The organism is Jeotgalicoccus aerolatus, assembly GCF_014635205.1.
Classification (GTDB): Bacteria; Bacillota; Bacilli; order Staphylococcales; family Salinicoccaceae; genus Jeotgalicoccus; species Jeotgalicoccus aerolatus.
The window spans coordinates 922,747-980,417 of sequence record NZ_BMCN01000001.1; the positions used below are offsets into that span (position 1 = coordinate 922,747).

Consider the following 57,671-nt stretch of genomic DNA (forward strand, 5'->3'; position numbering starts at 1 on the left):
CAACTGACGGAAATTTGTGATCACCGGTAGATGTCGCAACAATTACAAAGTCTATATCTTCCTTATTTAGTCCGGAATCTTCAAGTGCTCTTTCAGCCGCTATAAAGGCCATTTCACTCGTTTCCATATCTTCTGCGAAACGTCTTTCTTCTATACCTGTCATTTCTCTAATCCATTCATCAGAAGTATCCATAATTTTTTCAAAATCAAAGTTTGTGAATACTTTTTCTGGTGTATATGAACCAATGCCGAGAATCCCTACATTTGTCATTCTTCTCACACCTTATAGTCTCATTATATTACTAGGTACTAATTTATCATAAATTGGGATATTGTTCAATTAAAAACACCGGTGAATCACCCGGCCATAAATAAAAAACCGGAGACATTAAATGTCTCCGGTTTAAGATTTCTGTAACTATTATTCTGCGTCTTCAACACCAACGCGGTACCATAATGTGTCTTCGTTCCACTGGTAATCTTCAGAGTAGTTAATTACTCTTTCATTTACAGGTGTAACAAATGCACGGTAAAGTGTTGGAATTACTGGAATATCCTGAACCATCAGTTCAGCCCACTGGTTGTAAACATCTTTTCTGTAGTCTACTTCCAGAGCTTCTTGTGAGTTACCTGCTGTTAACAGTTCAGTTGATTCATCTGATTCATAACGCGTGTAGTTAAATGGTGCAGTTGGACCGTAAAGACCTGAAGGGTCTACATCTGAACCTACACCCCAAGCGCCTTGGTAAATATCGATTTCAGGATCATCGTTTTCAACCATATCGTAGAATGTGTTGAACTCGATTAAACGTCCGTTAGTCAGCTGAACATTAAGACCAACGTCTCTCCAAGATTGGATGTAGTAGTTTGCTAATGGTTCAGCAATATCTCCGCCTGACATTGAAGCAAAGTTAATTTCTAATGGTTCGCCTTCAGGAGTTTCTCTCATGCCGTCTCCGTCAGTATCTTCGTATCCTGCTTCGTCAAGAATTGCATTTGCTTCTTCAGGGTCGTAAGCTGGAACTTCTACTTCTTCATGCCAGTTTGCATGGTAAGGTGTAATTAATGAAGTTGCTTTCCAGCGAAGTCCATTATAGAAACGTTCTCCGATAGCATCGTTGTCAACTGCATGCCACATTGCACGGCGCAGTTCAACATCGCCCATCTTCATTTCTTCCGGTTTGTATTCAACTTTTCCTTCATCTGCGTTCCAAGAACCCAGTTTAAATCCGATGTATGTGTATGAGCCTTCGACGTTAGCTAACCATTCTACTCCATCGATATCCGAAACATCCGGATACTGATCTGTCGGGAAGCTCTTAGCAATATCAATTTCTCCAGATTCAACTGCACTTGCAATTGATGATGGTGCGATAACGCGAACGGTAACTTCAGAAACTCCCGGCTCGCCGCGCCAGTAATCTTCGAATTTAGACATTGAAATTGACTCACCCGCAACGATTGAATCTACTTTATAAGGTCCAATACCGATTGGGTTTTCTCTCGTTTGAGGTGCTGCCGCCATTTCTGAAACTTCTAATCCTTCATAGTAATGAGTCGGGAAGGCATATGACCAGAACCCGCCTGCTGTTAATGATGGAGCAAGTTCAGTATAAGTAAATACTGCAGTTTTATCATCGACGATTTCAATACCTGAGATAGAATCAGCTTCGCCGCTTCTGTACTCTTCATAACCTTCGATTAATGTAAATCCGTCAGTTGAACCGCGAACTCCGTCATAATCCGGATGTCCGATGATTTCATATGAAGAAACGTAATCCTGGATTGTTAAAGGTTCACCATCGTGCCAGTTTACGCCGTCACGAACAGTAAATGTTACAGTGTTGTCGTCTTCATTAAGTTCAAACTGTACTGCACCTTCGTTTGTATACTGGAAATCTTCATCCATTGCAAGTACAGCTTCATCGAAATGAGCCATCATATCTGCATCTGGAGCCCCTTGGTAAAATGCCCAGTTAAGCGTACCTTCAAATGGAGTATCTGATGAATAACCAATATTTAAAGTCCCTTCACCTGATGGATCTCCTGTGTTAGATACTGTTTTAGGAAAATCTTCATAGTTGTAAATTTCCCCGCCAGCAGTGTCCCCTTCTTCACCAGACTCATCTGATGATTCTTCTCCTGACTCTTCTGATGAAGCATCATCCGAAGATGTATCTTCCTCTGAAGAGTCTCCCCCGCATGCTGCCAGCGCTAATACAAGTGCCAGCGTCATAAGGAATAAAAACCTTGACCAAGAAATTTTAGTCATTTTATTTCCTCCTTTGTTTTGATCTTGCTTGATATATATACAAAGCCCAGAAACCCGAACTTTAGTACCAAAATTCAATTTCTTCCATAAAATGTTTGTAAAGTTCACTTAATATTCATAATAGCATAGTTATACATTATATCAATTAAATTTTTAGAAAATTGTGTAATTATTTAAGCGTTACGCTGACGTGCATCTCCGGCGCGTCTGAACGCTTCCCCAATGTTTCTGACACACAGCATTAAGATTAGAATCAGAATGGCTGCAGGTGCCCAAATCCACCATCTGTTTTGCAGTGTCTGAGTCTGAATTGCATATGCCATCAGCGTTCCGAGAGACGGTGTATTTTCAGGGAAACCGAAGCCGATAAACGACAGTCCTGATTCAATTCCGATATTTGCTGCAAGTGATAATGTACCGTTTACAATAATCAGTCCAACCAGGTTAGGCATCAGCTGAGTAAAGATAATTTTAATATTAGAACTTCCAAGTGTTCTGGATGCATTAATATAATCCAATTCCTTTTCCTGCATTGCAACTGACCGGATTAATCTGGCCGTTCCTGTCCACAGGAAGGCTGCCATAATCAGCGAGAATGTCCAAATATCGTATGACGGTACAATTGTTACGAATACTACGATGATCATCAGGAAAGGCAGGACCATAAAGAAGTCGACGATACGCATCATGCCGTTATCAATTTGTCCTCCAAAATATCCTGATACGACACCGTAGACGATACCAAAACCAACACTGATTGCAGTAACGAGAAAACCGATAGCCAGCGAGTTTCTCGTTCCGATAATCAGCTGGCCAAATATATCTCTGCCGCCGTAATCCGTTCCTAATCTGAAGTCATCATTCGGCGGCTGGTTAATGGCAAATAAATCTACTTTAACAATCGCTGCCTGATTTAAGAACATCGTCAAACCGAAAACATACGATGTAATGATAACTAAAATAATAAGTGAAAATAGTGCTAATTTATCACTGACCAATTCTTCAAATATAATTTTCCAGCCCGGTTTTGAACGGGGCAGGTTTTTCATATCCAGTGCACCGTGACCTGCTGCACCATGAGGCAAATCTGCTTTCACACTCATGTCGAGCGTTTTGCTTTCGCTGCTGTCTTTGTTATCGAGTGAATACGCATCCCGCTGTTCAGGCGGGGTGTGCGCGTTATTCTCATTTTCTTCATTAAATTTATAAGTATTGTTCTCTTCTTCATCTAATCGTTTTTTATCGTCTCTTTCATTTACCAAATTACACCCCTCCTTACTTAATGCGGATACGAGGATCCACTATACTTAAAATAATATCTGATAATAATGTCCCGATAATTGCGAGCATGCCGTACATTAAGATTAGTACGTTCGCTACTGAGAAATCCCTGATTGAAATGGATTCAAGGAACAGGCGTCCCATGCCCGGATAACCGTAAATTGTTTCGATAAACAGCGATCCGCCGAGCAGTGAAGTAATTTCATAACCAAAGAATGCTGCAATAGGCAAGATTGAGTTTCTGAAAATATGTCTCGTATATACTTTGCCTTCTGTTACCCCTTTAGCACGTGCTAAAGTGATGAAATCTTTCTGTTTCGTTTCAATAATTCCGCTTCTTAAGTACTGAACCGTTCCAACAAGACCGATCAGCGCAATAGAGAAGCTCGGCAGCACCAGATGCTGTATCTTGCTGACAACATATTCAAGTGTTCCGGGTGTTACTCCCGCTCCGACTGAACCGCCTGTCGGGAACCAGCCAAGTGTGTAACCGAATAAAAGCAGGACAACAAGACCGAAAATAAACGTTGGTGTTGCAAACCCTAAGTATGTGTAACCTGTGATCAGACTATCGAGCGGTGAGTCATTCCAGCGCCCTGATACTAAACCTAGCGGAATACCAATTAAGTAAATCAGTACTGCAGAGAATAGTGACAGCCAAACAGTATTCAGCATTCTGTCTCCGATAACATCAAGCACCGGCTGCTGTTTGAAGAATGAATGACCGAAGTCGCCTTGCAGCATTGCAACAATCCAGTCCTTGTACTGGATATACCATGGATTATTTAAGCCCATCTGTTCACGCAGTCTTTCAATCTGCTCAATCGGTACAGTCGGGTCAATCAGACCGCTCAGCGCATCTCCCGGCATTAATGAACCGAGGAAGAATACGAGTATACTTAATAATATTATTTGCGGAAAAGAAATTATTAACCGTCTAATAGTAAATTTTAACATTCAGCCTTTCACCCCTTTGCCGGCAGGGCTGCTTTATGTGTCGCTGTAATATTAATCAGCGGCAAAGCTCTGCCATCTTCGTCTAAATATTCGTGGAAATGCTGATCGTACTCTTCTTTTACCGATTGACGGATATGAAGGTTTTCATCGATTTTATCCACATTTGTATCAGGAATCGCTGCAATCAGACGTTTCGTGTATAAATGCTGCGGGTTATTGAAGATTTCTTCAGCTGTTCCCTCTTCTACAAGACGTCCCTGATACATAATGCCGATATGCTGGCACATGTGGCGAACAACACCTAGATCGTGCGCGATAAAGAGCATCGTTAAATTGAGCTCCTGCTGAATATCCTGCATAAAGTTAAGCACTTGCGCCTGGACGGAAACGTCCAGTGCAGATACCGGTTCATCTGCGATAATTAATTTAGGATTCAGCGCAATAGCTCTGGCTACACCGATTCTCTGTCTTTGACCCCCTGAGAATTCGTGCGGATATTTATAAAGTGAGCCCGGAGGCAGTCCGACTTTTTGCAGTAAATCCAATACTTCTGCAATCAGTTCGTTTTTCGTCCGTTTATGGTAATTCCGTATCGGTTCACTGACGATATCAAAAACACGTTTTCTGACGTTTAACGATGAATATGGATCCTGGAAAATCATTTGAATTTCCTGACTGTTTTCAACTGATTTGCCGCTGCCGCTAATGGCTTTTCCGTCAAAATATATTTCGCCTTCAGTAATATGATTTAGACCGATAACAGCTTTTCCAGTCGTTGTCTTGCCTGAACCGGATTCACCTACGAGACCGTAAGATGTTCCTTCAGGAATATTCAGCGACACGCCATCCACTGCTTTCACATGGTCCTTAACAGTATTAAAGAATCCCCCTTTAATCGGGTAATACACTTTTAAATCTTTTACTTCGAGAAGGTTCTTCATTCCGTCACCTCATTTAAGCTGTCTTCTTCCATTTGACGCTCTTCTACCAGCATTCCTTTATCCTTATCGGATTTTAAGTAGAAATCTTTATAGCATGTACAGCGGACAAAATGGCCTGGACTGATTTCCCGAAGTTCCGGATTATGTTCATGTGCCTCTTGTGGAATCCAAGGGATTCTCGGTGCAAATCTGCATGATTCCCTTTCCATTTTATTAAGTGCCGGTACAACGCCTTCAATAACATGAAGCTTGTTGCCCATCTGCTCTTCGTTCGGCAAAGAGTTTAACAGCGAGCGGGTATATGGATGTTTTGGATCTTTGAATAACTCATTCACCGGTGCAATCTCAACAATTTGGCCAGCATACATTACCGCTACTTTGTCTGCCATTTCTGCAACGACCCCGAGGTCGTGAGTAATCAGCAGAACGCCTGAGTTCAAGTCATCCTGCAGCTCGCGGATTAAATCTAATATTTGGGCCTGTATCGTTACATCGAGTGCCGTTGTCGGTTCATCCGCAATCAAGAGACGCGGTCTGTTCGCAATTGCGATAGCGATAACTACACGCTGTCTCATCCCCCCTGAGAGTTCATGCGGGAACGCCTCTCCGACCCGTTCAGGATTTGGGATTCCTACTTTCGACAGAAGTTCTATTGCGTAGCTTTCTCTCTCACTTTTTGCTTTAGTCTTATGTATTTTCAGAGTTTCCATAATCTGCAGCTTTATTTTCATTAAAGGGTTCAGAGCAGTCATCGGATCCTGGAAGATCATTGCCATTTCTCCGCCCCTGATATTATTCATCTTCTTCTCATTTAACTTCAGCAGATCTTTCCCCTCAAAATCTACTTCTCCTTCAATTCGGGCGTTGCGATGCAATTTCATTAAAGAAAATGCTGTTGCACTTTTACCTGAACCCGACTCACCGACTAGTGCTACTACCTCATTCGGCTTAATATCCAGTGATACACCATCTACGGCAGGATAATAAGTTCCGTCGATTTTAAAGGAAGTCGTCAAATTTTTAACTTTCAGAAGTTCTTCTCCCACTTAAATCACCTTAACTTTCCCTTTGTTATACATCGTTTTTTCAAAATATGTAAATTCTCAGTTTGTTTTTCTATTGTATATAGACACTCTAAAAAAGGCAATAAGAATAATCTGAAAATTACAAACTTTCTGTATGTAATTTATTAATATGCATCTATGCATAATTTACTTGCACCCTTATTCTATGAGACCGTTTTCAATTTTGCAAGCGTTTTCATAAATTATTTTTTTCACACTATACTTTATTCTTTTTTTCATGTAAAATGAGTGTATAAAATATGTTGAATCGGAGGCTCTCACATATGAGATATCTCGTTACATTTTTCTGGGCTTTCTTACTGACTCAGATGGTTAACTTCATACTTAACAGTCTTGCAGGCGGCGGCCCGTTAAACTTTTGGATCGGTGTCGTATTAGCAGTGGCTATTACACTTGCGGTATTCATACTTGACGGACTGACTAAAATTTCTGCCGATACAAATGCAGGAGATGAACACTAAGCTGGATTTCATTTGAAATCCGGTTTTTTTATTTGAATTTTTTTAAGTGTATTAAAAAAGGGTATACTTATTTTGTATGCTACTTTACCTTTTTGGAGGTCATCTTATGAAAAAATATGTCATGTCTATCGATCAGGGCACGACGAGCACCCGGGCGGTGCTAATCGATAAAGAAGGTAACATCGCCGCTTCAAACCAGCGGGAATTCACACAGTATTTCCCGCAGTCGGGATGGGTTGAGCATAATGCCAACGAAATCTGGAGCTCGGTTTTATCCGTCATTGCGGGTGTGATGATTGAAAATAATGTTACGCCGGCAAATATTGATTCCATCGGTATTACAAACCAGCGGGAAACAGCGGTCGTCTGGGATAAAAATACCGGCTTGCCGATATATAATGCCATTGTCTGGCAATCCAGGCAGACTGCGGATATTTGCTCTCAATTAAAAGAAGAGGGTCATGAACCGCTGTTCAAAGAAAAAACAGGTCTGTTAATAGACCCCTACTTTTCAGGAACTAAAATCAAATGGATTCTCGATCATGTTGATGGTGCCAGAGAAAAAGCTGAAAATGGAGATCTTTTATTCGGCACGATAGACAGCTGGATTATTTGGAAATTTACCGAAGGTCAAATGCATGTTACAGATTATACAAATGCCAGCCGGACACTTTTATACAATATTTACAATCTTTGCTGGGATGAAGAACTTTTATCTATATTAGAAGTTCCCAAAAGTATGCTGCCCGAAGTTAAATCATCGAGCGAAATATACGGTTATACAGCCAAATCTCATTTCTTTGGATATAATATTCCCATTTCTGGTATTGCAGGTGACCAGCAGGCCGCTCTGTTCGGTCAGACTTGTTTTAATAAAGGAGATGCCAAAAATACTTATGGCACCGGCTGTTTTTTACTATTAAACACTGGACAAGAACCGACTCAGAGCAGCAATGGCCTTCTGACGACGATTGCCGTCGGACTGAACGGCGAAGTGAACTATGCATTGGAAGGATCAATTTTCGTTGCTGGCAGTGCGATTCAGTGGCTGCGTGACGGCCTTGAATTTTTCCAGCACTCTGAAATCAGCGAACAATATGCACTGGAAGTTGAATCTTCAGAAGGTGTATATGTTGTACCTGCCTTTACCGGACTCGGCGCCCCGTACTGGGATACCGAAGCACGAGGGGCTATATTCGGACTCAGCCGCGGTGCAACGAAGGCGCATATTAGCCGTGCCACACTTGAAGCTGTCGCCTATCAGACAAAAGATGTGCTCTATGCAATGCAGCTGGATGCCAATATTAAAATCGACAGACTTCGAGTTGATGGCGGCGCATCAGCCAATGATTTTCTTATGCAGTTTCAGTCGGATATATTAAATACTAATGTGGAACGTCCGGAGATTTTAGAATCGACAGCACTTGGTGCCGCATACTTAGCAGGACTTGCAACCGGATTCTTTGAATCTCAGGAAGCACTTGCGGCACTCAGCCAGACCGAATCTAAATTTACACCTTTAATGGATGAAGACGACCGGGATTCACTATATGCCGGCTGGAAAAACGCCGTAAAAGCGACTCAAATGTTTAAACCAAACGAATAGCAGCTTATAAATATACAGGAGGAGTTATATGTTAAACGCACTTACACGAAAATCCCAGCTCGATCATATGTCTAAATTTGAATACGACCTTTTAATTATCGGCGGCGGAATTACAGGTGCCGGTATCGCTCTTGATGCTTCGAAACGCGGCTTAAACGTTGCGCTTGTTGAAATGCAGGACTTCTCACAAGGTACCAGCAGCAGAAGTACAAAACTGATTCACGGCGGACTCCGCTATTTAAAACAAATGCAGGTCAATGTCGTTAAAGAAACAGGACGCGAACGTGCCATTGTATATGAAAACGGTCCGCATGTTACGACACCGGAATGGATGCTCCTGCCATTTCATAAGGGCGGCACTTTCGGAGAATTCACAACAAGCCTCGGGCTGAAAGTTTACGATTCACTCGCTGGTGTCGATAAAAATGAACGCAGAAATATGCTGACTAAAAAGGAAGTCATCGAGCGTGTTCCTAATATTAAAACAGACGGATTAAAAGGCGGCGGTCATTACGTTGAATATAAAACAGATGATGCCAGACTGACAATTGAAGTCATGAAGAAAGCCGCAGCCTACGGTGCCGATGCAGTAAACTATGTTAAAGCGGACGGGTTTTTATATGAGAACGGCATCGTTACAGGTATCTCTGCTAAAGATATGCTGAGCGGTGATGTGTATCAAATAAAAAGTAAAGCAGTCGTTAATGCAAGCGGTCCGTGGGTAGATGAAGTACGCGGCAATGATGTTGCTGCCAAACAGCAGACTAAAAAGCATTTAGTGCATACTAAAGGCGTCCATATCGTTTTCAAACAGGAAGATTTTCCGCTGACACAAGCGATATATTTCGATACTAAAGATGACGGCAGAATGATCTTTGCAATACCTCGTGCAGGTAAAACCTATGTTGGAACTACCGACACATTTTATGGGGAAGATAAAAGCAATCCGACAGCAGAAGCCGAAGACAAAGCCTATCTGATCGACGCGATTAACTTTATGTTCCCAACGTTGAATGCCGACGTCTCAATGATCGAATCATCATGGGCTGGAATACGTCCGCTGATACAGTCATCCGGCAGTAAGAATGCTTCGGATATTTCCCGTAAAGATGAAATATGGCACAGTACCAGCGGTTTAATTACAATCGCCGGCGGTAAATTAACTGGCTACCGTCATATGGCTGAAGAAATTGTCGATGACGTTGCGGATTACTTAAAAAAACACTTTAAAATGAATGTTAAAAAAGTATCGACAATCGATGAGCCGGTATCCGGCGGTGATGTCGGCGGCAGTGTCGGCTATCAGAACTACGTAGAAAATATCAGCCGAAAAGCACCGAGCTACGGCTTGACACTGGAAGAAGGCTTTCACCTGGCAATGAAGTACGGCAGTAATGTTGAAACTGTCTACCAATATGCAGGTATCACTAATGATAATCATGAAAAATATGAGCTGCCAAAGCTCTTATATGCAGAAGTCATCTACGGTATGCTGCACGAGATGGTAATCAAGCCCTCTGACTTCTTCGTCCGCCGCTCAGGCAAGCTTTATTTTGAAATTAATGATGTACTTAATTACCGAAAAGGTGTTGAACAATTACTGCAGGATACTTTATCTTATGATGATAATGCCCGCCAGCAGTATGCAGAAGAACTCGATGCCGCAATCCAGGATACGAAGAGATAACACACTGATAAAATATAGAAAATCCGTACGTAAGATTCCTTTAGCAGGATTCTAGCGTACGGATTTTTATTATAGAGACCATAACTTCCGGTCACTTATATCACTTATTCTATTTCAAATGTCAGTTCATCATTCACATAATCTGCTTTAATATGAAGTCCTTCTGTCATATCTTCAGCAATGAGTTTTCTGGCCAGTGGTGTTTCTATATGTTTTTGAATGAAGCGTTTCAATGGCCGTGCACCGAATTGCGGTTCATAAGCGCTGTCTGCGACCCATTCTTTAACATTTTCTGTAACTTCAAGTGACATATGCTGCTGTGACAATCTTCTGTTTAAATCAGCAATTAGTCTGTCAACAATGGCACCCATGTTTTTCTTAGTTAATGGACTGAACATTACAATGTCATCCATACGGTTTATAATTTCCGGTTTAAAGTACTGATGCACTTCATTCATCACGATGCCTTTAGTTTCTTCACTCAGTTCCCCGTCAACGACAACCGTATCCAGCAGATGCTGGGAACCGATATTTGATGTCATAATTATAATTGTATTTTTAAAGTTGACATTCCGGCCTTTTGAATCTGTCAGACGGCCTTCGTCCAGAAGCTGGAGCAGAATATTAAAGACATCAGAGTGTGCCTTTTCAACTTCATCCATTAAAATCACTGAATATGGCTGACGGCGGACCGCTTCTGTTAACTGACCGCCCTCTTCATGACCGACATAACCCGGCGGTGCACCGATTAATCTCGATACCGAATGTTTTTCCATATATTCACTCATGTCTATGCGGATCATATGTTTTTCAGAATCAAACATAGTGGCAGCAAGTGCTTTAGCCAGTTCTGTTTTACCGACACCTGTCGGCCCTAAAAATAAGAAACTTCCAATTGGCCTGTCAGGATCTTTAATTCCCGCACGCGCTCTAATGACGGCATCCGCAACCAGATCGACGGCTTCATCCTGTCCAACGACACGTTCATGCAGTATGTCAGACAGTTTCAATAATTTATCTTTCTCTGTTTCAACGAGTTTTGTAACTGGAATACCAGTCCACTGGCTGACGATAAAGCCAATTTCTTCTTCAGTCACAACTTCCCTTATAATACGGCCCTCTTCTGCTGAAGCTTCCTGCATTTCTATTTCATATTCTTCTAATTCTTTTTCGAGCTGCGGCAGCTTGCCGTGTCGCAATTCTGCTGCACGTTCCAGCTCATAATTATTCTCTGCCTCTTCCAATTCCTGACGCACTTTGTCTACCTCAGCACGTTTGTCATTCACTCTTTGAATCTGTTCTTTTTCTTTGCCGACTTTATTTTGCAGCGTGCTTTGCTCTTCTTTAATGTCGCTGAGTTCAGCCTGTAATTCCTGAAGTCTGTTAGCCGATACAGCATCTTTCTCGCCTTTTAAGGCTTGCTCTTCAATTTCCAGCTGCATTACCCGGCGGTTAATCTGATCGAGCTCTGTCGGATTAGAACCCATCTCAGTCCGGATTGTTGCACTCGCCTGGTCCATTAAGTCAATCGCCTTATCCGGTAAAAATCGGTCCGTAATATAACGATCGGACAATTCCGCTGCTGCAACCAGTGCACGGTCAGTAATTCTGACACCGTGATGCACTTCATAACGTTCTTTTAAACCGCGTAAGATGGAAATAGTATCTTCCACATCCGGCTCAGGCACCTGAACTTTTTGGAAACGTCTTTCAAGTGCGGAATCTTTTTCGATAAACTCCCGGTACTCATTAATCGTTGTTGCACCGATACAATGCAGTTCTCCTCTTGCCAGCATTGGTTTCAGCATGTTGCCCGCATCCATGGCACCGTCAGTTTTACCAGCACCGACCAGCATATGAATTTCATCGATAAACAGAATGATTCTGCCATCAGACTCTTTAATTTCTTTTAATACTGCTTTCAGTCTTTCCTCGAATTCACCGCGGTATTTGGCACCAGCGACCAGCGAGGTGAGATCGAGTTCAAATACTGTTTTGTCGAGCAGGCTCTCCGGTACGTCTTTACGCACAATGCGCTGTGCAAGCCCTTCAACAATTGCAGTTTTCCCTACGCCCGGCTCTCCGATTAAGACGGGATTATTTTTTCTTTTTCTGCTTAAAATGCGTATAGTATCACGGATTTCTTCATCGCGGCCAATCACTGGATCCACGTTGCCATTTCTAACTTCTTCAACTAAATCACGGCCGTATTTCTCCAGCACTTCATATTGGTTTTCAGGATTTTGTGTCGTCACATGGTTTCCTCCTCTAATTAGCTTCACTATTTCTTCAATGATTTCAGCCTTATTGCCGACTGCACTTTTTAATATTTCATCTGTTTCAACGGCTGCGAGCAGCAAGTGTTCCTGGGAAATAAAACTGTCATCCATTTCCGTCATTTTACGCTCTGCCTGTTTATATAATTCTGAGAATCCTCCGGACATATAGACACCGTACTCTACGTTGTCTCCAGTCACAGCATTATACTTATCAAGTTTACTGTCGTATTGCTTAATAATCTCTTTCGTATCGATATTCGCTCTCGCAAGTATATCTTCAGCCATACTTTCATCTGCTGTCAGCATCGATTTTAAAACTGCTTCTGCTTCAATTGTCTGCAGCTGTAATTCCTGTGACAGCTGCTGTGCACGTTCAATAATGTTCTGCACTCTTAAAGTCATTTTATTAATATCCAATTTACTTCACCTCAGCTAAGTAAAATTAAGGCCTTAAAATATTTGACCTTTTTTGACCTTAATTTAATTATACTCTTTTTACTCTCAAAATCAAGTAATTCATAGCAATATTTAAGCGTTTATTATATATTTATCTATGACTATTTAAGGAGGGATTTTGAAGTTGGATATTATTACTACGATTAAATATATGTTTCTCGGACTGCTTCAGGGTGTAACTGAACCGATTCCCGTATCATCGAGCGGTCACCTTGTAATTGCAAGAGAATTATTCGGCATTGAGGCTAAAGGCCTCTCATTTGAAATATTTTTAAATACAGCATCACTGCTCGCCATTCTGTTTGTCTACAGAAATGATATTATCAGCATTGTTCAAAATTTATGGAGATTTCTTTTTAACGGTGCCAGAGATAACGAAGCTGTCACCGATTTTAAATATACGATCTGTCTTATCATTGCTACGATTCCAGTCGGTGTTGCCGGTCTTTTGTTAAAAGACTTTATCGGTGAAAATATTACAGTCGGCTTTGTCGGTGTAATGCTGCTGGTTACCGGTATCGGACTTTGGTTTATAAAGAATAAACGCGGTAATAAAAGAGACGGCGACCTGACCGTAAAAGATTCAATTATCGTCGGCCTGGCACAGTGTGTCGCCCTCACACCCGGGATCAGCCGCAGCGGTGCCGCTATCGTCGGTTCTATCGCAGTCGGTTTAAGCCAGAAAAATGCTTTGCGTTTCGCTTTTCTGCTGTATATTCCGATTTCTGTCGGGACAGCGCTGATTTCAGTCGGAGATATCGTCAATGACCCTCAAATGAGCACGCTTTGGCTAGCTTATCTGCTTGCCTTTATCGTTACTGTAATTGCAACATACTTTGCAGTTAAGTGGCTGCAAAATATTATGGAGAACGGAAACTTAATTATATTTGTATATTACTGTTTTGCACTGGGTGTATTCTCAATTCTTTATCAATTTATTTGGGCATAAAAAAACCGCGAAGAAAATTTCTTCGCGGTTTTTTCTAATATTTTAGCTGACGCCTAATGCGATTTTCGCATAGCGGCTCATTTTCTCTTTGTCCCATGGCGGATTCCAGACGATTGCAATCTGCACATCTTTAATCTCAGGCAGTTCTAAAAGAACGTGTTCCACCTGTCCCATGATTTGGGGCCCCATCGGGCAGCCCATCGATGTTAAGGTCATTTCTACACCTGCGTTACCTTCGTCGTCTAAGTTTACACCGTAAACTAAACCAAGGTTTACTATATCTATACCGAGTTCGGGGTCAATAACGTTTTCCAGGGCACCGTAGATGCTCTCTTCCATAGCTTTATCCAAACTAATCACTCCTTACTGTAGTGTATGTACTATTACTATAACAAAAATTATACATTCGATAAATATAAATGCTATTATTAAGAAGAAACAATTTATTTAAAAGCAGAGCTAAAGGGAGATTTATATGGACAAGCATTTAATTTGTTTAGATTTAGACGGTACATTGCTGACTGACGAAAAGAAAATCAGTCCGTATACTAAAGATGTGCTGACAACACTTAAACAGCAGGGACATGAACTGATGATCTCAACGGGACGTCCCTACCGGGCAAGCGTTCCGTATTATAAAGAATTAAAAATGACAACACCGGTCGTTAATTTTAACGGTGCTTTCGTCCATCATCCGACAGATTTCAATTTTGTAAATAAACATGAAACACTCGACCTTGATGTGACTAGAGCAATTGCAAAAAAGGTACCGGAATTAAATATTAAAAATATTGTTGCTGAAGTAAAAGATAATATATATATTCATTATCACGACAGCGTGCTCTTCGACGCTTTTAAAATGGGTGACCCAAAAATCAGTGTCGGCAATCTTTACGATACACTTAATGAAGATGTGACAAGCATACTTGTCCAGGCTGAAGAGTCAGAGATGGCTCACATTCGACAAACGCTGGATGAACTGTTTGCTGAAGTCATCGAACAACGCCGCTGGGGCGCACCCTACCCGGTTCTGGAAATTATTAAAAAAGGAATTAATAAAGCGATTGGCGTTGATTATGCCAGAGACTTTTTAAATATTCCACAAAGCCGCACGATTGCATTTGGCGATGAAGATAACGATACTGAAATGCTTCAGTATGTAGAACACGGTGTTGCAATGAAAAATGCCACTGATGATATCCGAGGCATTTCAAAATATATTACTGAGAAAAACAATAATAATGACGGCATTGGTCATTTCCTGAATGAATTTTTCGATCTCGGTATGAAACCATAAGGAGGAAATTAGTATGAAACTCATTATTGACAGCTGTTCAGATTTATCACTTGAACACGCGCGTGAAATAGATGCAGAAGTATTGCCGCTGACCATACAAATCGATGGCGACAGCTATACAGACCAAATTGAAATTTCCAGTGAAGAAGTGCTTCAAACGATTAAAGACGGTAAAAGACCGATGACCAGCCAGCCTAACCCTGAAAAATTTGTAAGTATATTTGAAAAATATGTTAAAGAACAAGAGAGTATTTTATATATCGGTTTTTCAAGCGGTTTGTCCGGTACATTTCAAAGTTCAATGATTGCCCGCGATACCGTTCTTGAATCATATCCCGATGCGGAGATTACATTAATCGATTCTCATTCTGCCAGCTACGGACTCGGTATGATCGTCGAACGTGCATCATCTTACATAAAACAAGGTGATGATGACGAAAGTATCATCGCCAAAGTCAATGCTGATATCGAACAGATTAGACATCTGTTTACCGTAGATGATTTAAATTATTTAGCAGAAGGCGGACGTTTATCAAAAGGTTCAGCTTTCATCGGCAGCTTGTTAAATATTAAACCGCTTCTCCATGTTGAAGATGGGAAATTAGTACCGATAGAAAAACACCGCGGTTTGAAAAAAGTGTTCAAACGTATGACTGAGCTGGCGAAAGAAGAAGGTGCTGCCGGACGCGGTCATATCGTTCACGCTGATGCTGCTAAACATGCTGAAGACTTAAAACAGCAGCTGCTTGACAATACTGGCCTCGATAACATTGAAATTTCCAGTATCGGCCCAACAATCAGTTCTCATACAGGTGACGGCACTATCGCGCTGTTTTACTTTAAAAAGGGTCATTAAATATGACTAAAGTAATCGCTGTCGGCGGTGTTGCAGGCGGTGCGACTGCAGCCAGCCAGTTGCGCCGTCTGGATCCCGATATCGGCATAACTATTTACGAACGCTACGAGGAAATCAGCTACGGCTCTTGCGGCATGCCCTATCACATCAGCGGTGAAGTTGAAACCCGCGACAGCCTGGTCAATATGACACCGGAAAAATTTAAGCAGAAAAATATCGATGTAAAGACCTGCCATGAAGTGATTGCAGTTCATCCTCATAATAATACTGTGACTGTTCTTGATAAAAAGAACAACATAGAGTTCATCGATTCATATGACTATTTAATACTGTCACCTGGCGGTTCACCTAGAATACTGCCTGTTTTAAAAGATACACCGCAGACATTTAGCTTAAATAAAATAGAAGATCTTGATGATTTAATGGCTTATATAGAAACACACAATATAAGTGAAGCCCTCGTTGTCGGCTCTGGTTTTATCGGCTTGGAAGTGACAGAAAACTTATCAGAACGCGGTATCTCTGTCACTATGCTGCAGCACGACGACCGGATTTATAAAAATATTGAAGCAGATATGAACGGCATGCTGTATGAAGCAATGAATGAACATGGCATCACGCTGAAACTGAATACAGAAATCACAAAAATAGATGGCGAAACAGCTGAGCTGTCGAATGGTGAAACGATTAATGCGCCTTTAATTATTAGCGGGACGGGTATTTCACCAAATACTGGATTTTTGAAATCATCCGGCATTACTTTGACAGATAAAGGCCTGATACCTATTAACAAAAACGGCCAGACAAATTTTGATAATATTTATGCACTCGGTGATGCGGCCGTGACACGCTACCAGCATGTGCCCGGCTTAAATATGCAGTCTGCTTTAGCATGGCCGGCACATAGACTGGCACATATTATTGCCAATCAAATATCCGGTGATTCATCTATTACACATGAAGGCTTCCTCGGCACGAATATCGTTCAATTTTTCGACTGTCACATCGCATCATTTGGATTATCGGAAAGAGAAGTTGCTGATATTCCTCATTTCGTTGTCGACCAGCAGCAGAAAAATAAGTCAGGCTACATGAAGAACGCCGCGCCGATACGTATTCGTATCTACGTCGATAAAAAGAGCGGCTTGATTTTAAGAGCTGCAGTTACCGGTACAGCCGGTGTCGATAAACGTATCGATGTACTCGCTGCTCATACTAGACTCGGCGGCACTGCATTTGATTTAATTAATATTGAGGTTGCTTATGCACCGCCGTTTTCCAGTCCTAAAGATGTTATAAATATGGTCGGTTATAAAGCTATAGAAAAAGCTAAAGAATAATATAAAAAAAGCAGCAGAGAAAAGATGAATATCTTTACTCCGCTGCTTTTATTATTTTTATTTATTATTCATTCTTGCTGCTTTGTTTTTTCTGCTCCGTTTTGCTGCGACCCAAACGAATATTGCAAACAAACCGAATATTAGAATTGCCGAGTATAAGTAACCATTGTTAAAGCCGGCTTCTTCTATTATAGAATACAATTCTGTTTCTTCTCTATCCAGTACAGCGATGTATGAACTGTCATGCGGACGAATCATATCTCCAATCAGCATGCCGCTGTAAACTTTTCCTTCTTCTTCAGCTGTCTGATCGAGAGTGACACTTTCCGTCTCAGCAGTATTATTAATATTCAGCACATAATCGACATCATCTGTAAAATATCTAACCAAATACTGGCCGCCTTCATTTAAAATGGTTTCAATCTCTGTTTCTTCAGCCTGCATAATGTCATGGTTGCGGTAGACTACAGCAATGTTCTCTAAGTATTCAATAACTTCTTTATCGCTTCTGAAATCCATTTGCGGGTGAATTTCCGGGTAACTTGAACCGTTAAAGGCCACTTCTGTGCCGTAAGTCATGGCGCTCGGCCCCCGATAAGCATACAGGTAATTCGCCATTTGCTGAACTCTTGTACCCGGGAACATATTTTGCTCTGCTGCATGATAAGTAAATCGTTCGGAGAACCAGTGGTCCGCCATGATCAGCTGTTCATCCTCGGGGAATTCAGGAATTTCTTTTTCAATTCCGCCGAAAGTATCTGCAAAATTCGATCTAAATTCTTCTGTTGCAATTGTATCGAACCCTTCAGCAGTTAACCCTTCCTCTGATAAAATACCGTAAGTTGCTACATCTTCAGGTAAAAATTCAGAAGCATCCAGACCTTCCTGATTTACGAACATGCTGATGCCGTCCACTTCATAAGTATCGACAAAGTTCTGTACCATTTCACGGTAAGTATTCTGATTATCCGCATCAGTTAAATCAATAATTTCTCTGTCGATGCCTTCATAGTAATCGGTCTGCACTTCATTTAAAACAGGATTTTCAGCTGCAGTATAGTCATCCGTTGCTACTGCCGGCATGTCTACAACGACTTCCAAACCAAATTCATGTGCCTCATCAATCAGATTTTTAAAGTCTTCCTGTGAACCATATGATTCAGCAATAGCACCGTAATCCGTTACATCGTAACCGAGATAATCATCTTCAGCACGTTCAGAAACCGGTGATAACATAACCGTGTTAAATCCCATATCTTTAATATATTCAAGATATGGTGAAATACCATCAAAGTCACCGCCGTATGGCTGGTACGGATCTCCATCTTCTGTCACACCTACATCATTCGATGTATTGTTATTAAGAAAACGGTCCACCGTAATCATATAAATTCTGTCGTATGTATTTCCTTCAGCAGATGCACTGTTGCCGCCAATAAGCGACATCATTAATATCATGCTGACGAGCATTAATATTTTTCTCATAATTTTATCCTACCTTTTATTCGTATAATCTTAATTATACTAAACTTTACTTGATTAGTTTCTCGTTTCACTAATTGTTCATAATTTTATTATGACAAATTAAAAAACCGGTCCGTTAATATATCAACAGACCGGTTTTAATTCACTAAACAGTTTAGAAACTAAGCATACCTAACGGCAGCGTAGATCCCATAATTACAGCTGCAATAATCAGTATTAAAGTCACAACTAAAAGCACATTTGCAGATGCAGAATGTTTTTTAAGTCTAACGACAGCAACTTCCATAAATACGACTGAAAGAATACCAAGCAATGCTTTAATACCGTACTGCATATGTGATCCTGCAGCACTAATGCCTTCCATATTACCAACGTAGATCATAATTCCGCTGAATAATACGAGCAGGTAGAATACTCTTAATACCATATGCAAAATTAATGCCGGTTTATTATCGCTGCTGTTGTTCTTTTTATACATTGCAAAGACAGCAATAAATAAAATCAGCGACACAATAATCGCAGTTAAGTGTAAATGTAACACAGCATAGTCCCCCTCTACAATAATGATTCCTGTTGTAGTATATCACGTAATCTTTATTTAATGTGTGTCGTTAATGTTCCAATTCCATCGACTGAAACACGTACTGTATCACCAGATTTTAAGAATCCAGTCGGATCCATACCTGCGCCCACTCCTGCAGGTGTTCCCGCAGCAATAACATCACCCGGTTCAAGCGTGATGTATTTAGACAGTTCAGCAACCAGTTCATCAATTTTTCTAACCATTAATGAAGTACTGCCGTCCTGACGAATGTCATCGTTTACTTTTGTGACGATATTTGTATCTTGAGGATTCGGAATCTCATCCTTCGTTACGATATATGGTCCCATCGGTGTTGCAAGACTTTTAGAAAGGAAGGCCTGCTTATGAGACTTTTGCAGTTCTCTGGCAGAAATATCATTCACAATCGTATAGCCGTAAATGTAATCATAGGCCATTGAGCTGTCGATATTTTTTGCTTCCTTACCGATAACGATGCCGAGTTCTCCTTCGTAGTCCAATTGCTCAGTCACATCGCTGAATGAAGAAATTGTATCTTCATCTCCGACCAGACTTGAGTTTGCTTTTGTGAAAACGTAAAGCTCAACTTCGCTTTTCATTTCTTCAGTATGAGCTTTAAAGTTACGGCCAAAACCGATTGTATTATTCGGCGGTTTAACCGGAGCTAAAATGTTAATTTCATCAAATGGTGCTTTATATTTCGATGCATCGTCAGACGCCTCTGCACTTTCCACTAATTTTCTGACCAGCTCCTGGAAATCCAATGTGTGGTATTCAGTAATCCCTTCAAGCAGCGTTCTCGGATAATCTGAAACGTCACTGAAATCCTGGAAAAGCAGTGGAATAATCCATGCACTATCTTCACGTTTTACTTTAACACCATAATAATTCTTGTCTTCATACTCAAAAGTTAAAAATTTCATTGGACAATCTCCTTTGTTTTCTTTCATACAGTATAACAAATATTATTTAATTATTCGCGTTTCGCTTTCTTATTTATCAGAAAAGTCTGTTCTAATACACGGATATTGTAATGTGCCAACACATTGCTAATAATGAGCAGCAGTATATACAGTGCTAAAACAGTTAAAATCATCATTTGGAACGATACTTGCCCGTACATCGCCAGACCAAAACCGTAGAAGATAAACATCATAAATATATTAAATAGGATATACACAGATAAGCTGTAACGGCCCATATTATAAAATATATTAAAGACCGGCTCTGGTATGCTGCCCGCAATATAAGCCAGCAGCATGAAATAGCCGATTGCTGTAACTGGACCGCCGAAGCCTTCCCCAAGTGTTTCGCCAGTAATCGATCCGAGCATCAGTATTTGTATCAGCTTAGTTGAGATTCCGCCTGCCAGGAGCACCATAATAATACCTGCACTAATAAACGGACTCGTTTTAATAAATTGAGTCAAATTCAGTTCTTTTAGTGCAACACCAAGCAGTATTGACGGCAGAATTATAAATGCCGCATCGAACAGCATGTCCCCGCCGCTGGTCAGTGTGTCAATATTCATATTAACGATGGCCAGGTAATCACTGCTGCGGTAGGTGCTGATAAATGCATTCACCTGCTGAATACCTGAGTACATGCGCTGGATATTAGAATTCAAGCCGTTAATAATTTCAAGCACTACATTAAACATCAGATGTATTGCGAAGAGGATGAGTGATGCAGCCAGTGAAATAATCCAGTGGCGGCCGATGAAAATTAAGCCGATAAAAGCCATCAGTATAATAAACGGCATTTTATCGAAACCGGAAATTAATACAGCATTAAGTGTCAGTATAATCAGTACAATGAACAAAACTTTAGCTAAATGTTTCTTGCCGGTATTTCCGTACTGGCTGAGCAGAAAGCCTGTAATAATACCGATTAGCGGTATGACAGACCCGCCTGTAATAATATCCGTAATGTTAAATATATTTAATTCACTGCCGAAAAAATATTCAAAAGGATTGATTTCATTCAGGGGAACCAGGAAATACTGTCCGCTGAATATAAAGAGCAGAATCAGCGAGACTCCGCCGATAAAATATATATGTTTATTTGAATCAGTCAATTGAAATCGCCCCATAATCAAAAAAGTAAAGTACAGCATCCACCGGTTTATTTAGTGAAACTGCTGCTGATTTTTTATAAATGTCCATCTGTGTGCTGTAGCGTTCTATAAGCTGTGACTCTGTAAAATTTCTGCCTTTCACGCGGTCAGTCTTATAGTCGATAATTGTATAGTGATCGTCGAATTCTAAAAGACAGTCGATAATCCCCTGGACAATTTGCTTGGGATGCTCTGCATAGCCGATTGCTTCCTGACTCATTATAAATGGCAGTTCAGTATGAATGCCTGTTTGCTCTTCAAGTAATGTAATCATCGTCCGGTCGTTAAAGAAAAGTGCTGCATTCTCTTTCATCTTGCTAATATGCAGAGGTGAGAGCATTTCCTGATGTTCGCTGTAATTATCAACAAGCGTATCAATATAAGCTGTTTTGGCATCGATATCCATCAGACTGAGCGTCGGCCAGTGATGCATGATGTGCATCATCATTTCGTGCATCATCGTACCAAAAACTGGTGCTTCTAATGAATTGGATAAGAAGTTCGGCTCTCTTAAGTTAACATCACTCGTATGACTCACATATGCTGCACCGTCCGGAATCGATTCATTTCTGCGCTTAATGGATGTGACGGACTCTTTTGTTGTCACTTCCGCGTCATCCATATTTGGATACGTATAAAACAGCCGGTCTTTAACTTCAGGATCGATATCTGCAGGCAGTGCATCAATATCTGCCAGTGTGGCAAACTCCGTTTTTTCTGCTTCATCTCCTTCAGTTGTAAGGATCGTTTCTTTCACTTCTATAAACGGCGCCTCTGACTGCATTAAAATTGGTGCTGTAAAGTCCATGGCAGACTTCAGTGCTGCTCTTGTTTCAAATGACGGCTTCTCTAAATTGCTGAAGTCGTATTTAAAGACTGCTTCATCTTTAAACATTAAAGGCAGATAAAGTTTTTCTTCTGCCCGAGTCAGTGCAACATAGATCAATCTTAATTCTTCACTCAGCTCTTCTATATTTAGAAAGTCATTCGCTGTATAGCCGTGGATACTTTCATAATGATAATTAAACTCTGAATTAAAGTTATTAAAAACAATGCCAAGTTTCGGATGAACATGAACCCGGGATATATTTGTCAGCGTAAAATTCTGTTTTAAGTCAGCGTAGATGACGTGTTTGAACTCCAAGCCTTTTGAGCTGTGCACTGTCATTACGCGTACCGCATTATCGACAGCTTCAAGAGAGCCTTCTTCTCCGAAATCCTTGCCCTCGGAAATCAGAAAGTCTATATAACTGATAAACTGATAAAGACTTGTATTATTCATCTTCTGAAATTCCATGGCTCTGTCAATTAAGCCGTTTAAATTCGCTCGGCGGGCAGAACCGCCGGGCAGGCCGCTGAAAAACTCCAGAATATTAAGCTCTGAGAATATTTCCGAAATCAGTTCGGGCACACTTAAATATTTTGCATGCAGACTCAGTTCTTTAAAGGTACTTATAAACTCCTCTGTTTTTCTGACAATCATTTCATCTCCGCTATACTCAAGCAAAGCTTCATACAAATATTTTTCGTCTGAAGCAGCTCTAACGCGTGCAATTTCTTCCTCGCTGAAACCAAACATCGACAGTCTCATTACGCCGGTCAAATGATCGTCCTGCAGCGGATTGTCAATCAATGATAATATGCTTCTCATCGTTAAAATCTCAAACGTTTCAAAGTATCCTTTATTAACATCAATACTGATTGGAATGTCCGCTTTTTGAAATTCATGACGCATGACATCCGGTGCAAAGCGGTTGCGGTTTAATATAACGATATCTTCATATGCTGCACCTTTTTCAGAAATATGTTTAACCATTTTAACAATATGTCTGACCTCAATTTCATCCGCTTCATCAGATTTTAAATGTTTATCGTAAATAATTGGATGTACTTCAACGGGCGATTTTGGCTCAGCCTGTTCAATACCTTTAATCAGTTTTTCTTCATCTGTATAATCTATTTCCCCGAGCGGCTTATCCATAATATTTTCAAAGATTAAATTAGTCGCCTGAAGAATTTCAGAGCGTGAGCGGAAGTTGCGGTTCAGCTGAATCAGTTCTCCGCTCTCTTCTTCGTTAAAGCGCTCGCTTTTATCGATAAATAGATCTGGGGCAGCCTGTCTAAAACGATATATTGACTGCTTAACGTCACCGACCATAAATAAGTTCCCGTCTGATTCACCGCCAGATTTCAAGAGCTGAATAATCGCTTCCTGCACTCTGTTAATATCCTGATACTCATCGATCATCACTTCTTTAAATTGTCTTTGATAAGAAAGTGCGATTTCTGAATCATTTGCTGTTAAAATATCGAGTGCAAAATGCTCATAGTCGTTAAAATCCATTTCATTACTGTCGAGCTTATCTTTTTTATACTGTTCAATAACATCGGCGGCAATTTGAATCAGCTGATTATTCATACCGTTTAATGGTGCCAGTTCTGCCCGAACCTCTTCTCGCGAGTATTGTTTTAAACTGCTGATTTCCTGATAGAGTGCATTAGCCGGTTTATTATAGCGCTCATTTAAATCACTGCCATAAGCAGTCGCGCTTTTAATGAAAGCATTCGCCCCTGTAACGAGTTTTGCTGAAGGCAGTGTAAATACCCCGTCACTGCTGAAGGAAGCCAAGGCCTGAACGACATACTTGTGCATCACAGCCAGTTTTTCATATGCATCGACAATCGCTTTTTCTTTTAATTCTTCATCGCGCTCTGCATGATCGTACTCCGTTTTTAAAGTATAGAGATTCTCATCCAGTTTCGTCAGTTTACGCTTTAGAATATTTCTGTAGTCATCCAGTATATTTTGAAGTTTGTCCTCATTTATATATTGGTCTTTCATACTATTTAAAAATTCAGCCGGTTCTTTCGTTGCAATCGCAACATGATAAAGCTGTTTAACGAGAGAATGCAGCGCACTGTTATCTTTAGTACTCGTTACAAACTGATCAAGCTGCAGAAAGTCTTCTTCCGCACGGTCGTAAAACTGCTCAAGAACATTGCTGATAATTCTCTCCAGACGGATTTCCGATTCGACCTGGCCTAGGGTGCGCATATCCGGCGGCAAACCGATAGAGTTATAATGTGTTTGAATTAAATACAGGCAAAAACTGTGCAGCGTCGATATATGTGCATCATTCAGTTTAATGATTTCTTCGTTTAATCTCGGCTCCATCGTCTCATTATAAGTTTCGCGGAGGGCCTTCTCGATTTTATCTTTCATATCTTTGGCGCTTTTATTCGTAAATGTGGATACGAATACTTCATCTATAGAATAGTTGCCGTCGATTATATTTTGTTTAATCCGCTCTACCAGCACCGCTGTTTTTCCTGAACCAGCTGCTGCGGATACCAATATGTCAGATCCTTTAGCTGTTATGGCTCTTTCTTGTGCTTGTGTGAATTTAACCATCGTGCACCTCACTTTCAAATGCCTCTATATCGTCATCTGAAATTCTGTTTGTCCTGTAGTCTCCTGCATTAATCAGTTTATCGATATGGCAGGCGGCTTTAAAATCACAAAAACGGCACGGCAGTCCGCCATTAGTATCAATCGGATTAGCGAGTGTATTGCCGTCGTAAATTTCATCTGTGGCTGTTTTAAATTTATTCATGACGTAATTCGAATAATGCTCAAACATCGTTGATGACATCACTCTTTTTTGTGAATAACTGTCAAAAGTACCGTCTTTTTTCTCTTTGAGCGGATAGTAGTCATTAATATTTTCAGAGTCAGAAATCAGCTTCATCAGACCGCTGTTACCGTCTATCTGACTGGCGTTGTCATCGCCGACAAATAATCCTTTCGGCTTTAAAGCGCTGCGGCGTTCTTTAAACGCTTCTTCTTCTGTCTCCGCTTTTACTTTCGGCTCATTGACATGGTAAAAAAGCATAGCATTCGGCATGACCTTACCACCGAGTATTTTTTCAGCTTTGTTCATCAGTACATACATATAAGTAATTATCTGCAGCTCTACACCGTTTAAGACATCCGGTTTTCTTAAATCTCTGGCGCTGGATTTGTAATCGATAATATTAACGTACACCTTGCCGTCAGCATTATAAGTATCGACACGGTCAATTTTACCCCGTAAAATAATTTTCTTGCCATTTGGACTTGTCAGTGTCAGTTCACCAAGTTGATCTGACGCTTTACCAAATACCGCTTCAATCATCTGCATTTTATAATTGCCGAGTTTTTCTATATCCTTCATAAATAGCAGTGTCGTCGTAATGGCCTGTACCGCTTTTTCTTTCAGCGATAAATAGTACTCCGATCGTTCAAAAATTCCGTAGCTGATCGTTTGCAGTACTGTTTGCACTGCTTCTTTTACCGAGGACATAATCACTTCATCATCGTGCTGCAGTGTCATATTTAAATCGGAAGCCACTTTCTCTAGTGCATTATGGTATAAATTACCGATTTCAAGCGGTCTGACTGTATAATCCTGTCTGACATTTAACTTTAGTCCGTAATTTGAAAAGTGCTGGAAGTGACAGTTAAAATAAGATTGAAAGCGGGACACACTCGCCTTCATTTCCTCTCCGTAAAGTATCTCTGCGGTTTCCTTATTAATTTTTTCTGCTCTGTTTTTATAAGTTAAATTTCTGATCATCCGTTTCATTACAGCCTGCCGGCTGTCCTTCTTCAGCAGATTATAAACAGAAATGAAGTGCTTATACTGCGGTACCCTGCTTAAATCTGCAAGATACTTCTTGTCTGCTGACATCAGCTGGCGGATTTTATAATGTTCGAGTGCTTCCATACTGCGTACACTCGATATTAAACGAATAGAATTTTCAACATCGTAGTGCGCTGTTTTTCTATAAGTATAATTTAGAACCCTCTCAGGGTCTTCAGGTAAAAACTCAGATACAAAAGGACTGAGTTTGGTCGTCTCTTTGTTGTGCAGCGTTTTCGACCAGCTGATATACAGTTCGTCAGTCGGCCGAGTGACACCGAGGTAAAAAACAAATCGTTCGTCCTGTGCTAAAGTTCTCGCACTTGGTGATAAAGTAATCCCTCTGTTTTTTAGAACAAGTTTTTCCTCATCCGTAACAATTGTATTGCTGCGGGACTCCTGAGGCATAACATTGTAATTCATACCAATGATAAAAACATATTTTTTATTTTCCACTTTAGCAAGATCTAAAAGACCGATAATGACCTGATCGATAGTTGCCGGCCGGGTATTAAAGGCAGCAGACTTCAATCCGTCCATAAATGTTTCATAGAATAGTGAAAAATCGACTCTTTCATCTTTGAATACTGTATAACTGTCATCAAGAAGCCGGATAAATAAGTTATATGCCTGCTCAGTCTCATTTCTAAGGCGCATATTTGTTTCTTCAAGTTCTGAAATTTCCGTTTCAAGTTTATTGAGAATACCGTTATTCACGATAAAATTATAAATTGCTGAAACATAATCCCTGACATTTTCACCGGTTTTTAAGTCGTTAAATAAGGACTGCAGCTGCTGCAGTTTTTTATTTTTATAAGCAATCATTTCACTGAGTGCTTCTGTATTATCAATCCGCTCGATCATACCTTCTGCGTCCAGGCGGTATTCAATCGCAAAACGTTCATCATCAAATAGTTCGTGTCCTGTTAAACCGCGTTCGATAATAATATTTTCGAGATGAGCGAGCAGTTTATCGTCCATTTCATTATTTAAATAGCCGGTTTTTAAAACATTTAAAAAGGCAGCACTTTGAAATCTGTTTTTATAGCATTCGAGTACTGCGATAATAAGCGATGTAAATGGATTAGAATGCATAGAGTGTTCAGAATCCATATGAAAAGAAATATTAAATCGTTTAAATATCGTTTTAATATACTCTTCATAGGCTGAGTCCCGGTATAGAATCCCTATATCAGAATAGGCTGCCCCCTTTTCTCTGACTAGAGTTTCAATATTTCTTGCCACCTCGGTGACTTCCTCCTGGACCGACGGTGATTCAGTAATCGTAATCCCGTCGTAATTGCTCATTTTTTTACCTGTTTTTATATAACTTTCAAGCTGAGTCAGCCCCGGACGTTTCGACCGCATAAATTCATCATCAAAATGTCTGAACTCTGCATAATCCTCACCAAAAATTTCCTGGATTCTTGTAATCACGGCTTCAGTTTTTCTAAACAGCTGCAAGTCTCTTTCCGCCTGCTCTGTGCTGTCTGATTTACTGTGAGTTAACAGCAGATTAATCTGGCTTACCTTTTTCTCCAGAGCATAAATTAAGTCAAATTCACTCTCCGTAAAGTTATGGAAACCATCGATATAGATTACTGCATCATTTAAAGTCCGTACGTTACCAGTCTGGTTAATTTTATCGATAAAATGAGGAATCATATTTAAATCTTCTATATTATATTTAGATATTTGCTCGTTCCACATCGTATATATTTTATTTAAGTCTTCATATTTTTCAGTTGTGCGGCCTTTATCGAACGTCATATCATTTAATTGGCCAGGTGCTACACTGTAAGCTCTGAACTCTGTAATCTGCTCCAGTACTTTTTCTGAAAACTTAATATAGCCCTGTGATGTATGATAATAATTTAAAACATCTTTCATATCGTCCATCAGTTTATGCATGAACATCACATGCCCCGCTTCAGACAGCGATTCTTTTTCCGGCTGGCCGAGTTCATTGTAAACATGCCACATTAAACGTGTAAAACTGAATACGCTCGTCCTCATACTGCCCCCAGCCAGCCCGTTTTTCGGCTGGGTGATCAGCTGTTCGTATGACAAGGTGTTTTGAGTTGGTGTAATAATATATATATTTGACCCGAGTGGTGAGTCTTTGGTCAGTGCTTCTATTTCATTGAACATTTGACTTGTTTTACCCGTACCGCTCGTTCCGGTCCATATAGTTATCCCCATGCCGCAAGTCTCCTCACTTGAATAAAGGAGATATTAGATTTCCTAATATCTCCTTTTTAATAATATTTAAAATTAAAAATCAATCGCTATTTCATTCAGCGGCCAGAATCTTAACTGAACTTCACCGATAATAGAGTCCTCTGTAATTAAACCAAAATCTCTTGAGTCCCGGCTGACCGGACGGTTATCTCCTAACACTAAATATTGACCTTCAGGGATGACGTCACCTTCCACGCCGAGTTCACTCAGCGTAAAGTTATCCATATAAGATTCACCCTGGTGTACAACATAGTCTTCCTGAAGCGGTTCACCGTTTACATATACCGTTCTGTCCACCATTTCAACAGTATCTCCCGGCACGCCGATCACACGTTTAACGTAAGCCGACTCTTCATTTGAGTTAAAGACTATAACATCATCACGTTCGACATCTGAAATATCATATATAAATTTATTTACAACGACTCTGTCGCCGTCTTCTAAAGTCGGATCCATGCTTAAGCCGTCGACTGAAAACGATACGAAGAGAAACATTCTGATTACAACAATAACCACTATCGCAATAATAATAGCAACTGCCCATTCTCGAATTTCTTTAATCAATGATGACACCTCTTATTTTTTCATTTTTCTTTCAAGGTATTTCTGATACCATTTCGACAGTAAGTATAACAGTACTAAAAACACCAGTGATAATATCATTTTTAAGGGCGAGTCAAAAAATGAAGTAATATCATAACCGACAAGTGTCATCGATAAAATCATAATAAATTTTGACGCTAATAATATATATAAGTATACATGTCTTCTTATGTTAGATAAAGCGGTGATAACATTCACAACTGAGGACGGCGTAAACGGCAGCGACAGCAGTATAAATAAAAATGTAAATCCTCTTTCATCTATAAATTTCAGCATTCTCTCAAGCTTTTCATGCTTCTCTATATATTTATGAGCAGGCTTTCTAAACAAGCTTCTGACCGTCAGAAATACAAGATAACTTCCCGCTACACTTGCGGCATAGCTGACTAAAAAGCCGACGATTACGCCGTAAGAATTAATATTTAAAATCACAATAAAGACCAGCGGTAAAATCGGTAAAAATGCTTCGGCAAAAACAAGCAGAAAGCCGACGATAAAACCTAAGTCTCCAAATCTTTGAAACAGCATTTCTATGCCCTGCTCAGTCGTTAACAATTCTATAAATTCGTTCACTAGTGTCCCCTCATTACAAAAATACTAAAAGACTATATTTGTAATATAGTCTTTTAGAATAGAATATCAAATTATTTTTATTTATTATAACACGATTAATGACGATTTATCGTTATTTAGCATGCTGAGCTGTTTTTCTCGGAATGAGTGCTTTAATTTTTTCGCTTTCATTATTATGAAAATAACTGACAATTTTTGAGCCGACAATTACGCCGTCACAAGACGCTCCAAGTGCGGCTGCCGCTTCAGCTGAAGCAATACCGAATCCTGCACATACAGGCACCCTGCTCTTACTTTTAATGCGCTTAAGATTATCAAAGACTTCCTGGCTGTAACCTGACTTGCTGCCTGTAATGCCATTAACTGTCACTGCATAAATAAACCCTTCAGCATCTTCTGCAATTTTCTCCAGTCTATCGTCAGTTGTCGTCAATGTTGCCAGTCGAATAATTGCAATTTCGGTATTTTTCAGAGCATGTTTTAACTCGTCTTCTTCTTCAAGCGGCACATCCGGAACGATCACACCGCTGACATTTGCCTCCGCACTGTCTATAGCAAACCGTTCCAGACCATAGTGGAAAACTGGATTGTAATATGTCATTAAGACATAAGGGACATGAATGTCATGTTTGATTTCTTTAAGCTTGTGCAGAATATCTTTCAGACTCGTATCTTGTTCTAAAGCACGGATTCCCGCTTCCTGGATGACAGGTCCGTCTGCAGCAGGATCGCTGAAAGGGATGCCGATTTCAATTAAATCTACACCTGCGTCCTCTAAAGTCTTAATCTGTTTTGGCAGCTGGTCCAAGCCGCCATCACCGGCCATAATATACGCGATAAATGCTTTATCATCACTGTGATTTAACGTTTCAAACATATCTTTAATACGGGCTTTAGTCATTGTTTCTCCCCTCCAGTTCTGCTTTAACAATTTCAACATCTTTGTCCCCTCTGCCTGACAGAGATACGACAATGATGTCATTTTTAGGAAGTTCGGGCGCGATTTTCATAACATAAGCGATAGCATGTGAGCTTTCAAGGGCAGGGATAATGCCTTCTGTTTTTGACAATTCTACAAAGGCTTCCAGCGCTTCTTGATCATTTGCATATTCATAACTGGCGCGCTTGGTATTAAATAAATGACTGTGTTCAGGGCCGATGCCGGGATAGTCCAGACCTGCTGAAATCGAATGCGTTCCCTGCAGCTGGCCGTTTTCATCCTGCAGCATGTGCATCTTAGCACCGTGAGCAATGCCGACCGAGCCTTTATTAATTGCTGCCGCTACTTTAGAAGTATCTATACCTTCACCAGCCGCTTCAACACCGATTAATTCAACGTCTTTATCTTCTATAAAATTATAGAACATCCCAATGGCGTTGCTGCCGCCGCCGATACATGCTACAACTTTATTTGGCAGGCGTCCTTCTTTTGATAAAATCTGTGCCTTCGCTTCGTGAGAAATAATACTCTGGAAGTCTCTGACGATTTCAGGAAATGGGTGCGGTCCGAGTGCTGATCCGATGACATAATGTGTATCTTCCATATGCTGGACCCAGTATCTCATCGCTTCGTTTACAGCATCTTTCAATGTTGCAGTCCCTTGGTCGACTTTAATGACTTCAGCACCTAAAAGCTCCATTCTAAACACATTCAATTCCTGGCGGGCGGCATCTTTACTCCCCATAAATACTTTACATTCCAGTCCAAGGAGAGCGGCAATCGTCGCTGTCGCCACACCGTGCTGGCCGGCACCTGTTTCAGCAATCACTTTCGTTTTACCCATATATTTCGTTAACAGGCCTTGCCCGATGGCATTATTGATTTTATGAGCGCCGGTATGATTTAAATCTTCACGTTTTAAATATATTTTAGCGCCGCCAAGCTTTTCACTTAAGCGTTCTGCATAATACAGCGGATTTTCACGGCCGACATATTCTTTCATCAGATAATCGAATTCCCGCTGAAATTCCGGGTCTTCTTTTGCTTTTTTATAGGCTGTTTTTAATTCTTCTAATGTAGTAATTAGTGATTCAGCAACATAAGTCCCGCCAAATTCACCATATTTACCTGTTTCATTCGGGAAATCATATGTCTTAGTCATGGGCTCCACCTCTAACATTTTTTATAAATTTGCGTATAAGTTCCTGATCTTTCTTTCCGTCTTTTTCTACTCCGCTTGACACATCAATTAGAGCCGGCGTAACATTTTTAACTGCTTTGTCTACGTTATCCGGATTTAAACCGCCAGCCAGCCCCAGTCTATTGCGGTCCAATAATTCCAGCGGGAGTTCTGACCAGTTAAACACCGTGCCGCTGCCGCCGTAATATTTCTCTCTCGGACTGTCGATCAGTATATATTCTGCTTTATAATCAAAACGTTCTTCGTATGACAGTTCTGAATTTGAAGGAAATGCTTTAATCGCTCTATTTTGATACTGTTCAACAAGAGCTTTATCCTCATCACCATGAAATTGAATATAATCAATAGCGGTCTCACTGAAGGCCCGGTCTGCTTCATCTTTAGTCGGGTTAACAAACACTCCGACCGTTTTAATGCCGCTGTCTATTAAAGCATCCGTAATCTCTCTGGCAGTACTATAATCAATTTGTCGTTTACTCGGTGCAAAGACCATTCCGATAAAATCCGGCTTTTCTGCTGCCGTCATCAATGCCTCTTCTACTGTACGTATTCCGCAGATTTTAACCTTCATTTGTGTCACCTAATTTCAGTTCTTTGATTTTCTCTTCAATGCTGTCCGACCGCATTAAGGACTCTCCGACGAGCATGCCGGATGCGCCCGCGGCTTTCATGCGCTGTGCGTCAGCTGCAGAATGTATGCCGCTTTCGGCAATAAAATGTATATCCTGACTGCCATATTTTTTAAGCAGATTTTCAGTATTGCTGATATCTACTGTAAAGGTTTTTAAGTCTCTGTTATTAATTCCTATAATTACAGGAGAAATCTTCAGCGCCCGTTTCAATTCATCTTCATTGTGAACTTCAACGATAATGTTGAGTCCAAGTGAGTCAGCATACTGATATAAATCTAGCAGTGCTGCATCATCTAAAATGGTGACAATCAGTAAAATAATATCTGCTCCGTGATTATAGGCTCGGTTAATCTGGCGTTTGTCGATAATAAAGTCTTTGTTTAAAAGCGGTACGTCAGCAATTTTTGAAATCTCTTCTAAGTCTGAAAAACTGCCTTTAAAAAAATGATGCTCGGTCAGTACGCTGATAGCATCTGCCCCGCCCTTCATATAGGCTTCCGCCTGTTTCAGCGGGTCCATTACAGCATTAATATCACCTTGCGACGGGGAGGCTCGTTTTACTTCGCCTATAAGAGCGATGCCGTCCTCGGCTTGAAGTCTGCCTTTAAAATCCTTCGGTTTTTTTCTTGTAATTAATTGTTCTTCTTTTGGATAGGCTAATAATTTTTCTTTTTTTACTGCAACGATATCATCAAGTATTGTCATTGTGCGCCCTCCTCATTATTTTTAATGACTTCGTTTAATTTGTCATAAGCATGTCCGGATTCGATGGCTTGTCTCGCCGTTTGAATGCCGGCGCCGATTGATTTCGCCTTATCTGCTATAAATAAACCGATGCCTGCATTCAGCAGCACTGTTTCTGACTGGGCGCGTGTGGCTTCGCCTTTTAAGACTGAAATCAGAATATCTTTATTTTCTTCACCGTCTCCGCCGGCGATGTCTTCAAGGTCGCAGAGTGTGAGGCCGTAGTCTGTCGGATCAATGATGACTTCTTCAATATTGCCGTTTCTTAGCAGCACGAGATGGTTTTCTCCTAATAGTGTCGCTTCATCCATATGACCCGCACCGTTCAATACAACAGCATTTTTACGGCCGAGACGCTGGAGAACTTTTGCCATTGTCAGTAATTTTGTACGGTCGTAGATGCCGAGGAATTGATAATCCAAGTCGAGCGGGCTGATACATGGTCCGATAAAATTAAACACCGTCGGCCGTTTCAAGGTCTGTCTCACTCTCATAATCTGTCCCATTTTAGGATGTACATGCGGTGCGCTTAAAAATGTAATGTTGGACTGATTGAGTTCTTTTGCTACTCGCTCAGCATCGAAGTTTAAATTCACACCGAGTGCTTGAAGCACATCTGAGCTGCCGGTTTTACTCGTAACACTTTTGTTGCCGTGTTTTGCAACTGTGACACCGGCACTCGCGAGAACAAAAGCTGAAGTCGTCGAGATATTGAAACTTCCAGAACGGTCGCCGCCGGTTCCGCAGTTGTCCATGACTTTGTCTTCCACTCCAGGAATATCTTTGGCATAAGACTTCAGCACTTCTGCAATTGCAGCAATTTCATCCACCGTTTCACCTTTATTACTGAGTGCAACGATAAAACACTGCAGCTCATGATCAGTGACTTTATCGTTTAAAACATCTGTAAAAAATTCATGCATTTCCTCGTATGATAAATCCTTATGCTCTTCTGCCTTTTCAATAGCTCTTTCTGTGATTGATTTTGTATTTACTGTCATTTTTTCTTCCTCCTATACTTAAAAATCCTCCATGACAAAAATGTCATGGAGGACGATAATATACCGCGGTACCACCTCGATCGAAGTTTTCACTTCACTCACATGCATAACGGCATTACCCGAGCAAACTTGAAAACCGGACCCCACTTCGCTGCAGAACACGCTGCCGGTTCTCACCCTGCCGGCTTTCTGTGAAACGAAAAACTGCTGCTACTATATCCATTTGCTTATATTGAATTGATATAAATAAAAAAGCTCCCCATACTTAATATAAAAATATTAAGGACGGAGAGCCGCGGTGCCACCTATATTGACCGAAAAACCGGTCCACTCATTAAAAGTTATATTGAATTAAATTTTATAAAAGAAGTCCATTCGCATATATGATCTACCGGTTCACAGCACCACCGGCTCTCTTTTAAATCAATATATGTTACTACTCTTCCTTCGAATTGATTCTAATATTAACAAGATAAAAATATAAGTGCAAGGGATAAATTTTATTTATCTGAAAATTCTTTCTAGATTAGTAGAGAGGATTTAGTGAGAGCGCTTGTGATTCAGGGGTTGCGGCCGCTTGTGATTTCCTCATGCGGTCGATAACTATTTTGCGGCCGCTTGTGATTTCCTCATGCGGTCGATAACCAGTTTGCGCCCGCTTGTGATTTCCTCATGCGGTCAATATCCAGTTTGCGGCCGCTTGTGAATCGCTCATGCGGTCGATAACTATTTTGCGGCCGCTTGTGATTTCCTCATGCGGTCGATAACTATTTTGCGGCCGCTTGTGATTTCCTTATGCGGTCGATAACCAGTTTGCGGCCGCTTGTGATTTCCTTATGCGGTCGATAACTATTTTGCGGCCGCTTGTCACCCGCTCATGCGGTCAATAACCAGTTTGCGGCCGCTTGTGATTTCCTCATGCGGTCAATAACTAGTTTGCGGCCGCTTGTGATCCTTTCATACGGTCAATATCCAGTTTGCGCCCGCTTGTCACCCGCTCATGCGGTCAATAACTAGTTTGCGGCCGCTTGTCACCCCCTCAACCGGTCACAAAAACAAAAAATCCATCCAAATCCTAAAAAACAAAAAAAGACAAAACCCCGAAAGGTTTTGTCTTTAAAATTTAAATATTATGCCCAACCGCGGTAACGTGAGCCTTCTGCTGTACGTTTAAGACCTACGATGAATGCTGCAAGTCTCATGTCGATCTGACGGTTTTCGTGCAGGTCATAAATTTCGTTAAATGCTGCAACGAGTTTTTCCTGCATTTTTTCGTTAACTTCGTCTTCAGTCCAGTAATAACCTTGGTTGTTTTGAACCCACTCAAAGTAAGATACTGTTACTCCGCCTGCTGATGCAAGTACGTCCGGAACAATCAGAACGCCTCTTTCAGTCAGAATACGTGTTGCTTCCGTAGTCGTTGGACCATTGGCCGCTTCACATAAAATCTCTGCTTTAATATCAGGCGCGTTTGCTTCAGTAATCTGGTTTTCGATTGCTGCTGGAATGATGACGTCACAATCTAATGAGAATAATTCATCATTTGATAAAACATCATCGAACAGATTCGTTACCATACCAAAACTGTCGCGTCTTTCTAATAGATAATCAATATCGAGTCCTTCCGGATCGTGGAGTGCACCGTTTGCATCTGAAATACCTACGATTTTCGCACCTTTGTCAAATAGGAATTTAGACAGGAAGCTTCCTGCGTTACCGAATCCCTGAATAACGATGCGAATTTCGTCCATCTTCATGTTGCGTTTTTTAAGTGCTTCTTCCAGACAAATAACAACACCGAGTGCTGTTGCTCTGTCGCGCCCTTCTGATCCGCCGAGTACTAACGGTTTACCAGTGATGAATCCAGGTGAGTTGAACTGGTCAATCGCACTGTACTCATCCATCATCCATGCCATAATCTGAGAGTTTGTAAATACGTCTGGTGCTGGAATATCTTTAGTTGGTCCCACAATTTGAGAAATTGCGCGAACGTAACCGCGAGATAATCTTTCTACTTCATCCATGCTCATTTCGCGGGGATCGCAAATGATCCCGCCTTTACCGCCACCGTATGGCAGGTTAACAATACCTGCTTTAAGTGTCATCCACATAGATAATGCTACAACTTCATCTTCTGAAACGCCCGGGTGGAAACGTACTCCGCCCTTAGTAGGACCGACTGCATCGTTGTGTTGTGCACGGAATCCCGTAAACACTTTAACCGAACCATCATCCATTTTTACTGGAATACGCACTTTTAATGTACGTAACGGTTCTTTGATTAACTGATACATATCGTCGTTATAACCAAGCTTTTCCAGAGCTTCTTTTATGATTTGCTGTGTAGATTGTACTAAACTAATTTCCTCTGACATTTTATCCGCCTCTTTTTGTAACTGTTTTCAACTCATATTGTATCATAAAGAAATGTTTTAGAAAGTACCTTTATCAAAAACTTTTTTTACACGCTCCAGTGCCCAGTCAATTTCTTCTTTTGTAACAATTAACGGCGGTGCAAATCTTACGACAGTACCGTGAGTTTCTTTACAGAGCACACCTTCATCTTTTAATTCTTCACAGAACTTGCGGGCGCTCTTGTTTAGCTCGAGGCCGATAAAGAGCCCTCTGCCTCGGAGGTCTACAATCGCATCATTTTTAATTTTCTTCAGTTCACTTAAGAGATATTCTCCCAGCTCCAGCGAACGCTCGGAGAGTTTCTCATCGATAATAACATCGAGTGCTGCTTCAGATACTTTTGCAGCCAGCGGATTCCCGCCAAATGTCGAACCGTGTGATCCTTCGTTAAGCACACGCATTACTTCGTCATCGCCGAGTACTACCGAAACAGGGAATACGCCGCCGCCCAGTGCCTTACCTAAAATATACATATCCGGTACAACATCGTCCCAGTCCGTTGCAAACATTTTCCCTGAACGGCCGAGCCCTGCTTGTATTTCATCCGAAATAAACAATACATTGTTGCGGTCGCAAATTTCTCTCACTTGTTTCAAATAGCCTTTTGGCGGAATATTTACGCCAGCTTCACCTTGAATCGGTTCCAGAATAACTGCTGCGGTGTTGTCATTAATCGCATCTTCTAAAGCATCCGGATCGCCGTAATCAACGATTTGGAAACCATCACCCATCGGGCCGAATCCTCTTCTGTATTCAGCTTCTGACGACATCGACATTGGGATGAGCGTTCTGCCGTGGAAATTGTTCTTCATGGCGATAACTTCAGCCTGGTTGTCCGCTACCCCTTTAACTTCATAAGCCCAGCGTCTTGCGACTTTAATAGCAGATTCGACTGCTTCTGCACCAGTATTCATTGGCAGCACTCTATTTTTACCTGAAAGTTCACTCAGTTTGTCATACCAGTCACCGAGACAGTCCACGTGAAACGAACGGGATGTCAGTGTCACTTTATCAGCCTGATCTTTAAGCGCCTGAATAATCTTCGGATGGCGGTGCCCCTGATTCACCGCAGAATACGCACTCAGCATATCCATATACTTGTTACCTTCCGGGTCTTTCACCCATACGCCTTCCGCTTCTGAAATTACGATTGGCAGCGGTTTGTATATATCCGTATCATGCTGCTCTGTCTGATTGATAATTTCTTCACTTCTCATTTCCATATCCCCCTTTAATGTTTAAAAAATGTTAAAATATACATTTATTCATGTATTCATATCCATCATGACGTGTATTCATATTATTTTCAAGATATTTATTTAAGTGCATCTCAGAGCGTCTAAACAATATTGAAAACGTATACATAAAAGCGGTTCTTTATACTTTTAAACATTGGAATTAAATGATAAAAATGAATTTATTATGAATATATATTCATTTGTAAAAATAATAAAAACCTGTGGATTTCACAGGTTTTTTTACTGGTATTATTCTTTCATACGTACTTTTGCCTCTTCTATCCAGCCCGGCATTCTTTCCGCCAATGTCTGGAAACCGTACTTTTCGGTATCTTTGATCTTCTCTAATACTGAACGCTTATCTCTTTTTTTCTCTTCGTTCTTAAAGTATTCATTTTCTTTTAATGACAAGCTGATTTTACCGTTTTCATCAATGCTGACAATTTTAGCCTTGACTATTTGGCCTTTTGATAAATATTGATTCACATCGTGAACGTAATCGTTCATCACTTCAGAAATATGGATCAGACCATCACGATTATCAGGAGTTTTGACAAAAGCACCGTACGACTGAATACCAGTAATTTTCACTTTAACGAACTGGCCGATCCGGTATTTTTTTGCCATTTTATCCCTACTTATTGACATCTATATTAAATCCATCACTATTCTAACATATAAAACAGCATTAACCAAAAAAATGAACGCAACAAAACACATATACCCAAGTCAGGGCATATGTGTTCTCACATTCATATTATGTATATCTTCAGATTGCTATGTTGTCACACAGAAAAATCGAGTGTTTATTATAGCTGATTATTTCCGTGTGACGTCATCATCATGTTCATATTCGAGTCTTTCCAGAACTTTCTCTTCGAAGTCTTTCATCTTTTCTTCTTCATTGCGCGAATATTTTTTAATAATTCTGTAAACCACAAACGCAAGTAAGATAAAGAGAAGCAACATGATTAGAGCTGGAATATATTCCGTTTTGTCTTCCGGGAAATAAAGAAACGGCATCATCTTTAAATCACTCACCTTTACACAAACAAGTATATCAGAGTGATTTATAATATATATAATATAATAATGACTAATTTGTGATACTTTTTAAAGATTTATAAAAAATAAGTCCTGACCAGTATGTGTCCCGGTCAGGACCTGCTTATATTTTAGAAACAATTATTCAGCCACTTCAATTGTTTCGATAATCACATCTTCTTTTGGCTTATCCTGTCTGCCAGTTTCAACGTCTGCAATTTTTTCAATAACATCCATGCCTTCAATAACTTGGCCAAACACTGTATGTCTCTGATCGAGCCAAGGCGTACCGCCGTTTTTCTTGTAGCTCTCAATGATTTCAGCAGGGTAGCCCGCGCCTTCTAATTGTGAAATCATATCACCTGGTACATCTTTTAATTGGACGATAAAGAACTGTGATCCGTTTGTGTTCGGACCAGCATTTGCCATAGACAGTGCGCCGTACAGGTTAAATGCATCAGTTGAGAATTCATCTTCAAATGCTTGTCCCCAAATACTCTCTCCGCCCATGCCGGTACCTGTCGGGTCTCCACCCTGGATCATGAAATCTTTAATAACTCTGTGGAAAATTAAACCATCGTAATATTTATTTTTTGCGTGAGTAACGAAGTTTTCCACTGTTTTTGGTGCGACATTGTTTAACAGCTTAACTGTAACGTCACCCATGTTAGTTTTAATTACCGCTTTTGTTTCGCCTTCTAAAACTTCTGTGCTTAATTGTGAATATGCCATAAAATAGGCCTCCTGGAAATTTTATTAATTTCATTTTTGAAGCAGTAAATTTGAAATATATATTTTATAATATATAAATCTATAACTACTGTCTTCCATATATACAGTATACGAGAATCGACAATAATTTCAAACCGTAAGCGTTTATTTACATTTAATATTAATGTATAATGATTAAATATAATAACGTTTGAGGAGGATACACTTTGACATTGATACATTTAGCAATATTTTTACCTGTGCTTGCTGCAATCGTAATTGCTGTCATATACAGGTATGTTAAAGATGTACATCTCGGTTGGTTTGTTTTACCTATCCCGACTGTGATTGTCGCATACTTATTTAGTTTGGTACCCTCTATTGCAAATAATCAGGTTTTCCATCACACCTTAAATTTGATGCCCCGAATCGGGTTGAATTTTGACGTCTACATAGATGGTTTAGGTTTATTATTCGCAATATTGATTTCCGGTATTGGTGCGCTCGTCGTGCTGTATTCAATCGGATATTTATCTAAAGATGAGAAACTTGGTAATTTTTATGTTTATCTGCTCATTTTTATGACTGCTATGCTCGGTGTCGTATTAAGCGATAATATACTTATGCTTTATTTTTTCTGGGAGCTTACTTCTATTTCCAGCTTCCTGTTAATCGCTTTCTGGTTTACTAAAGATAAATCAGTTTACGGTGCTCAAAAATCTATGCTGATCACTTTCTTCGGCGGATTTATGATGCTTGGCGGTTTCATTGTACTTTATTTAATTACAGGTAAATTCAGCATCAGAGAAATGATAGCTAACGTCGATTTAATTACTGCGAGTCCGCTCGCACCGCTTGCAGCAGTACTCGTACTGCTCGGCGCATTTACTAAATCAGCCCAGTTCCCATTCTACATCTGGCTGCCGGATGCGATGGAGGCGCCGACACCGGTCAGTGCTTATCTGCACTCGGCAACAATGGTTAAAACTGGTCTTTATCTGGTTGCAAGATTTACACCAGTATTTGCTTTTAGTGAATTATGGGTATGGCTGATTTTAATTACCGGTCTCGTTACCTTATGCTGGGCTTCATTTAATGCTGTAAAACAGGATGATTTAAAAGGCGTCCTGGCATTTTCAACTGTATCTCAGCTCGGTATGATTATGAGTCTGCTCGGTGTGGGTGCACTGGCTGTATCTAGCGGTGCCAACGAACAGATTTTTACTGTCGCAGTCGTTGCAGCAGTATTTCACATTATCAACCATGCCACATTTAAAGGTGCTCTGTTTATGATTGCGGGTATTATCGATCATGAAACCGGCACGCGCAGCATGGGGAAACTCGGCGGTCTGCTTGTACTTATGCCGATTTCGTTCACAATGACATTAATTACAGCCTTATCAATGGCAGGTATTCCTCCATTTAACGGTTTCCTGTCAAAAGAGCTTTTCTTAGAAGCAATGTTTGAAATAAGCAATGCTAACTTTAGTGCCCTGGCAGACTGGAGCATCTTGTTCCCGGTACTGGCTATTCTCGGCAGTATATTTACATTTGTTTATTCTATTAAATTAATTCACGGCATCTTCTTCGGAGATCGCACACACGACACACCGAAGGAGCCTCATGAAGCGCCGGCACTGTTACTCATATCACCAATTATTTTAACTTTGCTTGTAGTAATTTTCGGACTGTTCCCAAATATTCTGTCCGGTACAATTATCGATCCGGCAGCAATGAGTATTCTCGGAACAGATACTGCCTTGAATACTGAAATTTCTCATTGGCACGGCTTTAACAACCCTGCGCTTTGGGCTACTGTAGCAATCGTTGTGATCGGTACAGCACTTTATATTTTCAGAGCAAGCTGGATGTTTATTTACGATTATCATAAGGAACAATTTACATTAAATCACTTATACGATCAGGGCTTAATATACAGCCAGCTCGGTTCTGCCAAAGCAACTGACAGTGTCATGACCGGCTTCCTGAGAGATTACATGGTTTATATTTTCGGTTTCTTCGTAGTCATTGGTATCGTTACGACGTTCTATACTGGTCTGCCGATTACTTTTGATGACTTTGCAGATGTCGGAATACAGGACATTGCTCTCGTTATAATTATGCTTGTCTCACTTGCAGTTATTATGATGACACGCTCACGCATGGTTTCGATTATTATGCTTGGAGCGATTGGTTTTGCAATGGCTCTGTTCTTCGCATTCTTTAGAGCACCAGACCTGGCTTTAACTCAGCTGGCAATTGAAACGGTCACGACGACTTTATTCCTTGTCTGTTTCTACCATCTGCCTAAGAAATCAAAACACGAAGAAAGCATGCAGTTTAAATTTACGAACTTTATCGTGTCTGTCGGTGTTGGTGCGATTGTGATTCTGTTTGGTCTGTCAGCTTATTCCAACAGACTGTTTGAATCAATCAGTCAGTTCCATATCGATCATGTATACGATCTTGCAGCCGGCGGAAATATGGTCAACGTAATACTCGTTGACTTCCGTGGCTATGATACCTTATTTGAAACACTCGTATTCGGAATTGCCGGAATCGGCATATACGCTTTAATGAAAGCAAAAGTATCAAGAAAGGATGATGACAATGAAGAGCACGCTTAAGAGAGCTGGCTACAGTAAAGTACAGCGCCAGATGAATGATGTATTTATTCATTTCACTTCAAAAGTGATATTTCTCATCATCCTGCTGTTCTCGATCAACTTATTCATGGCGGGGCACTACACACCAGGCGGCGGATTTGTCGGCGGCCTGCTCGCTGCATCCGCGATAATTTTGCTGTTAATTGCTTTTGACTATGAAACAGTCAGAAAAATGATACCCGTAAACTTTCATTTCATTATTACTCTCGGACTGACTCTTGCAATTGTCGCACCGACTCTGCTGTTTTTCTTTGGCACACCTTTCTTTACACACCAGCACACATACATTAATGTGCCGGTATTTGGTGAGGTCGCAGTCCATACCGCAATGCTGTTCGATGCAGGTGTCTTTCTTACCGTATCTGGAACTGCATTGATGATCGTTACACTGGTAGGGGGGACGGACGAATAATGGAACTCGTTACAATTATTTTATCGGGGATTCTCATCGCCAGTGCGACCTATTTAATTCTGTCAAAAAGTGTTCTCCGCATCATTATCGGAGTGTCTATTTTATCTCACGGTGTTCACTTAATGATTCTGACAATGGGTCAGCTGAAACGCGGTAATGTGCCCGTGCTGGATGACAGTGTCAGCTCGTATTCTGACCCCCTCCCCCAGGCTTTAATTCTGACAGCAATCGTTATATCGTTTGCACTGACTGCTTACAGTCTTGTACTGCTGCTCAGAAATTATAAAGAACTGGGTACAGATAATACAGAAGATATGAAAGGAGTGCCACATGACGACTAACATATTACCTATGCTCCCGATTATTCTTCCGTTTTTAGCCGGTGTCATCATGCTGTTCTTAGGAAAACGGCCGATGCCGCACCGAATGATATCAGCTGTTACAAGTTTGATAATGGTTGGGGTCGCAGCGTTCAATGTTTATTATGTATACGTGAACGGCACCATGGTCACTTTTATCGGCAACTGGTCAGCACCGTTTGGGATTAGCGTAGTCTACGATATGGTAGCTGCATTACTGGTTTTAACGACATCAATCGTCACATTTTTTGTCGTTGTTTATTCTTTCCAGTCCATCGGTTATGAAAGAGAAAGATATTACTATTATCCAATGGTTCTGTTTATGATCACAGGAATTATCGGCGCATTTACAACTGGAGATATATTCAATATGTTCGTATTCTTTGAAGTATTCCTCCTTGCGTCTTATGTACTGATAACACTCGGCAGCAGAAAAATTCAGCTGCAGGAAGGGTTTAAATACCTGGTTGTAAACATCGTGTCATCAAACTTTTTCCTTGTTGGGCTCGCTTACTTGTACTCAGTGACAGGTTCACTCAACATGGCAGATATACACATTAAGCTGTCAAATTACGATGGAAACTTAGCAATAATGACAATCGTTGCAGTCGTCTTTCTGTTCGTCTTTGCAACAAAAGCCGGCTTATTCCCGCTTTATTTCTGGATGCCGGGTTCTTACAACGCACCGCCAATGCCGGTTATTGCACTATTTGGGGCATTATTAACTAAAGTTGGTGTATACGCTATTGCAAGAACCTACTCACTATTCTTTACTAATGATGTGGGATACACACATCAAGTGCTGCTGCTCCTCTCCTTGCTGACAATTATTGTCGGAAGTATCGGGGCTCTGGCGTATACGAATATGAAACAAATCATTATTTATAACATAATGATCGCTGTCGGCGTTATCATGGTTGGTTTTTCAATGATGGATTACGCTGGAACAGTCGGCAGTATGTATTACTTAATTCACGACATGATTATAAAAGCAGCGCTGTTCCTCTTAATTGGGTTCATAATATACCGAACAGGTAAAAACGATGCCGCAGACCTTGGCGGTCTGATCAGACAGCATCCGGTAGTCGGCTGGACATTCTTTATCGCGACGCTGTCACTGGCAGGTGTGCCGCCATTCCCAGGCTTTTTCGGTAAATTATATATCGTAGAATCAGCCTTTGATAATGGTCATGCTATTGCTGCAATCCTTGTACTGCTCTCCAGTCTGGTTGTCCTGTACAGTGTCATTAGAATTTTCATCAAAGTGTTTTGGGGTGAACCGGCACAGCCGATTGAGCTTAAAAATATTAAATCAGATAAACTGCTGTTCTCAGCAGTTGGCCTGGTGATTATATCAGCTGTTTTCGGACTGTCGGCCGACTTCCTCTTCCCAATCTTTGAAATGGCGGCAGAGTCGTTCTTCGACCCGTCATCATACTCGAACTACTTGATGGGGGTGGAGTAATTGTCATTTCAGTTATTAATTAATATTCTGCTGGCCTTCTTATGGGTATTCATGAATGCTGAGTACACAGTTGGATCTTTCGTCACAGGTTATCTCATCGGTTTAGTGGCAGTTTATATTCTTAGAAATTTCCTGCCCGGACGTTTTTATTTAAAACGTTTGTACTGGATGATTCGCCTGCTGTTCATCTTTATCAGCGAACTGGTTAAAGCGAACATAGATGTTGTAAGGATTGTAATGGCGCCTAAAATCGACATTCACCCCGGCTTCTACGCTTACCCGAATGATTTGGAAGAAGAATGGGAAGTTGCTCTTTTATCTACATTAATTACGCTGACACCGGGTACGGTTGTTGTCGCAATTTCTGAAGACTATTCAATTATTTATATTCACGGTCTCGATATGGAAGATGCCGATGAAGAGATTGAAAACATTAAAACTTCTTTTGAAAATGTTATAAAAGAGGTGGCTAAACCATGACGAACTTCGTTAATATAATCGTAATCATATGTATTATTGCATTCGCTTTTGCTATGCTCGGCATGCTATACAGAATACTTAAAGGCCCGACACTTCACGACAGAGTAATTACGCTCGATGCATTTGGCGTCACACTGATGGGAATGATCGGACTTGTGTCGATGGCACTCGATACATCATATTTACTCGTTGTCATTATGCTGATTGGTATGATCGGTTTTATCGCAACAATCGGCTTTGCGAAATTCCTGGAGAAAGGTGTGATTATTGAAAATGATAGAGATAATAACAGTTAGTCTAATCGCAATTTTCTTAATCGGCGGCGCCTTCTTCACGATTGTTGCTGCAATTGGTATTATCCGATTGCCGGATACTTATACCAGACTGCACGCCGCATCAAAAAGTTCAACACTTGGTGTCGGCCTGACTTTAATCGGGGTATTCATTTATTTTGCATACTACCATGCTGAAGTCGACACACAGCTGCTTCTTGCTGTCATCTTCATTTTCATCTCAGCACCTGTCGGTGCACATCTGATTGCGAGAAGTGCCTTTCACTCGGATGTTGAACCCTATCAGCTGACGATTTTAAATGAGCTGAAACGTGATGAAACAGGTTCTGAAGTTGAAACAGAAGAAACTGCTAGATTAAAAATCGAACGCAGTAAAAATAAAGAGCTTGATGATTAACACAAAAAAGACTCTGGAAATATTCCAGAGTCTTTTTTGTGTTTACAGCTATCTTTTTTTTCTAATTGCGACGGTACATCTGCTGAGCGCAACGAGCGCATCTCTTTCGTCTGTTACTTCAATCTCCCATACCTGAGACGTTTTACCGCCGTGCTTTAATATGGCTGAAGCAGTCAGAACACCGTCTCTCTTCGCTTTTAAATGGTTCGCATTGATTTCCATACCGAATGCAATTTCATCGTCTTCTATCAGGCTGAATGCCCCCATACTTGCTGCAGTTTCTGCAAGGACGACGTTCACTCCTCCGTGGACATATCCAAACGGCTGAAGAACCTTTTCAGTTATCGGCATCTCGACGATACACTTGCCCGGTTCATCAGCAATAATTTCAATCCCCAGCGTTTCCAGCAGTCCTTTATTCATAAAGTGTACCAGATTCAATCAAATCAACGATTGTTCGTATCATTACTCCTGTAGAACCTTTCAGCGCAAATGGTGTTGCAGATGAAGTATTGCTTGTTCCAGCAATATCAAAATGCACCCACGGTGTATCCCCGACAAATTGATTGATGAATTGCGCTGCAAATGAAGCACCGCCCGGTTTAAAGTCAGCATTAATTAAGTCTGCAATATCCGACTTTTTAACACGTTCTTCTTCAATCTCAGACATCGGCAGATGCCATATATCTTCCCCGGTTACCTTGCTGCTGATCAGGAGGTTGTTGATGAATTTTCTGCCCTGATTAGTAAATACTCCGGTACGGTCAGTACCGATTGCCTGAATGACAGCACCTGTCAAAGTAGCAAAATCCATCATGACGTGTGGTTTATATGCAGTTGAGGCATAATAGACCGCATCAGCCAGCACGAGTCTGCCTTCTGCATCAGTATTTGAAACTTCAACTGTTTTCCCTGACAGCGACTGGTATACATCATCCGGACGCATACCGTTTCCGTCTACCATATTTTCAGCAAGTGCGAGCACGGCAACGACGTGAACCGGCAGTTCTAATTTTGATACTGCATCGAGCATACCGACGACATTTGCCGAGCCGCTCATATCGTATTTCATCGAACGCATGCCATTTCTTGTTTTAAGCGAATAACCGCCTGTGTCATAAGTAATGCCCTTGCCGACTAATGCGATCGGTGCATTATCTGCTGCATCTGGATGCTTGTATTCAATAGTGACAAGACGCGGTTTATGTACAGATGCCTTGCCGACTGCAGCTAACAGGCCAAAGCCCTCCTGTACAAGTGTGTCGAAATCTTTCACTTCACCTTTAATATAATTGCGGTCTTTAAAGTGTTCTGCTAATTCATCTGCATAGCTTTCCGGGTATAGCAAGTTCGGAGGCATCGTCGCAAAATCTCTGGCAAGTGTAATGCTGCCGCCGAGTGCCTCGCCATGTCTGAACGCCTCTTCTACATTTGTATTTGATACAATTGTTAAATCCAGTTCTGCCAGGAAAGACGGATCCGATGATGAATTATAGCCCATTAATTTATGATTGCTGATTGCTGACATTAATCCTGCCGCGTCAGCAACTTCTGCCGGTTCAAATGCAAAAGTGTGTAAAATCAGCTGAGCTTTAAGATCTTTATTTTTCGCCATAAATTGAAATAGTTTACCGACAGCCTTTTGGACTTTTAAAGCTGTTAAGTCGCTGCTGTCCCCTAAACCAACAGCAATGACTTTACGGTATTTGCGTTGAATCGTCACACCTGTTGTTGTCACTTTGCCAAAAGTATCTGACAAAACATTTGCTGAAATAATTTCTTCAGTCAAACCGTTTAACAGTGTGTCGAGTTCATTAAAGTTTTTTAAGTCCTTAACATTTTCAGGTAAGCCGATTACAATCGCTGAATCATCAGCAATGTATTTTTCTTCAAAATTAATATTCAAAATGCATTCCCCCTAAAACATTTGATATCCTGCTTTTCTTAAGTAGCGGATAGTCATTCCCGCTAAAATAATTCCGATAAAACCGCTGCCTAAAATGATAATATCATATACTGAAATACCGATAATATTTTGCCATAAAATATTAAACGATTCACCGGGTTCTGATATGTAATCAAACAATGAAACTCTGCCGATAATCCATAGAACGATAACAGGGTAAACATATGCCATAAGCCAGGTCATCTTTAAAATCATATTTAATATAAAACTGATGCCGTAAAATAAAACGAAATACAGCAGGACTGATATAAACAGCTGGACGATATTCATTGCCATAATTGTTGCCTCCAAAAAAATAAAAGCATGGGCATTATATACCCATGCATAATGCTGATTTTTAAATTACAGGAATTTACCTTTTGTTGCACCTAATACAAGGCCGCCAATTTTCACAACTGCACGAGTATCGATGACTTTCTTCATGAATGCTGCAGACTTGCCTTTAATTTCTTTGCCCATTACGACACCGATGCCGTCACCGTTACCCAGTGAGCAGACAGTTCCTTTATCATCGTAAACAAACGGTTCCATTTTTTCACCGTTCAGGCTAAGTTTAATATTTTTTGCAGTATGTTCACCTAACTGCATTGCAATTTGTGCTGTTGTTGGATACGGACGGGCATTTTCGCCAGTGCCGTTCATTACTGCAGCAACATCACCGATTGCAAAAATATTCGGGTAGCCGTCAATTGTTAAATCATCTTTAACGACGATACGTCCGCGTTTAACACCTTCAAATGATTCTTCCATCAGTCTTGAACCGCGTACACCAGCTGTCCAAATAACACTTGAGGCTTCAAGCTGCTGCTCTTCGTCGTTGATTTTAACAACAAAGCCGTTTTCATTAGCTGCAACAATTGGATTGCCAAGCATAAATTCAACACCGCGTGATTCAAGGAAATCAACTGCATGCTGAGTCAGTTCGTCAGAGAACATTGGCAGCATAGAAGGCATTGCTTCCACACAAGTGATTTTAACCATGCTGTAATCAATACCATGCACTTTACAAAGCTCAGGTAATGTCTCAACAAGCTCACCCAGGAATTCTACACCTGTGAAGCCTGCTCCACCAACAAGGATTGAAAGATCTTTAGGATCTTTAGACGATTTATAATTAATGAAGTTCTTTTCAATAACTTCGCGCGTGTGAACTGCAGTTTCAGGGCTGACGATTGATGTTGCAAATTCGTCCATGCCTTTAATACCGAATGATTCACTTTCAAATCCGAGAGAAACGACCAATGTATCAAATTCAAATTCACCCTGTGTCGTTTCTACTACTTTTGCATCGCGGTCAATTTTAGTAACTTCCGCTGGAATAAAACGCACTTTCATATTGTCTACGACTTTGGCAATCGGGTAGACACCCTCTTCCCAGTTCATAGAACCTGCTGCAGTTTCATGCAGCCATGTCGATTCATAGTGGTACTCATTTTTGTTAATTAAAGTAATATCTGCTTCTTGTACTCCAATGACTTTTTGCAGTTTAGCAACTGTGGATAAACCTGCATAGCCGGCACCAAGTACTAAGATTTTTTTTCTTTCGTAGCTCATAATTTATTTTCCTTCCTGCGAATATGTTTTATATACATGAATAACTGTTATATCAGTTATTATATTAGCACTAAATGGTAATATTTCAAGCGTTTCCATGAATTTTAACAGTCTGCCGGCGCACCTGCATTTTCTTTCGTTCTAAACGATGAACCGCAGCCGCAAGACAGGCTCGCATTCGGGTTTTCAATTGTAAATCCGCCGCCGACAAGCGACTGTTTAAAATCGATAACAGTCCCGTCAACCACAGGCAGATCCAGCTTATCAACAAGCATTTTCACACCGTAATATTCAAAGATTTCATCTCTGTCTCCCGCTTCATGTTCGGCAGCCATTCCATATGTTAAACCTGTGCATCCGCCGCCCTGCACTTTAAACCGCAGGAAACCATCTGTCATGTCATTCGCATCCAGCATATCTTTAACTTCATACGCCGCACTTTCTGTCAGTGTTACTGTAGACATAATATCACTCCTGTTCCTTACTTTGTTACAAAATTCTCAATACCTCAATTATACTACACGTAAAACTTAAGCACCAACGATGAGTTTACTCATCTAATGCCTGATTATTTTTATCAATTCTTTTATAAGTTTTTTCAAGTAGCTGCTCATTATTTTTAGCAGCTACAATTTCTCCGTCCACAAGAACGAAATAACTTTTGCTGCACAAACCGCAGTTGTTTGTGCATTCATAATCGACGACATCGATCTCCGGATTTTTATCCAGCTGAGCATACACATCGTGAGTTCCCTTTTGCATGTTAGCATTGCAAAACTCTACAATTGTATACATAATACATTCTCCTCATTAAAAATAAAAAAACTAGAGACACCGCGTCTCTAGTTGTAGTTTAAAATACCTGTTCGATCTCAACAAATCCTGGAACTTCTTCCAGAAGTGCACGTTCGATACCGGCTTTAAGTGTAATTGTTGAACTTGGGCATGTTCCGCAAGCTCCGAGTAGTCTCAGCTTGACAATGCCTTCTTCAACATCTACAAGTTCAACGTCTCCGCCATCACGTAAAAGGAATGGACGTAATTTATTTAGTACATCTTCAACTTGTTCGTACATTGTATCTTGACTGACTGTCATTATACTTCACTCCAATCAATTTATGAGCATTTTCTTTATACAGTATATTATAAGGGAAAACACTGTAAAAATCCATCATTTGAAAGTCCTATTTTTACTGAAGAACGAGCCCTCTTTTTGTTAAAGTTCTCGCGAACAGTACAGTCAGCACAGCGAGGACAAAATCTTTAATTAAGAACGGCACGACTGCGACCATTAAAATTTCTGACAAGCCCATCGGCGTACCGACAACATTATGCATAATAAAAGAAAAGTACAGTACTCCAAAAATAAATATAACGATCATGCCGAGTATTGAAAATAAAATCATTTTGCTTAAATTTTCCTTACCACCCATAGCTGTCACAACAACAGCCGGGATAAAACCAAGAACGAAGCCGAATGACGGTGATATAAGAGAGCCAAGGCCGCCGGAGCCTGCAAATACCGGGACTCCAATCAGTCCGACTGCGATATATACGATGACTGAAATCAGTCCATATTTTTTTCCGAGCATCATACCGCATAAGAGCACCATAGGTGCCTGCAATGTAAATGGCACCGGCCCAATAGGCACTCTAATTTGTGCTCCGACAGCGATTAATGCTGCAAATACAGCTGCAAATACTAGTTGTTTAGTTTTCATGTCTATTCTCCTGTAAATTTAATAGTCTTATCATAACAGGAAAAACCCTTCGTGTTAACCTTAATTTTAAAAAGGATAACACGAAGGAGCTTACAGCTGCCAGTCCGTCAGCAAATTAACACAATGTGCAGGAGGCAAAGCTCTGCTGTTAACATAGTCTTTACTGTGCACACCTGTCCCAACATGTATTGTACTCACACCGCCGTTAATTCCAGTCAAAATATCTGTATCGTAGTTGTCACCGATCATGGCAACATCTCCTGCTGTCATATTTAAACGCATAAGCGCACCGTTTAAAATGTGACTGTACGGCTTGCCGGTAATAATCGGCGATTGACCCGTGACTTCACTGACCAGTCTGACAAAAGAGCCGTTACCTGGAGAAAAACCGTAATCTGTCTTAATTTTTATATCCGGATTTGTCGCTAGAAACAGCGCACCTTCCTGAATCAGTTTGCAGGCAGCCGTAATTTTATCAAAGGTGATTGCAGGATCCAGACCCATTACGACCGCATCCGGCGTTTGATTATTTAATACGATTCTGCCGTCTTTTATAAGTGTATCTTTAAAACTGTCAGTACCGATTACAAAAACTGACGGGCTATCAAACGCACTGTTTAGATACTCTTTCATGGCCATTGCTGAAGTATAAAAATGGTCTTCAGTTGTCGTAAATCCCATATCCTTCATCTTTTTTAAAATCTCTATCGGGGTCCTTGTCGCGTTATTCGTTAAGAATAGATAAGGAATATCCGCTTCATTTAAACGGTCGATAAAATGAATAGCCCCGTCAATAACACTATTGCCATTAAACATCGTGCCGTCTAAGTCAATGAGGTAGCCTTTATACATCCGTATCACTGCTGAACGCTGTGACTGCCTGAGGATCATTTTTAAAGAAATGTTCAATGCTGCCTTTTAGATTTTTATAGGCACTGATATTCTCTTTGAAATCTTTCTGCATTGCTTCGTGGTCGAGAGACTGATAATTTCTCGTCAATTCAGTTCTCCACTTCAAAGTATTTTTTAATTTTTCAGCATCTTCTTTGCTGACGACACCTTCCTGATTTAAAATATCGATGACATCTGCATAGTTGCCTGGATCTCTTAAAATAAAAGCATCGATAATCATATTGCCGACATCAACCGCTGCTTCGATCAGCATATGACACGTTCTCTCAAGTGCCAGAAGATTGTCCGTATCGATGGATTCAGTTAAGTTTTCTATGTAATCCAGACGCTGGTTTAATACATTTTTATCTACAAAGTACATAATTACACCTCATTAATATTAGTCTCTCTAATCATATCATATGAAAAAGAGACCGGATATTATGACCCGGTCTCTTCCTCGATTTCTATTTTTGTCTCGGCTTGTTCAGCCTGTTCTTTTAATTCCTGCTTGGATACTTTTCTTAAAATAAAATAAGCGCAGCCAAAGTTGCAGTATTCATTCAAATATTCCTGAATAGCGTTAACCCTTTTATCAGGTTCTACTTTCCGTTTATTATTTTTATAAAATCCTGCAAGTCTTAATTTTTCATAACCGACATCGCCGACTATAAAATCATACTTATTCAGCAGCTCGCTGTATTTATTTTTAAAAGTTTCTTCATCAAATGCTTCGCGGTAATTTTCCACGAGTTCAAAGTTCATATGATCAATCGTAATCACAGACGCTCACCCTTTAATCAAACTAGTACATCCATGATAGCATAATATTTACCATTATGTGTTCTGTTTAGTTACCGGCCGGTACATAAACTTCACGATAATGAAGACTACAATCAGCCCGGCGAGAACACCCGTTAGGGCCAGCATAACATTTGCAGTCATACCGAGAATAATAAAGCCGACCAGGCCGATTAAGGCTGAAATTACAGCATAAGGCAGTTGTGTCATAACGTGAACGATGTGGTCACTGCCCGATCCTGTTGACGACAGAATCGTCGAGTCTGAAATCGGTGAACAGTGGTCTCCGAATACAGCACCTGCAAGCACTGCAGCAACACTCGGCAGCAGCAGTTCTGTTTCGCCGAGTGAAATAATAATTTCACCGGCAACAGGAATCAGAATACCAAATGATCCCCAGCTTGTTCCGGTAGCCATCGCCATAATACACGCTACAATAAATATAACACCCGGCAGCAGTTCAACCGGAAGACTGGAACTTTCAACCATGGCACCCAGGAGCTCTCCTGTACCGAGCTCGCTGATTAAGCCGCCGATCATCCAGGCAAATGTTAACACTAACATCGCTGGGAACATCGCCAGAAAGCCTGTTTTAATGCCCAGTAAAATGTGTCTGCCGCTGAAGTCATCGTCACCTTTAGTATGTTTAAAGTAATAAAACATAGTCAGTATCAGACCGACAATGCCCCCTGCCACTAATGAATGTGTAATCAGTGTGTTTTCCATAACCGAAAATACGCTCCAGCTGCCGCCTTCAAGTGCACCAGTAATGTACATCGCAATAACAACAGTCACTGCAAGTGCGATAATCGGCACGATTAAAGCCGTAGCTCCTGACCCTTCATGAACAGGCAGTTCATCTTCCTGTTCTGCAAATTCTGGTACTTTATCACGCAGAATCCCTTCATTGATTGCAAGTTCTTCCTGTTTTCTCATCGGTCCAATATCAAATTTAAAGATAACAACGATAAACATCATAATAATTGCTGAAATGACATAAAAGTTCATTGGCACCATATACATAAAGCTTTGGAATGGTGAAATATTTGTCGTTCCTGCAGCCACCAGGAGTGGTGCCGTCAGTCCCATAATTCCCGCACCCCAGCTTGATACCGGCATCATTACTGCAACCGGTGATGCAGTCGTATCGACCATATAGGCCAATTTAGCTCTTGAAATTTTATATTTATCTGTAATTGGTTTGGCAACCTGGCCAACAATTAAAGCGCTGAAGTAATCATCGATGAATACGATAATTCCTAAGACAGCGGTCATTAAACCTGCACCGCGGCGCGATTTAACTTTTGTCAGTGCCCAATTGGTAAAGGCCCGCGCACCGCCTGACATATTCATAAATGCGGTCATTATTCCAAGCAGTGTTAAGAAAATTAATATGTAAGCATTCCACGTATTCAATCCGCCGTCTTCAATAAAGATCGCTATAAATGAATCAAACACCAGACGGAAAAATTCTCCAAAGTGTCCGTTCGCTATAACAAATGCCGAGGTAATAATGCCGGCACCTAAACTGATTCCGACTTTTCTCGTTACGATGACGAGTAAAAGCGTTAATAAGGGGGGAATAAGCGGCATGTATTCCCAGTTTAAAAATGATTCCATCTTTTTTCCTCCTAAAATTTTCAATAAAAAAAATCATAAATACGTTAATATATGCACGCATTTATGATTCATCTATTAAATGTAGCGCATCATATCACTGACAGTGCCCAGCCTCTTAAACTGAACCCCAGAAACGATACCTGCCGATATCTTTCTTCGGCACTTTCCCCTTTTAAGTATTCTCCAAACGCATGCCTGCTGAAATACTTTACTGTTGAAAAGTGCAACCTCTACTTTTTTATTTATTCAATTGTTATACAGTATAGCATACATCAGCCCAAACAGACTACAGGTAATTAATATATTGTTTGACAATATCGCGGAGCAGGTCCGGCATAATGTATTCTTTCTTCGAATATCTGAACTGCGGGAAGATCCTTCCGAAAGTATACATATCAAGCGTTCCGAGTGTATATGTTTTCTTTTCATCTATCAGTTCTTCTCCGATAAAATACTCGCGTTCAGATTGTACATAACTTATATTGTCTGTGACAAAACAACCGAAAATATCCCCTCTGAAACCGAGTCCCCGTACAATTTCATCTTTGTATTCGTGGCGGTTTGCCTGGGTAAATATTTCTTTCATTTCACGGCCGGTCAATTCAATTTTAACAGCGTTAATCGCATGCGGCAGCACTTTATGAAGCGAATACTCTGTCAGCACGCCGCCTTCAAATGGACTCGCAATCAAACCCGTATGAATCAGCCCGGCATCACTCTTCGTAAAATCTTTAAGAATATAAGCAAGGAGCGAGCTGAAGCGCCCGGCAGAATACAGTCTGCGATCAATCGGCAAAGCATCTTTTTTAATAACCATATCCTTTAAGATTGCTTTTCCTTTATTATAATAATCATTTTCTACCTGTGATAATATATCCGATTCGATCAGCACAGCTTTTTTATTGACCAGCTGACTGCCTTCAAATTCAAGCGTCACTTCACCGATATACTCACCGTATCTCCCCGCGGCTGCCAGCAGCACACCATTAATATATTCACCTTTTTCAAAATGATGATGCGTATGCGACGATAATATCAAATCGATTTCCGGAAACTTATTCGCAAGTGTTTCATCATCATACATGCCTAAGTGACTCATCATAATGATGACATCCACTTGAGGTTTAAGTTCCTGTAAATATTTTTCGATTCTTTCAAATGCACCTTCAACTTCCCAGTCCAAAGCCAAATAGAAAGGTGTAAACTCAACAGTCGCAGCGATAAAGCCAATCTTAATTCCGTTTGTTTCTTTAATTGTGTACGGTTTAAAAAATGGTTCCTGTGTGCCGACTTCACGCAAGTTCGCACAGATGACATCAAAATCAGCATCATCGTATAAATGTTTCAGCTGATTTTTAGTCAGTGTAATCCCTTCATTATTTCCAAGTGTTGCAACATCGCATGTCGCCTGATTCAACAGTTCAATATTACCTTTGCCGAGTGTCGCTTCCGTGTATGGATGAGAGCGGTCAACGTGATCGCCAATATCAACATAGAACATATTATCTCTGTACTGGCGTCTTTTATTTTTAATGAAGCTGGTGAACTTCATGTAATTATGTAATGCACTGTGTATATCATTAGTATGATAAATTTTCACTTCCATACGAGCACTCCTTAAAGAATTGTTTGTAGAATTAAGTACACTCCGAGAATAAACAGCACGGTGCGGAGAATCACAACTAAACCGTCAGAACTGAATCGCTGATTAATTTTCACACCGATATTGGCACCGATTACAGCTGCTGGCACGAGTAATATAATATAAAAGTACACGACGTTATTCTGCAGCACGTGACCAAAGGCCGACGACACGCCGGAGAAAAAGACCATCATCATACTCGTACCGATTGCGATTGCCGGCGGCATGCGAAAGACCATAAGCATTAACGGCGTCATCAGTACTCCGCCGCCGATACCGAACAAGCCGGTAATAAAGCCGACGACAAACGTAATAGAAATTGCGAGATAAGGGGGAAAACCGTAGTGATATATATTCCCCATATTATCGCGGTGAGGTTTTAAATATTTAGGGTTCTGGAAGATTTTCATCGGTTTGATTTTATTTCTTATCACTAGCAATATGCTGATAAAAATTAAAAACATACCGAAATATAAATTAAAGCTGTCTACTGTAAACAGGCTGCTGGCATAAGATCCGGCGAAGGCGCCCGGCATCAGTCCAATGAGAAATAATATACCATTCTGCTTGTCTACCTGATTTTTTTTGGCATAAGATATCATCGCACTCATACCTGTAAATATTAACAGCATACTCGACGTTCCGACGGCAGTCTGCGGTGTGATTGATGGTAAAATTCCAAGCGTTACACCGAAAAACATTAATGCCGGCACGACGATAACACCCCCGCCGATACCGACGAGAGAACCCAGTATTGAAGACAGTAAACCGATCAGTATTAGCACTAATACTTCCATGACCCCAGCCCCTTAGAATAGTTTCAGCTGCTTCGGTGCAAGACCGCTGTATTCTATATTCAGCATGCTGATAAACTCTTTTGCATTTTTTGCTGCGTGCCCCCCTGAATTATTGTTAAATACAATATATATATCTTTGGTTTTATGCTGCAGAATATTGACCTGCTTTTGTAACCACTCGAGTTCCTTTCTGTTATAATCATATAAATATCGGACATCCCGCCACTCTTCAGATGTACGGTTCTGCTGAGTCCAGCCGTGAACATTCCTGCCGTGCAGGCGGATAAAAGCAGTGTCATCTGTTACACGGTTAACGAAGGGAACCGAGCCGATGCCGGCCTGCGGCTCATCGCATATACTGTGAATAACATTCCCGCTGTGTAGAAATTCGAGCGTATCTTCTTTATAATTATCTTGAAACCACGTCTGATTGCGGAATTCCACTGCAACTTTAAATGGTTTCAGCAGTTCAGCCGCAAATTTAACGTAACGGATGTTTTTACTGTTAATGTCAAACCACGGCGGAAACTGCAGCAGGACAAAAGTGAGTTTATTTCTATCATACATAGGCATCAGCATTTCTTTATATGCACTGAATACATCTTTTATAGAATCGTAATGCTCGCGGTAATCACTGTGCCCCGTCATAAACTGGTGTGCTTTTACCGCAAATTTAAACGTGTCAGGCGTCTCATTGCACCACTTTTCTATAGTGGACTGACGCTGGACTGCATAATATGTTGAATCGAGTTCAACAATTGGAAAATGTGACGCATATGTAATTAATTTATCTTTTTTATTTGATAGCTCAGTGTAGAGCGAATCGTGATCGCCCCACCCTGTCAGTCCTATATAAATCATTAAATCACCTTACTTCATTTTAGCACATTTACTTGGGAGGATATTAATCATGGAGATTATTGAATTTAAAAATGTCAGCCATCGGGAAATA

At 40.6% G+C, this 57,671-nt stretch carries 56 protein-coding genes, 1 riboswitch and 1 other annotated feature (2 of these 58 only partly in view); of the genes, 15 read left to right on the forward strand and 41 right to left on the reverse strand.

The features are described 5' to 3' along the window. The 6 genes from IEU81_RS04685 to IEU81_RS04710 form a co-directional block, all read right to left on the reverse strand. Positions 1-271, reverse strand: the 5' end (the start) of a protein-coding gene (locus tag IEU81_RS04685) for a beta-ketoacyl-ACP synthase III (RefSeq protein ID WP_092599949.1). 686 nt of this gene lie to the left of the window's left edge; the window shows 271 of its 957 coding nt (coding positions 1-271); its start codon is at positions 269-271; its stop codon lies off the left edge, out of view. A 150-nt stretch (positions 272-421) separates the two neighbouring features. Beyond that, the gene (locus IEU81_RS04690) at positions 422-2,272 is read right to left on the reverse strand and encodes an oligopeptide ABC transporter substrate-binding protein (protein WP_186090507.1); all 1,851 of its coding nucleotides are present in this window, start codon (positions 2,270-2,272) and stop codon (positions 422-424) included. A gap of 173 nt (positions 2,273-2,445) precedes the next feature. Next, positions 2,446-3,321 (reverse strand): ABC transporter permease, encoded by an 876-nt coding sequence (locus tag IEU81_RS04695; RefSeq protein ID WP_092599979.1) that lies wholly within the window; start codon positions 3,319-3,321, stop codon positions 2,446-2,448. 226 nt (positions 3,322-3,547) lie between these two features. Next, the gene (locus IEU81_RS04700) at positions 3,548-4,510 is read right to left on the reverse strand and encodes an ABC transporter permease (RefSeq protein ID WP_092599955.1); all 963 of its coding nucleotides are present in this window, start codon (positions 4,508-4,510) and stop codon (positions 3,548-3,550) included. 8 nt (positions 4,511-4,518) lie between these two features. Beyond that, positions 4,519-5,451, reverse strand: coding sequence for an ATP-binding cassette domain-containing protein (locus IEU81_RS04705; RefSeq protein ID WP_092599958.1), 933 nt, complete (start codon positions 5,449-5,451; stop codon positions 4,519-4,521). Then, on the reverse strand, positions 5,448-6,497 hold the full coding sequence (locus IEU81_RS04710) for an ABC transporter ATP-binding protein (protein ID WP_092599961.1): 1,050 nt from the start codon (positions 6,495-6,497) through the stop codon (positions 5,448-5,450). Before IEU81_RS04710 ends, IEU81_RS04705 begins: the two co-directional genes overlap by 4 nt. 302 nt (positions 6,498-6,799) lie before the next feature. Between IEU81_RS04710 and IEU81_RS04715 the strand changes: the two genes are divergently transcribed. From IEU81_RS04715 to IEU81_RS04725, 3 genes are all read left to right on the forward strand, one after another. After that, complete coding sequence (locus IEU81_RS04715) at positions 6,800-6,997, forward strand: YjzD family protein (protein WP_092599964.1); 198 nt, start codon at positions 6,800-6,802, stop codon at positions 6,995-6,997. A gap of 106 nt (positions 6,998-7,103) precedes the next feature. Next, the gene (gene glpK / locus IEU81_RS04720; RefSeq protein WP_186090508.1) at positions 7,104-8,603 is read left to right on the forward strand and encodes a glycerol kinase GlpK; all 1,500 of its coding nucleotides are present in this window, start codon (positions 7,104-7,106) and stop codon (positions 8,601-8,603) included. 28 nt (positions 8,604-8,631) lie between these two features. Next, positions 8,632-10,290, forward strand: a complete 1,659-nt coding sequence (locus tag IEU81_RS04725; protein WP_186090510.1) for a glycerol-3-phosphate dehydrogenase/oxidase — start codon at positions 8,632-8,634, stop codon at positions 10,288-10,290. A 104-nt stretch (positions 10,291-10,394) separates the two neighbouring features. Here IEU81_RS04725 and clpB read toward each other — a convergent pair whose 3' ends face one another. Then, positions 10,395-12,986, reverse strand: coding sequence for an ATP-dependent chaperone ClpB (clpB, locus tag IEU81_RS04730; RefSeq protein ID WP_231957175.1), 2,592 nt, complete (start codon positions 12,984-12,986; stop codon positions 10,395-10,397). A gap of 190 nt (positions 12,987-13,176) precedes the next feature. Between clpB and IEU81_RS04735 the strand changes: the two genes are divergently transcribed. Beyond that, on the forward strand, positions 13,177-13,974 hold the full coding sequence (locus IEU81_RS04735) for an undecaprenyl-diphosphate phosphatase (protein WP_143016419.1): 798 nt from the start codon (positions 13,177-13,179) through the stop codon (positions 13,972-13,974). 42 nt (positions 13,975-14,016) lie between these two features. On the opposite strand, the gene IEU81_RS04740 is transcribed toward IEU81_RS04735, so the two are convergent. Beyond that, complete coding sequence (locus tag IEU81_RS04740; RefSeq protein WP_373867775.1) at positions 14,017-14,313, reverse strand: metal-sulfur cluster assembly factor; 297 nt, start codon at positions 14,311-14,313, stop codon at positions 14,017-14,019. A gap of 136 nt (positions 14,314-14,449) precedes the next feature. On the opposite strand from IEU81_RS04740, the gene IEU81_RS04745 reads away from it, so the two are divergent. From IEU81_RS04745 to IEU81_RS04755, 3 genes are read left to right on the forward strand one after another with little or no spacing between them, the layout of a single operon-like run. Next, positions 14,450-15,271, forward strand: a complete 822-nt coding sequence (locus IEU81_RS04745) for a Cof-type HAD-IIB family hydrolase (protein ID WP_092597320.1) — start codon at positions 14,450-14,452, stop codon at positions 15,269-15,271. A gap of 13 nt (positions 15,272-15,284) precedes the next feature. After that, on the forward strand, positions 15,285-16,127 hold the full coding sequence (fakB, locus tag IEU81_RS04750; RefSeq protein WP_186090512.1) for a DegV family protein: 843 nt from the start codon (positions 15,285-15,287) through the stop codon (positions 16,125-16,127). Positions 16,128-16,129: 2 nt separating this feature from the next. Further along, positions 16,130-17,467, forward strand: a complete 1,338-nt coding sequence (locus tag IEU81_RS04755; RefSeq protein ID WP_186090513.1) for a CoA-disulfide reductase — start codon at positions 16,130-16,132, stop codon at positions 17,465-17,467. A 57-nt stretch (positions 17,468-17,524) separates the two neighbouring features. On the opposite strand, the gene IEU81_RS04760 is transcribed toward IEU81_RS04755, so the two are convergent. From IEU81_RS04760 to IEU81_RS04845, 18 genes are all read right to left on the reverse strand, one after another. Next, positions 17,525-18,952, reverse strand: coding sequence for an alpha-amylase family glycosyl hydrolase (locus tag IEU81_RS04760; RefSeq protein ID WP_186090515.1), 1,428 nt, complete (start codon positions 18,950-18,952; stop codon positions 17,525-17,527). Positions 18,953-19,106: 154 nt separating this feature from the next. Beyond that, positions 19,107-19,493, reverse strand: coding sequence for a DUF1516 family protein (locus IEU81_RS04765; protein WP_186090516.1), 387 nt, complete (start codon positions 19,491-19,493; stop codon positions 19,107-19,109). Between the two features lie 53 nt (positions 19,494-19,546). After that, on the reverse strand, positions 19,547-20,437 hold the full coding sequence (locus IEU81_RS04770; RefSeq protein WP_092597305.1) for a fumarylacetoacetate hydrolase family protein: 891 nt from the start codon (positions 20,435-20,437) through the stop codon (positions 19,547-19,549). A 50-nt stretch (positions 20,438-20,487) separates the two neighbouring features. Then, positions 20,488-21,591: a DUF418 domain-containing protein gene (locus tag IEU81_RS04775; RefSeq protein ID WP_186090518.1), complete on the reverse strand. Its 1,104-nt coding sequence runs from the start codon at positions 21,589-21,591 to the stop codon at positions 20,488-20,490. Next, positions 21,584-25,042 (reverse strand): helicase-exonuclease AddAB subunit AddA, encoded by a 3,459-nt coding sequence (gene addA / locus IEU81_RS04780; RefSeq protein ID WP_186090520.1) that lies wholly within the window; start codon positions 25,040-25,042, stop codon positions 21,584-21,586. The genes IEU81_RS04775 and addA overlap by 8 nt, the downstream gene beginning before the upstream one ends. Next, positions 25,035-28,514, reverse strand: coding sequence for a PD-(D/E)XK nuclease family protein (locus tag IEU81_RS04785; protein WP_186090521.1), 3,480 nt, complete (start codon positions 28,512-28,514; stop codon positions 25,035-25,037). Before IEU81_RS04785 ends, addA begins: the two co-directional genes overlap by 8 nt. 72 nt (positions 28,515-28,586) lie before the next feature. Further along, positions 28,587-29,126, reverse strand: coding sequence for a signal peptidase I (gene lepB / locus IEU81_RS04790; RefSeq protein WP_373867771.1), 540 nt, complete (start codon positions 29,124-29,126; stop codon positions 28,587-28,589). Positions 29,127-29,129: 3 nt separating this feature from the next. Further along, positions 29,130-29,729, reverse strand: a complete 600-nt coding sequence (locus IEU81_RS04795) for a TVP38/TMEM64 family protein (protein WP_231957176.1) — start codon at positions 29,727-29,729, stop codon at positions 29,130-29,132. A gap of 112 nt (positions 29,730-29,841) precedes the next feature. Then, positions 29,842-30,630, reverse strand: coding sequence for a tryptophan synthase subunit alpha (gene trpA, locus IEU81_RS04800; RefSeq protein WP_186090523.1), 789 nt, complete (start codon positions 30,628-30,630; stop codon positions 29,842-29,844). Continuing rightward, complete coding sequence (trpB, locus tag IEU81_RS04805; RefSeq protein WP_186090525.1) at positions 30,623-31,831, reverse strand: tryptophan synthase subunit beta; 1,209 nt, start codon at positions 31,829-31,831, stop codon at positions 30,623-30,625. The genes trpA and trpB overlap by 8 nt, the downstream gene beginning before the upstream one ends. Further along, on the reverse strand, positions 31,824-32,441 hold the full coding sequence (locus tag IEU81_RS04810) for a phosphoribosylanthranilate isomerase (protein WP_186090526.1): 618 nt from the start codon (positions 32,439-32,441) through the stop codon (positions 31,824-31,826). The genes trpB and IEU81_RS04810 overlap by 8 nt, the downstream gene beginning before the upstream one ends. Beyond that, entirely contained in the window at positions 32,431-33,207 is a 777-nt protein-coding gene (gene trpC, locus IEU81_RS04815) for an indole-3-glycerol phosphate synthase TrpC (RefSeq protein ID WP_186090528.1), read from the reverse strand. The genes IEU81_RS04810 and trpC overlap by 11 nt, the downstream gene beginning before the upstream one ends. Beyond that, complete coding sequence (trpD, locus tag IEU81_RS04820; RefSeq protein WP_186090530.1) at positions 33,204-34,247, reverse strand: anthranilate phosphoribosyltransferase; 1,044 nt, start codon at positions 34,245-34,247, stop codon at positions 33,204-33,206. Before trpD ends, trpC begins: the two co-directional genes overlap by 4 nt. A gap of 278 nt (positions 34,248-34,525) precedes the next feature. Beyond that, positions 34,526-34,700 (reverse strand) — a binding site (T-box leader). A gap of 677 nt (positions 34,701-35,377) precedes the next feature. After that, a complete protein-coding gene (locus IEU81_RS04825) occupies positions 35,378-36,622 on the reverse strand; it encodes a Glu/Leu/Phe/Val family dehydrogenase (RefSeq protein WP_092597275.1) in 1,245 nt (414 codons plus the stop codon). Positions 36,623-36,679: 57 nt separating this feature from the next. After that, positions 36,680-37,885 carry an ornithine--oxo-acid transaminase gene (locus IEU81_RS04830; protein WP_373867772.1) on the reverse strand — a complete coding sequence of 402 codons (1,206 nt, stop codon included), beginning with the start codon at positions 37,883-37,885 and terminating at the stop codon, positions 36,680-36,682. Between the two features lie 264 nt (positions 37,886-38,149). Further along, positions 38,150-38,527 (reverse strand): S1 domain-containing post-transcriptional regulator Ygs, encoded by a 378-nt coding sequence (gene ygs, locus IEU81_RS04835; protein ID WP_092597270.1) that lies wholly within the window; start codon positions 38,525-38,527, stop codon positions 38,150-38,152. A 192-nt stretch (positions 38,528-38,719) separates the two neighbouring features. After that, a complete protein-coding gene (locus IEU81_RS04840; RefSeq protein WP_308807826.1) occupies positions 38,720-38,941 on the reverse strand; it encodes a hypothetical protein in 222 nt (73 codons plus the stop codon). 144 nt (positions 38,942-39,085) lie between these two features. After that, positions 39,086-39,676 carry a peptidylprolyl isomerase gene (locus IEU81_RS04845; RefSeq protein ID WP_092597263.1) on the reverse strand — a complete coding sequence of 197 codons (591 nt, stop codon included), beginning with the start codon at positions 39,674-39,676 and terminating at the stop codon, positions 39,086-39,088. Between the two features lie 206 nt (positions 39,677-39,882). On the opposite strand from IEU81_RS04845, the gene IEU81_RS04850 reads away from it, so the two are divergent. From IEU81_RS04850 to mnhG, 7 genes are read left to right on the forward strand one after another with little or no spacing between them, the layout of a single operon-like run. Next, entirely contained in the window at positions 39,883-42,282 is a 2,400-nt protein-coding gene (locus IEU81_RS04850; RefSeq protein ID WP_186090533.1) for a Na+/H+ antiporter subunit A, read from the forward strand. After that, positions 42,260-42,733, forward strand: coding sequence for a Na(+)/H(+) antiporter subunit B (locus IEU81_RS04855; protein ID WP_231957177.1), 474 nt, complete (start codon positions 42,260-42,262; stop codon positions 42,731-42,733). Before IEU81_RS04850 ends, IEU81_RS04855 begins: the two co-directional genes overlap by 23 nt. Then, on the forward strand, positions 42,733-43,074 hold the full coding sequence (locus tag IEU81_RS04860) for a Na(+)/H(+) antiporter subunit C (RefSeq protein ID WP_092597254.1): 342 nt from the start codon (positions 42,733-42,735) through the stop codon (positions 43,072-43,074). Before IEU81_RS04855 ends, IEU81_RS04860 begins: the two co-directional genes overlap by 1 nt. After that, complete coding sequence (locus tag IEU81_RS04865; protein ID WP_092597250.1) at positions 43,064-44,557, forward strand: Na+/H+ antiporter subunit D; 1,494 nt, start codon at positions 43,064-43,066, stop codon at positions 44,555-44,557. Before IEU81_RS04860 ends, IEU81_RS04865 begins: the two co-directional genes overlap by 11 nt. Beyond that, the gene (locus IEU81_RS04870; RefSeq protein WP_092597247.1) at positions 44,558-45,037 is read left to right on the forward strand and encodes a Na+/H+ antiporter subunit E; all 480 of its coding nucleotides are present in this window, start codon (positions 44,558-44,560) and stop codon (positions 45,035-45,037) included. Then, on the forward strand, positions 45,034-45,333 hold the full coding sequence (locus IEU81_RS04875; RefSeq protein ID WP_176760609.1) for a Na(+)/H(+) antiporter subunit F1: 300 nt from the start codon (positions 45,034-45,036) through the stop codon (positions 45,331-45,333). Before IEU81_RS04870 ends, IEU81_RS04875 begins: the two co-directional genes overlap by 4 nt. Beyond that, entirely contained in the window at positions 45,311-45,727 is a 417-nt protein-coding gene (gene mnhG, locus IEU81_RS04880; protein ID WP_092597243.1) for a monovalent cation/H(+) antiporter subunit G, read from the forward strand. Before IEU81_RS04875 ends, mnhG begins: the two co-directional genes overlap by 23 nt. A gap of 48 nt (positions 45,728-45,775) precedes the next feature. Here the strand turns inward: mnhG and IEU81_RS04885 are convergent, their stop codons facing one another. From IEU81_RS04885 to IEU81_RS04955, 15 genes are all read right to left on the reverse strand, one after another. Next, positions 45,776-46,150: a PaaI family thioesterase gene (locus IEU81_RS04885; RefSeq protein ID WP_186090535.1), complete on the reverse strand. Its 375-nt coding sequence runs from the start codon at positions 46,148-46,150 to the stop codon at positions 45,776-45,778. Further along, positions 46,143-47,633, reverse strand: a complete 1,491-nt coding sequence (locus IEU81_RS04890; RefSeq protein ID WP_186090536.1) for a leucyl aminopeptidase family protein — start codon at positions 47,631-47,633, stop codon at positions 46,143-46,145. Before IEU81_RS04890 ends, IEU81_RS04885 begins: the two co-directional genes overlap by 8 nt. Positions 47,634-47,645: 12 nt before the next feature. Continuing rightward, entirely contained in the window at positions 47,646-47,963 is a 318-nt protein-coding gene (locus IEU81_RS04895) for a YuiB family protein (RefSeq protein ID WP_092597344.1), read from the reverse strand. A gap of 72 nt (positions 47,964-48,035) precedes the next feature. After that, a complete protein-coding gene (locus IEU81_RS04900) occupies positions 48,036-49,247 on the reverse strand; it encodes an NAD(P)/FAD-dependent oxidoreductase (protein ID WP_092597237.1) in 1,212 nt (403 codons plus the stop codon). Between the two features lie 104 nt (positions 49,248-49,351). Beyond that, entirely contained in the window at positions 49,352-49,711 is a 360-nt protein-coding gene (locus IEU81_RS04905; protein ID WP_092597234.1) for a HesB/IscA family protein, read from the reverse strand. An 85-nt stretch (positions 49,712-49,796) separates the two neighbouring features. Beyond that, positions 49,797-50,042: a DUF1450 domain-containing protein gene (locus IEU81_RS04910; protein ID WP_092597231.1), complete on the reverse strand. Its 246-nt coding sequence runs from the start codon at positions 50,040-50,042 to the stop codon at positions 49,797-49,799. Positions 50,043-50,100: 58 nt separating this feature from the next. Continuing rightward, complete coding sequence (locus IEU81_RS04915) at positions 50,101-50,343, reverse strand: NifU family protein (protein ID WP_092597228.1); 243 nt, start codon at positions 50,341-50,343, stop codon at positions 50,101-50,103. Positions 50,344-50,437: 94 nt separating this feature from the next. After that, a complete protein-coding gene (locus IEU81_RS04920) occupies positions 50,438-50,968 on the reverse strand; it encodes a biotin transporter BioY (protein WP_092597224.1) in 531 nt (176 codons plus the stop codon). Between the two features lie 90 nt (positions 50,969-51,058). Next, on the reverse strand, positions 51,059-51,820 hold the full coding sequence (locus tag IEU81_RS04925; RefSeq protein WP_092597221.1) for a TIGR01457 family HAD-type hydrolase: 762 nt from the start codon (positions 51,818-51,820) through the stop codon (positions 51,059-51,061). Next, on the reverse strand, positions 51,813-52,241 hold the full coding sequence (locus IEU81_RS04930) for a DUF86 domain-containing protein (RefSeq protein WP_092597218.1): 429 nt from the start codon (positions 52,239-52,241) through the stop codon (positions 51,813-51,815). Before IEU81_RS04930 ends, IEU81_RS04925 begins: the two co-directional genes overlap by 8 nt. Positions 52,242-52,300: 59 nt before the next feature. Beyond that, positions 52,301-52,642 (reverse strand): YutD family protein, encoded by a 342-nt coding sequence (locus IEU81_RS04935; protein ID WP_186090538.1) that lies wholly within the window; start codon positions 52,640-52,642, stop codon positions 52,301-52,303. A gap of 54 nt (positions 52,643-52,696) precedes the next feature. After that, positions 52,697-54,280, reverse strand: a complete 1,584-nt coding sequence (locus IEU81_RS04940; RefSeq protein WP_092597211.1) for a Na+/H+ antiporter NhaC family protein — start codon at positions 54,278-54,280, stop codon at positions 52,697-52,699. A gap of 74 nt (positions 54,281-54,354) precedes the next feature. Further along, positions 54,355-54,521: riboswitch (Lysine riboswitch) on the reverse strand. A 45-nt stretch (positions 54,522-54,566) separates the two neighbouring features. Continuing rightward, positions 54,567-55,886 carry a bifunctional metallophosphatase/5'-nucleotidase gene (locus tag IEU81_RS04945; RefSeq protein WP_092597208.1) on the reverse strand — a complete coding sequence of 440 codons (1,320 nt, stop codon included), beginning with the start codon at positions 55,884-55,886 and terminating at the stop codon, positions 54,567-54,569. Positions 55,887-55,897: 11 nt separating this feature from the next. Then, on the reverse strand, positions 55,898-56,719 hold the full coding sequence (locus tag IEU81_RS04950; RefSeq protein WP_092597205.1) for a sulfite exporter TauE/SafE family protein: 822 nt from the start codon (positions 56,717-56,719) through the stop codon (positions 55,898-55,900). Positions 56,720-56,731: 12 nt separating this feature from the next. Next, the gene (locus IEU81_RS04955; RefSeq protein ID WP_092597202.1) at positions 56,732-57,580 is read right to left on the reverse strand and encodes a DUF72 domain-containing protein; all 849 of its coding nucleotides are present in this window, start codon (positions 57,578-57,580) and stop codon (positions 56,732-56,734) included. A gap of 49 nt (positions 57,581-57,629) precedes the next feature. Between IEU81_RS04955 and IEU81_RS04960 the strand changes: the two genes are divergently transcribed. Then, positions 57,630-57,671 carry the 5' portion of an ABC transporter ATP-binding protein gene (locus IEU81_RS04960; protein ID WP_186090540.1) on the forward strand. The gene runs 660 nt beyond the window's last position, so only the first 42 of its 702 coding nucleotides appear in the window; the start codon lies at positions 57,630-57,632; its stop codon lies off the right edge, out of view.

Excerpts from the sequence above, each read along its gene's own strand:
- IEU81_RS04690 (WP_186090507.1), bottom strand. The coding sequence starts at position 2,272 with ATGACTAAAATTTCTTGGTCAAGGTTTTTATTCCTTATGACGCTGGCA.
- IEU81_RS04695 (WP_092599979.1), bottom strand. The coding sequence starts at position 3,321 with ATGAAAAACCTGCCCCGTTCAAAACCGGGCTGGAAAATTATATTTGAA.
- IEU81_RS04700 (WP_092599955.1), bottom strand. The coding sequence starts at position 4,510 with ATGTTAAAATTTACTATTAGACGGTTAATAATTTCTTTTCCGCAAATA.
- IEU81_RS04705 (WP_092599958.1), bottom strand. The coding sequence starts at position 5,451 with ATGAAGAACCTTCTCGAAGTAAAAGATTTAAAAGTGTATTACCCGATT.
- IEU81_RS04715 (WP_092599964.1), top strand. The coding sequence starts at position 6,800 with ATGAGATATCTCGTTACATTTTTCTGGGCTTTCTTACTGACTCAGATG.
- glpK (WP_186090508.1), top strand. The coding sequence starts at position 7,104 with ATGAAAAAATATGTCATGTCTATCGATCAGGGCACGACGAGCACCCGG.
- IEU81_RS04725 (WP_186090510.1), top strand. The coding sequence starts at position 8,632 with ATGTTAAACGCACTTACACGAAAATCCCAGCTCGATCATATGTCTAAA.
- IEU81_RS04735 (WP_143016419.1), top strand. The coding sequence starts at position 13,177 with ATGTTTCTCGGACTGCTTCAGGGTGTAACTGAACCGATTCCCGTATCA.
- IEU81_RS04740 (WP_373867775.1), bottom strand. The coding sequence starts at position 14,313 with ATGGAAGAGAGCATCTACGGTGCCCTGGAAAACGTTATTGACCCCGAA.
- IEU81_RS04745 (WP_092597320.1), top strand. The coding sequence starts at position 14,450 with ATGGACAAGCATTTAATTTGTTTAGATTTAGACGGTACATTGCTGACT.
- fakB (WP_186090512.1), top strand. The coding sequence starts at position 15,285 with ATGAAACTCATTATTGACAGCTGTTCAGATTTATCACTTGAACACGCG.
- IEU81_RS04755 (WP_186090513.1), top strand. The coding sequence starts at position 16,130 with ATGACTAAAGTAATCGCTGTCGGCGGTGTTGCAGGCGGTGCGACTGCA.
- IEU81_RS04760 (WP_186090515.1), bottom strand. The coding sequence starts at position 18,952 with ATGAGAAAAATATTAATGCTCGTCAGCATGATATTAATGATGTCGCTT.
- IEU81_RS04770 (WP_092597305.1), bottom strand. The coding sequence starts at position 20,437 with ATGAAATTTTTAACTTTTGAGTATGAAGACAAGAATTATTATGGTGTT.
- addA (WP_186090520.1), bottom strand. The coding sequence starts at position 25,042 with ATGGTTAAATTCACACAAGCACAAGAAAGAGCCATAACAGCTAAAGGA.
- IEU81_RS04785 (WP_186090521.1), bottom strand. The coding sequence starts at position 28,514 with ATGGGGATAACTATATGGACCGGAACGAGCGGTACGGGTAAAACAAGT.
- trpA (WP_186090523.1), bottom strand. The coding sequence starts at position 30,630 with ATGACTAAAGCCCGTATTAAAGATATGTTTGAAACGTTAAATCACAGT.
- trpB (WP_186090525.1), bottom strand. The coding sequence starts at position 31,831 with ATGACTAAGACATATGATTTCCCGAATGAAACAGGTAAATATGGTGAA.
- IEU81_RS04810 (WP_186090526.1), bottom strand. The coding sequence starts at position 32,441 with ATGAAGGTTAAAATCTGCGGAATACGTACAGTAGAAGAGGCATTGATG.
- trpC (WP_186090528.1), bottom strand. The coding sequence starts at position 33,207 with ATGACAATACTTGATGATATCGTTGCAGTAAAAAAAGAAAAATTATTA.
- trpD (WP_186090530.1), bottom strand. The coding sequence starts at position 34,247 with ATGACAGTAAATACAAAATCAATCACAGAAAGAGCTATTGAAAAGGCA.
- IEU81_RS04825 (WP_092597275.1), bottom strand. The coding sequence starts at position 36,622 with ATGTCAGAGGAAATTAGTTTAGTACAATCTACACAGCAAATCATAAAA.
- IEU81_RS04830 (WP_373867772.1), bottom strand. The coding sequence starts at position 37,885 with ATGGAAATGAGAAGTGAAGAAATTATCAATCAGACAGAGCAGCATGAT.
- ygs (WP_092597270.1), bottom strand. The coding sequence starts at position 38,527 with ATGGCAAAAAAATACCGGATCGGCCAGTTCGTTAAAGTGAAAATTACT.
- IEU81_RS04845 (WP_092597263.1), bottom strand. The coding sequence starts at position 39,676 with ATGGCATATTCACAATTAAGCACAGAAGTTTTAGAAGGCGAAACAAAA.
- IEU81_RS04855 (WP_231957177.1), top strand. The coding sequence starts at position 42,260 with ATGACAATGAAGAGCACGCTTAAGAGAGCTGGCTACAGTAAAGTACAG.
- IEU81_RS04860 (WP_092597254.1), top strand. The coding sequence starts at position 42,733 with ATGGAACTCGTTACAATTATTTTATCGGGGATTCTCATCGCCAGTGCG.
- IEU81_RS04865 (WP_092597250.1), top strand. The coding sequence starts at position 43,064 with ATGACGACTAACATATTACCTATGCTCCCGATTATTCTTCCGTTTTTA.
- IEU81_RS04875 (WP_176760609.1), top strand. The coding sequence starts at position 45,034 with ATGACGAACTTCGTTAATATAATCGTAATCATATGTATTATTGCATTC.
- mnhG (WP_092597243.1), top strand. The coding sequence starts at position 45,311 with ATGATAGAGATAATAACAGTTAGTCTAATCGCAATTTTCTTAATCGGC.
- IEU81_RS04885 (WP_186090535.1), bottom strand. The coding sequence starts at position 46,150 with ATGAATAAAGGACTGCTGGAAACGCTGGGGATTGAAATTATTGCTGAT.
- IEU81_RS04895 (WP_092597344.1), bottom strand. The coding sequence starts at position 47,963 with ATGAATATCGTCCAGCTGTTTATATCAGTCCTGCTGTATTTCGTTTTA.
- IEU81_RS04900 (WP_092597237.1), bottom strand. The coding sequence starts at position 49,247 with ATGAGCTACGAAAGAAAAAAAATCTTAGTACTTGGTGCCGGCTATGCA.
- IEU81_RS04905 (WP_092597234.1), bottom strand. The coding sequence starts at position 49,711 with ATGTCTACAGTAACACTGACAGAAAGTGCGGCGTATGAAGTTAAAGAT.
- IEU81_RS04910 (WP_092597231.1), bottom strand. The coding sequence starts at position 50,042 with ATGTATACAATTGTAGAGTTTTGCAATGCTAACATGCAAAAGGGAACT.
- IEU81_RS04915 (WP_092597228.1), bottom strand. The coding sequence starts at position 50,343 with ATGACAGTCAGTCAAGATACAATGTACGAACAAGTTGAAGATGTACTA.
- IEU81_RS04920 (WP_092597224.1), bottom strand. The coding sequence starts at position 50,968 with ATGAAAACTAAACAACTAGTATTTGCAGCTGTATTTGCAGCATTAATC.
- IEU81_RS04925 (WP_092597221.1), bottom strand. The coding sequence starts at position 51,820 with ATGTATAAAGGCTACCTCATTGACTTAGACGGCACGATGTTTAATGGC.
- IEU81_RS04930 (WP_092597218.1), bottom strand. The coding sequence starts at position 52,241 with ATGTACTTTGTAGATAAAAATGTATTAAACCAGCGTCTGGATTACATA.
- IEU81_RS04940 (WP_092597211.1), bottom strand. The coding sequence starts at position 54,280 with ATGGAATCATTTTTAAACTGGGAATACATGCCGCTTATTCCCCCCTTA.
- IEU81_RS04945 (WP_092597208.1), bottom strand. The coding sequence starts at position 55,886 with ATGGAAGTGAAAATTTATCATACTAATGATATACACAGTGCATTACAT.
- IEU81_RS04950 (WP_092597205.1), bottom strand. The coding sequence starts at position 56,719 with ATGGAAGTATTAGTGCTAATACTGATCGGTTTACTGTCTTCAATACTG.
- IEU81_RS04955 (WP_092597202.1), bottom strand. The coding sequence starts at position 57,580 with ATGATTTATATAGGACTGACAGGGTGGGGCGATCACGATTCGCTCTAC.